This is a genomic window from Oceanobacillus saliphilus, from assembly GCF_023522835.1.
GTDB classification, from domain to species: Bacteria; Bacillota; Bacilli; order Bacillales; family Amphibacillaceae; genus Oceanobacillus; species Oceanobacillus saliphilus.
This window is the reverse complement of record NZ_JALCZU010000004.1, coordinates 114,285-171,955: the sequence shown is the minus strand read 5'-3', so window position 1 is coordinate 171,955 and position 57,671 is coordinate 114,285. Positions and strand designations below refer to the sequence as shown.

Annotated in this window: 58 protein-coding genes, 1 pseudogene and 1 other annotated feature (2 of these 60 cut by a window edge); of the genes and pseudogenes, 41 read left to right on the top strand and 18 right to left on the bottom strand. The window is 36.3% G+C overall.

Features of this window, described 5'->3' with window-relative positions; all coding sequences use genetic code 11:
- On the top strand, positions 1–220 hold the final stretch of the coding sequence (locus MN204_RS08935) for a nucleoside deaminase (RefSeq protein ID WP_249870739.1). It extends 263 nt beyond the left edge of the window; only the last 220 of its 483 coding nucleotides appear in the window; its start codon lies beyond the left edge, outside the window; its stop codon occupies positions 218–220.
- A 310-nt stretch (positions 221–530) separates the two neighbouring features.
- Here MN204_RS08935 and MN204_RS08930 read toward each other — a convergent pair whose 3' ends face one another.
- On the bottom strand, positions 531–1,367 hold the full coding sequence (locus MN204_RS08930; RefSeq protein WP_249870738.1) for an NAD(P)-dependent oxidoreductase: 837 nt from the start codon (positions 1,365–1,367) through the stop codon (positions 531–533).
- Between the two features lie 37 nt (positions 1,368–1,404).
- Positions 1,405–1,482, bottom strand: a sequence feature (23S ribosomal RNA rRNA prediction is too short).
- A 96-nt stretch (positions 1,483–1,578) separates the two neighbouring features.
- Complete coding sequence (locus tag MN204_RS08925) at positions 1,579–2,898, bottom strand: GntP family permease (protein WP_249870737.1); 1,320 nt, start codon at positions 2,896–2,898, stop codon at positions 1,579–1,581.
- A gap of 731 nt (positions 2,899–3,629) precedes the next feature.
- Between MN204_RS08925 and MN204_RS08920 the strand changes: the two genes are divergently transcribed.
- From MN204_RS08920 to MN204_RS08885, 8 genes and pseudogenes are all read left to right on the top strand, one after another.
- Positions 3,630–4,508, top strand: coding sequence for a LysR family transcriptional regulator (locus MN204_RS08920; protein ID WP_249870736.1), 879 nt, complete (start codon positions 3,630–3,632; stop codon positions 4,506–4,508).
- 147 nt (positions 4,509–4,655) lie between these two features.
- Positions 4,656–6,389 (top strand): sensor histidine kinase, encoded by a 1,734-nt coding sequence (locus tag MN204_RS08915; RefSeq protein ID WP_249870735.1) that lies wholly within the window; start codon positions 4,656–4,658, stop codon positions 6,387–6,389.
- 46 nt (positions 6,390–6,435) lie between these two features.
- Positions 6,436–7,167 (top strand): LytR/AlgR family response regulator transcription factor, encoded by a 732-nt coding sequence (locus MN204_RS08910; protein WP_249870860.1) that lies wholly within the window; start codon positions 6,436–6,438, stop codon positions 7,165–7,167.
- Between the two features lie 264 nt (positions 7,168–7,431).
- Positions 7,432–7,635: pseudogene (locus tag MN204_RS08905) on the top strand (carbon starvation CstA family protein); the annotation flags it as partial.
- Between the two features lie 179 nt (positions 7,636–7,814).
- Positions 7,815–8,966 (top strand): tyrosine-type recombinase/integrase, encoded by a 1,152-nt coding sequence (locus tag MN204_RS08900; protein ID WP_249870734.1) that lies wholly within the window; start codon positions 7,815–7,817, stop codon positions 8,964–8,966.
- Entirely contained in the window at positions 8,959–10,929 is a 1,971-nt protein-coding gene (locus tag MN204_RS08895; protein WP_249870733.1) for a tyrosine-type recombinase/integrase, read from the top strand. Before MN204_RS08900 ends, MN204_RS08895 begins: the two co-directional genes overlap by 8 nt.
- 12 nt (positions 10,930–10,941) lie before the next feature.
- The gene (locus tag MN204_RS08890) at positions 10,942–11,331 is read left to right on the top strand and encodes a DUF6262 family protein (protein WP_249870732.1); all 390 of its coding nucleotides are present in this window, start codon (positions 10,942–10,944) and stop codon (positions 11,329–11,331) included.
- A 904-nt stretch (positions 11,332–12,235) separates the two neighbouring features.
- Entirely contained in the window at positions 12,236–12,436 is a 201-nt protein-coding gene (locus MN204_RS08885) for a hypothetical protein (RefSeq protein ID WP_249870731.1), read from the top strand.
- A 71-nt stretch (positions 12,437–12,507) separates the two neighbouring features.
- Here MN204_RS08885 and MN204_RS08880 read toward each other — a convergent pair whose 3' ends face one another.
- From MN204_RS08880 to sigY, 7 genes are all read right to left on the bottom strand, one after another.
- On the bottom strand, positions 12,508–12,723 hold the full coding sequence (locus tag MN204_RS08880) for a hypothetical protein (RefSeq protein ID WP_249870730.1): 216 nt from the start codon (positions 12,721–12,723) through the stop codon (positions 12,508–12,510).
- 131 nt (positions 12,724–12,854) lie between these two features.
- Positions 12,855–13,370: a GNAT family N-acetyltransferase gene (locus tag MN204_RS08875; RefSeq protein WP_249870729.1), complete on the bottom strand. Its 516-nt coding sequence runs from the start codon at positions 13,368–13,370 to the stop codon at positions 12,855–12,857.
- Positions 13,371–13,629: 259 nt separating this feature from the next.
- Complete coding sequence (locus MN204_RS08870) at positions 13,630–13,935, bottom strand: hypothetical protein (protein WP_249870728.1); 306 nt, start codon at positions 13,933–13,935, stop codon at positions 13,630–13,632.
- 111 nt (positions 13,936–14,046) lie between these two features.
- Complete coding sequence (locus tag MN204_RS08865) at positions 14,047–14,310, bottom strand: YesK family protein (protein ID WP_249870727.1); 264 nt, start codon at positions 14,308–14,310, stop codon at positions 14,047–14,049.
- A gap of 270 nt (positions 14,311–14,580) precedes the next feature.
- Complete coding sequence (locus MN204_RS08860) at positions 14,581–15,381, bottom strand: CPBP family intramembrane glutamic endopeptidase (protein ID WP_249870726.1); 801 nt, start codon at positions 15,379–15,381, stop codon at positions 14,581–14,583.
- Between the two features lie 350 nt (positions 15,382–15,731).
- Positions 15,732–16,094 (bottom strand): YxlC family protein, encoded by a 363-nt coding sequence (locus MN204_RS08855; protein WP_249870725.1) that lies wholly within the window; start codon positions 16,092–16,094, stop codon positions 15,732–15,734.
- Positions 16,081–16,611 (bottom strand): RNA polymerase sigma factor SigY, encoded by a 531-nt coding sequence (gene sigY, locus MN204_RS08850; protein ID WP_249870724.1) that lies wholly within the window; start codon positions 16,609–16,611, stop codon positions 16,081–16,083. The genes MN204_RS08855 and sigY overlap by 14 nt, the downstream gene beginning before the upstream one ends.
- A 519-nt stretch (positions 16,612–17,130) precedes the next feature.
- Here sigY and MN204_RS08845 point away from each other — a divergent pair.
- Together MN204_RS08845 and MN204_RS08840 are read left to right on the top strand one after the other, a co-directional pair.
- Positions 17,131–17,367 carry a hypothetical protein gene (locus MN204_RS08845; protein WP_249870723.1) on the top strand — a complete coding sequence of 79 codons (237 nt, stop codon included), beginning with the start codon at positions 17,131–17,133 and terminating at the stop codon, positions 17,365–17,367.
- 34 nt (positions 17,368–17,401) lie between these two features.
- Positions 17,402–17,554 (top strand): hypothetical protein, encoded by a 153-nt coding sequence (locus tag MN204_RS08840; protein ID WP_249870722.1) that lies wholly within the window; start codon positions 17,402–17,404, stop codon positions 17,552–17,554.
- Positions 17,555–17,587: 33 nt separating this feature from the next.
- Here MN204_RS08840 and MN204_RS08835 read toward each other — a convergent pair whose 3' ends face one another.
- The gene (locus MN204_RS08835) at positions 17,588–17,911 is read right to left on the bottom strand and encodes a hypothetical protein (RefSeq protein ID WP_249870721.1); all 324 of its coding nucleotides are present in this window, start codon (positions 17,909–17,911) and stop codon (positions 17,588–17,590) included.
- 107 nt (positions 17,912–18,018) lie between these two features.
- Here MN204_RS08835 and MN204_RS08830 point away from each other — a divergent pair, with 107 nt between their 5' ends.
- From MN204_RS08830 to MN204_RS08820, 3 genes are all read left to right on the top strand, one after another.
- Positions 18,019–18,219: a hypothetical protein gene (locus tag MN204_RS08830; protein ID WP_249870720.1), complete on the top strand. Its 201-nt coding sequence runs from the start codon at positions 18,019–18,021 to the stop codon at positions 18,217–18,219.
- Positions 18,220–18,321: 102 nt separating this feature from the next.
- A complete protein-coding gene (locus tag MN204_RS08825; RefSeq protein WP_249870719.1) occupies positions 18,322–18,525 on the top strand; it encodes a hypothetical protein in 204 nt (67 codons plus the stop codon).
- Between the two features lie 41 nt (positions 18,526–18,566).
- On the top strand, positions 18,567–18,719 hold the full coding sequence (locus MN204_RS08820; protein ID WP_249870718.1) for a hypothetical protein: 153 nt from the start codon (positions 18,567–18,569) through the stop codon (positions 18,717–18,719).
- 290 nt (positions 18,720–19,009) lie between these two features.
- Here the strand turns inward: MN204_RS08820 and MN204_RS08815 are convergent, their stop codons facing one another.
- On the bottom strand, positions 19,010–19,354 hold the full coding sequence (locus tag MN204_RS08815) for a hypothetical protein (protein ID WP_249870717.1): 345 nt from the start codon (positions 19,352–19,354) through the stop codon (positions 19,010–19,012).
- A 443-nt stretch (positions 19,355–19,797) separates the two neighbouring features.
- Between MN204_RS08815 and MN204_RS08810 the strand changes: the two genes are divergently transcribed.
- Positions 19,798–20,001: a YqaE/Pmp3 family membrane protein gene (locus tag MN204_RS08810; protein WP_249870716.1), complete on the top strand. Its 204-nt coding sequence runs from the start codon at positions 19,798–19,800 to the stop codon at positions 19,999–20,001.
- 706 nt (positions 20,002–20,707) lie between these two features.
- Here MN204_RS08810 and MN204_RS08805 read toward each other — a convergent pair.
- The gene (locus MN204_RS08805) at positions 20,708–20,902 is read right to left on the bottom strand and encodes a hypothetical protein (protein WP_249870715.1); all 195 of its coding nucleotides are present in this window, start codon (positions 20,900–20,902) and stop codon (positions 20,708–20,710) included.
- Positions 20,903–22,551: 1,649 nt separating this feature from the next.
- On the opposite strand from MN204_RS08805, the gene MN204_RS08800 reads away from it, so the two are divergent.
- The 3 genes from MN204_RS08800 (at position 22,552) to MN204_RS08790 (ending at position 26,366) form a co-directional block, all read left to right on the top strand.
- Positions 22,552–24,498: a hypothetical protein gene (locus MN204_RS08800; RefSeq protein ID WP_249870714.1), complete on the top strand. Its 1,947-nt coding sequence runs from the start codon at positions 22,552–22,554 to the stop codon at positions 24,496–24,498.
- 197 nt (positions 24,499–24,695) lie between these two features.
- Complete coding sequence (locus tag MN204_RS08795) at positions 24,696–25,997, top strand: carbon starvation CstA family protein (RefSeq protein ID WP_249870713.1); 1,302 nt, start codon at positions 24,696–24,698, stop codon at positions 25,995–25,997.
- Positions 25,998–26,078: 81 nt separating this feature from the next.
- Positions 26,079–26,366 (top strand): CC/Se motif family (seleno)protein, encoded by a 288-nt coding sequence (locus tag MN204_RS08790; RefSeq protein ID WP_249870712.1) that lies wholly within the window; start codon positions 26,079–26,081, stop codon positions 26,364–26,366.
- 68 nt (positions 26,367–26,434) lie between these two features.
- Here MN204_RS08790 and MN204_RS08785 read toward each other — a convergent pair whose 3' ends face one another.
- Complete coding sequence (locus MN204_RS08785) at positions 26,435–27,724, bottom strand: 2-hydroxycarboxylate transporter family protein (RefSeq protein ID WP_249870711.1); 1,290 nt, start codon at positions 27,722–27,724, stop codon at positions 26,435–26,437.
- Positions 27,725–27,999: 275 nt separating this feature from the next.
- Here MN204_RS08785 and MN204_RS08780 point away from each other — a divergent pair, with 275 nt between their 5' ends.
- The 13 genes from MN204_RS08780 to MN204_RS08720 all read left to right on the top strand — a co-directional run bounded on the left by MN204_RS08780 (position 28,000) and on the right by MN204_RS08720 (position 42,585).
- Positions 28,000–28,983 (top strand): L-lactate dehydrogenase, encoded by a 984-nt coding sequence (locus tag MN204_RS08780; protein ID WP_249870710.1) that lies wholly within the window; start codon positions 28,000–28,002, stop codon positions 28,981–28,983.
- 160 nt (positions 28,984–29,143) lie between these two features.
- The gene (locus tag MN204_RS08775) at positions 29,144–31,483 is read left to right on the top strand and encodes a helix-turn-helix domain-containing protein (protein WP_249870709.1); all 2,340 of its coding nucleotides are present in this window, start codon (positions 29,144–29,146) and stop codon (positions 31,481–31,483) included.
- Between the two features lie 320 nt (positions 31,484–31,803).
- Positions 31,804–33,207 carry an MFS transporter gene (locus tag MN204_RS08770; protein WP_249870708.1) on the top strand — a complete coding sequence of 468 codons (1,404 nt, stop codon included), beginning with the start codon at positions 31,804–31,806 and terminating at the stop codon, positions 33,205–33,207.
- Between the two features lie 38 nt (positions 33,208–33,245).
- Positions 33,246–34,433, top strand: a complete 1,188-nt coding sequence (locus MN204_RS08765; RefSeq protein WP_249870707.1) for an amidohydrolase — start codon at positions 33,246–33,248, stop codon at positions 34,431–34,433.
- A 330-nt stretch (positions 34,434–34,763) separates the two neighbouring features.
- Positions 34,764–35,969: an MFS transporter gene (locus tag MN204_RS08760; protein ID WP_249870706.1), complete on the top strand. Its 1,206-nt coding sequence runs from the start codon at positions 34,764–34,766 to the stop codon at positions 35,967–35,969.
- A 345-nt stretch (positions 35,970–36,314) separates the two neighbouring features.
- Positions 36,315–36,962, top strand: coding sequence for an alpha/beta hydrolase (locus MN204_RS08755; protein WP_249870705.1), 648 nt, complete (start codon positions 36,315–36,317; stop codon positions 36,960–36,962).
- A 105-nt stretch (positions 36,963–37,067) separates the two neighbouring features.
- Positions 37,068–37,541, top strand: coding sequence for a signal peptidase II (gene lspA, locus MN204_RS08750; protein ID WP_249870704.1), 474 nt, complete (start codon positions 37,068–37,070; stop codon positions 37,539–37,541).
- Positions 37,542–37,952: 411 nt separating this feature from the next.
- A complete protein-coding gene (locus MN204_RS08745; protein WP_194287382.1) occupies positions 37,953–38,114 on the top strand; it encodes a hypothetical protein in 162 nt (53 codons plus the stop codon).
- A 61-nt stretch (positions 38,115–38,175) separates the two neighbouring features.
- On the top strand, positions 38,176–38,421 hold the full coding sequence (locus tag MN204_RS08740; protein WP_368858657.1) for a type II toxin-antitoxin system PemK/MazF family toxin: 246 nt from the start codon (positions 38,176–38,178) through the stop codon (positions 38,419–38,421).
- A gap of 390 nt (positions 38,422–38,811) precedes the next feature.
- Positions 38,812–40,479, top strand: coding sequence for a ribonuclease J (locus tag MN204_RS08735; protein WP_249870703.1), 1,668 nt, complete (start codon positions 38,812–38,814; stop codon positions 40,477–40,479).
- A 351-nt stretch (positions 40,480–40,830) separates the two neighbouring features.
- A complete protein-coding gene (locus MN204_RS08730) occupies positions 40,831–41,859 on the top strand; it encodes an MFS transporter (RefSeq protein WP_249870702.1) in 1,029 nt (342 codons plus the stop codon).
- A complete protein-coding gene (locus MN204_RS08725) occupies positions 41,843–42,175 on the top strand; it encodes an MFS transporter (RefSeq protein ID WP_249870701.1) in 333 nt (110 codons plus the stop codon). The genes MN204_RS08730 and MN204_RS08725 overlap by 17 nt, the downstream gene beginning before the upstream one ends.
- Positions 42,176–42,309: 134 nt before the next feature.
- Complete coding sequence (locus tag MN204_RS08720; protein WP_249870700.1) at positions 42,310–42,585, top strand: acylphosphatase; 276 nt, start codon at positions 42,310–42,312, stop codon at positions 42,583–42,585.
- A gap of 63 nt (positions 42,586–42,648) precedes the next feature.
- On the opposite strand, the gene MN204_RS08715 is transcribed toward MN204_RS08720, so the two are convergent.
- The 3 genes from MN204_RS08715 to MN204_RS08705 are packed head-to-tail and all read right to left on the bottom strand — an operon-like array spanning position 42,649 to position 45,279.
- Positions 42,649–43,443, bottom strand: a complete 795-nt coding sequence (locus tag MN204_RS08715; protein WP_249870699.1) for an ABC transporter permease — start codon at positions 43,441–43,443, stop codon at positions 42,649–42,651.
- 6 nt (positions 43,444–43,449) lie between these two features.
- A complete protein-coding gene (locus tag MN204_RS08710; protein WP_249870698.1) occupies positions 43,450–44,217 on the bottom strand; it encodes an ABC transporter ATP-binding protein in 768 nt (255 codons plus the stop codon).
- A 9-nt stretch (positions 44,218–44,226) separates the two neighbouring features.
- Complete coding sequence (locus tag MN204_RS08705) at positions 44,227–45,279, bottom strand: ABC transporter substrate-binding protein (RefSeq protein ID WP_249870697.1); 1,053 nt, start codon at positions 45,277–45,279, stop codon at positions 44,227–44,229.
- A 554-nt stretch (positions 45,280–45,833) separates the two neighbouring features.
- Between MN204_RS08705 and MN204_RS08700 the strand changes: the two genes are divergently transcribed.
- The 5 genes from MN204_RS08700 to MN204_RS08680 all read left to right on the top strand — a co-directional run bounded on the left by MN204_RS08700 (position 45,834) and on the right by MN204_RS08680 (position 50,177).
- Positions 45,834–47,096 (top strand): M20/M25/M40 family metallo-hydrolase, encoded by a 1,263-nt coding sequence (locus MN204_RS08700; protein ID WP_249870696.1) that lies wholly within the window; start codon positions 45,834–45,836, stop codon positions 47,094–47,096.
- Between the two features lie 25 nt (positions 47,097–47,121).
- Positions 47,122–47,910: a DUF3100 domain-containing protein gene (locus MN204_RS08695; protein ID WP_249870695.1), complete on the top strand. Its 789-nt coding sequence runs from the start codon at positions 47,122–47,124 to the stop codon at positions 47,908–47,910.
- Positions 47,910–48,395, top strand: a complete 486-nt coding sequence (locus MN204_RS08690) for a hypothetical protein (protein WP_249870694.1) — start codon at positions 47,910–47,912, stop codon at positions 48,393–48,395. Before MN204_RS08695 ends, MN204_RS08690 begins: the two co-directional genes overlap by 1 nt.
- Positions 48,396–48,786: 391 nt before the next feature.
- Positions 48,787–49,347, top strand: coding sequence for a helix-turn-helix domain-containing protein (locus tag MN204_RS08685; protein WP_249870693.1), 561 nt, complete (start codon positions 48,787–48,789; stop codon positions 49,345–49,347).
- Positions 49,248–50,177: an IS3 family transposase gene (locus MN204_RS08680; RefSeq protein ID WP_249870858.1), complete on the top strand. Its 930-nt coding sequence runs from the start codon at positions 49,248–49,250 to the stop codon at positions 50,175–50,177. The genes MN204_RS08685 and MN204_RS08680 overlap by 100 nt, the downstream gene beginning before the upstream one ends.
- Before the next feature lie 512 nt (positions 50,178–50,689).
- Here MN204_RS08680 and MN204_RS08675 read toward each other — a convergent pair.
- The gene (locus MN204_RS08675) at positions 50,690–50,845 is read right to left on the bottom strand and encodes a P-II family nitrogen regulator (RefSeq protein ID WP_306798637.1); all 156 of its coding nucleotides are present in this window, start codon (positions 50,843–50,845) and stop codon (positions 50,690–50,692) included.
- Positions 50,846–50,990: 145 nt separating this feature from the next.
- Here MN204_RS08675 and MN204_RS08670 point away from each other — a divergent pair, with 145 nt between their 5' ends.
- Positions 50,991–51,803 carry an alpha/beta fold hydrolase gene (locus MN204_RS08670; protein WP_249870691.1) on the top strand — a complete coding sequence of 271 codons (813 nt, stop codon included), beginning with the start codon at positions 50,991–50,993 and terminating at the stop codon, positions 51,801–51,803.
- Between the two features lie 136 nt (positions 51,804–51,939).
- Here the strand turns inward: MN204_RS08670 and MN204_RS08665 are convergent, their stop codons facing one another.
- Positions 51,940–52,866 carry a LysR family transcriptional regulator gene (locus MN204_RS08665; protein ID WP_249870690.1) on the bottom strand — a complete coding sequence of 309 codons (927 nt, stop codon included), beginning with the start codon at positions 52,864–52,866 and terminating at the stop codon, positions 51,940–51,942.
- Positions 52,867–53,267: 401 nt separating this feature from the next.
- On the opposite strand from MN204_RS08665, the gene fabG reads away from it, so the two are divergent.
- The 4 genes from fabG to MN204_RS08645 form a co-directional block, all read left to right on the top strand.
- Entirely contained in the window at positions 53,268–54,014 is a 747-nt protein-coding gene (gene fabG / locus MN204_RS08660; protein WP_249870689.1) for a 3-oxoacyl-ACP reductase FabG, read from the top strand.
- A 98-nt stretch (positions 54,015–54,112) separates the two neighbouring features.
- Entirely contained in the window at positions 54,113–55,333 is a 1,221-nt protein-coding gene (locus MN204_RS08655) for a thiolase family protein (protein WP_249870688.1), read from the top strand.
- A 197-nt stretch (positions 55,334–55,530) separates the two neighbouring features.
- The gene (locus tag MN204_RS08650) at positions 55,531–56,397 is read left to right on the top strand and encodes a 3-hydroxyacyl-CoA dehydrogenase family protein (protein WP_249870687.1); all 867 of its coding nucleotides are present in this window, start codon (positions 55,531–55,533) and stop codon (positions 56,395–56,397) included.
- A gap of 57 nt (positions 56,398–56,454) precedes the next feature.
- Positions 56,455–57,671, top strand: partial view of a GntP family permease gene (locus tag MN204_RS08645; protein ID WP_249870686.1) — the 5' portion only. It continues 76 nt past the right edge of the window; 1,217 of the gene's 1,293 nt are visible here — the first part of the coding sequence; its start codon is at positions 56,455–56,457; its stop codon lies off the right edge, out of view.

The window sequence follows — 57,671 nt, the reverse complement described above, 5'->3', positions numbered from 1 at the left end:
TGCTGCGGCCCACGGTTGGGTTGGTTTAGGTCGGATTGTTTATGCAAGTTCGTCTGAACAGTTGGTACAATGGTTGAATGAAATGGGGGTTACTCCATCGCGCGTTCGAAATCTTCCCATTCATGATGTTATTCGTGATACGACAATAGATGGCCCAGTTCCTGAGCTAGCGGAGCAAGTACACAGACTCCATCGTCAGTTTTACGCAAGGAGATGTTGAGCTATCGCGATCTGATGATTATAACTGTATATTGTTAAGTTTCCCACTGACTAAAGTGATAGGGAAGAGAGAGACATGTGTTGGAGCCCCCAGGCACAGGAACCACAGTCCACATCAAAAACATATGTTGTAAATGTCGCTTTCATAGAAGTGTGCTGGATATAACAAAAGCAGTTGACAGTAGGGAAGATTGCTTAAACTAACCAAAAAATGCTATCCATCAAAACAAAAGAATCACAACAAAAAGTGGTCCAAGGTTCCCCCTGGACCACTTTGTATAGTCAACAAATTACGTGATAACGTCATTCAATTATTTTGCTTCTGGTTTCTCTTTTTCCATAGAGTTAAATAATTGTGTAGATGATAGGGCATTAAATGGCATGGATACATTATGTTTAATCCCTTGGTTGTAAGCTGCAATTAAGTCTTTCAGTAGAACGGCTAAAGCAGTGTCTGCAGTCCATTCAGAAATATCGCTCCAATTTCTAGCTACCCAACTATCACCAGTACTTACTTGTAATAGGTTTAATACTTCTTCTTGTGGTAAGTTATAGTGGTTTCCTAACTTAAGTCCTTCAGCTACAGCATTCATGTTAATACCTAGAATTAGATTATTAACTAATTTTGCTACTTGGCTGTTGCCTGCTTCTTCACCATAGTAGAATGTGTTGGATCCAATTGCATCAAAGTAAGGTTGGAATGACTTTACAATTTCTTCTTTACCAGATGTCATAATCGATAATGTTCCAGCTTGAGCACCTGAAGCACCACCACTAACCGCAGCGCTAATTAAACTCAAATCACTTTCTTCTTCGACTTTTTTGCCTAATTCATTCATTGTTTCAGGGTCAAGTGTACTCATGACAATAAGTGTTTTACCTTTAGGCCCAGCAGATAATAGACCACCCTCACCGAACGTAATGTCAACATTTTGAGCATAGTCACGAACCATGGAGATAATCGCTTCGTCCGCTTGTTCTGCTACTTCTATTAACGTTTCTACCATCGTGAACCCTGCAGCTTCTGCTTTCTCATAAACCCCTTTAAAAGCATCATAACCAATTACTTCAAAACCGGCTTTCTGTAAATTAACGGCCATTGGGAAGCCCATTGTACCTAGTCCTACAAATCCTATTTTTTTACTCATGATAAATTCCTCCTGTATCTAATTTTTTTATTTTCCGATTACTCGACCAGTGAGCTATGACGCACTCTTTAAACGGTGGCTGCTTCTAAGCCTACATCCTGGTTGTCTAAGCAACTCTACATCCACTTTACGTTCCTATATTTTTCAGGAGGGTTCTATATAGACTTCTGTATGTTGCGTTCTCATTCAGAACAAGTCTATCCCTACATCTTTAAGCTAAACCTAAGAGTGCCATGATAACGATAACGGTCATCGCGATCCAGTGGGTAACACTGATACTGATAAATCCATTTTTGAAAGTGTCTTTCATCGTTAATCCCGTTATATTGTTAAATATAATCAAGAATCCAGAGTAAGGCACAATGGATAGCGCTCCAGAACCGATTGCGATCGCACGGTGAACTGTTTCCGGATCTAATCCCATATCCAAATAGATAGGTGCAAAATTCGCAACAGATATTCCGATTGCTCCAACAGCTGAAGCAGTAATACCGCCTATCAGACCTGTACCAATCATTAATGAAAGGATTGGAGGACCAGGTATGGATTGAATCACTTGAAATACACCTTTAAACGCTGGAACACTTGTTGCAATGCTACCGAATGCAATGGTACTACCAGTTGTGATTGTTGATGATAACGATTCAGTTGCACCTTGATTTAATACCTCTCTTTGCTGAGCAATTTGTTTACGGAATAATATTGCACTCAATACTATCGCAACAATTAAAGCGACAATAATGATGTTGTTCACAGAACTAAATAGTAAGATGATGCCCAATAACACGATGATCGGCAGTAAACTGATCATAAATGGTGGAAGATCACTTTTAGCAATCTCAGCTTTACTTTCACCCTTCTCAACGACATTGAATGTCTCGTTCTTTTTCAAGCTTTTATTCAACGAGAACTTCATAAATAGGAGTATGAAGACTATTGCTGCGATGGAAGTTACGATTCCGATAAGCGGTGCAGCTGTTAAAGTCGTTCCCAAAGCCGTTGAAGGCACAATATTGTGTAAGGATGGTGCCCCTGGCAACATCGTCATCGTGAACGTTGAAGTCCCACCAAACACAGGGATGGTAACTAATTTCCACGAGATATTAAGTTTTCTAAAGATCGGTTTAGCCATTGGAATTAATGCGAATATGATGACAAATACATTTATTCCACCGTACGTAAGAATCGCTGAAATAATAAATAATGCTACTAATGCGTTGTACGGATTCTTCGTTCCTACTACCGACAACACTTTATCTGCAATGGAAATCGTTGCCCCACTTTTATCCATGTACTTCGCTAGGATGGAACCTAATAAGAATATCGCGAAATTTGCTGCAATAAACCCAGCGAGTGCCGTCATATACGAATTTTCTTGACCAAATACGGTCTCTAGTATAGGTACACCGCTAAACAGCAATACGACAATCGTCGCTATTGGTGCTGCAATAATGATACTGAACTTTTTAATTATAAATAGAATGATTGTTAAAATACCTAACAAAATCCCAAAAATACCCAATATGTCCACTTTAATCTTTCTCCCATTCTCTAGTTGTTATGGATATTAAGTATGGAGTTAATACCCTGACTAATGTCATTACACCCAAACGTTTTACAATAAACTAGCAATCCGTTTATCATTTAAAACTACAACATTAACATTTATTCATGACATACCACCTTCCATTAAAAAATTAATTCATAATAAATCAGTTAATATATTATGAATTAAAGATAAATCTCAAAAAAAACCTGAACAACCAAGTAAGCGTGCGTTGGGTTAATAGTTTTAATTAAATTTATACGAATACGAAGTAATAACGTTTTAAAAACCTTCTGCCAACACTGTTTCACTTAGTGTAACCACTCACTAGGTCATTTTGATTCCGTTTGCAATAATGAACTATTAATTTACTTCACATATTTTAATTTAACAGATAAGTTTTCATAAGTAAAATGAATTAAAATTATTATAACTATGCATTTTATCTATGATTCGTATGTTAAATCACGATGACTTATGTATTGTTGGATTTCGAATATCCAAAAGGAACAACGTATACTTCATTAACATTTGACAGCCTCATTCAAGTATTCAATTATTTCTAAATGGAAGTACAAGAAACATGAGTGAGATAACATGTTACTACGTGTTCGTCTATTTTTTCGTATGTATGGTAGTGTACAGGTGCTCGAATTATAGATAAAATGAATTGTACAGATAATCATAATGAAATAAATGTATAAGGGAGTCAAAAAATGGATACGAAGCAATTAGCTTATTTTATAGAAGTGGCAAAGCAAAAAAGCTTTACACGTGCAGCAGAAGTTCTATGCCTATCCCAACCAACAATTAGCAAAATGGTAAAAAATCTGGAAACCGAGTTAAAAGTGGAACTCATTGATCGTTCAGCAAAAAAGATAGAATTAACCGTTGCAGGAGAAATTGTATTGGAGGAAGGGCAAAAGATTTTAGGGATGATTGATGATTTATCGGACCTTCTAAACGATATGATGAATTTAAAAAAAGGAAAGTTAAAAATTGGGATTCCTCCTCTTATCGGATTTCTATTTTTCCCGAAAATCCTTAAAGGTTTTCGAGATTTATATCCTGAAATTTCGATACAAATAGTCGAGCAAGGTGCAAATAAACTGAAGCAAGCTGTTCATGAGGGGATACTTGATTTAGGTGTAGTTGCATTACCTGTCGAGGATGAATTTGATGTTGTTCCTATTGTAAAGGAGGAGATGATGTTATTTGTTCATGCTTCTCATTCTCTCGCTACTAGAGAGAAGGTTTCCTTACTAGAGGTAAAAGATGAATCATTTGTACATTTTCAAGATGATTCTACGCTCTATCAGCAAGTTATACAGGAATGTAAACAAGCAGGCTTTCAACCGCATGTTTCTTATCAAAGTACGTATTGGGATTTTATCACGGAAATGATAAGGCAGAATCTTGGCATCACCATTTTCCCTCGTTCCCTTGCAAATAAAGTAGATCAACGTGACATTAAAGCGATTCCTATCGTTGATCCACCCATCATTTGGAGGCTGGGAATTATATTAAACAAAAATAAGTATGTTTCCTATGCAACAAGAGAAATGGTTGAATATATTTCTTCGTCATTGAAATAGGCAAAAAAGGGTCAGAGCCCTGTTTCGCTAATACTGTAGCGCAGTGGGGGGACTGACCCTTTTTCTCACCTTATTCGCGCCCTGCACATTATTTAAAAATGCTTTATAATATGGAAAGAAAGACAACTTAGAAATGGGTTGAACGACATGATTGAACTCTTATTTTTAATGGTGGAACGACTTGGGATTATTGTGATGTTGGCTTTTCTTTTAACAAGACTACCGTTTTTTCGTAACCTCATTTCTCTTCGGCAATTAAACCGGAAACAGGAATGGACAGCTATTTTATTCTTTGGCGTATTTGGAATTATTGGTACATACAGTGGTTTTGTCTTTAATGTTGATACGTTCACTGTTGAAAGATGGGGCTTTTTGGTTACACCAGACGAGGCAGTAGCTAATTTTCGGGTAATCGGTGTGGCCATTGCCGGTTTATTAGGAGGATACCGCGTTGGAATTGGAGCCGGTTTGATTGCCGGAATCCATCGATTACTCCTGGGTGGATACACCGCATTAAGCTGCGGAATTGCGACGATTTTAACAGGGTTCTTTACAGGCTACTTTTCAAAAAAGGGCGAAAACATCTCCTATTCCAAAGCGTTTCTTTTAACTGCCTGTGCTGAAGCATTACAAATGCTCTTGATTCTGCTTTTGTCCAGACCATTGGATAAGGCTATTTTACTTGTGGAAAATATTGCAATTCCAATGATTCTTGCAAATGGCGTTGGGGCGGTATTATTTATGATTATTATTAAAAGCGTGATCAACTCCGAGGAAAAGCTTGGTGCTTCACAAGCACAACATGCACTAAAGATTGCAGACAAGACGCTTGTTCATTTACGTAATGGACTGAATGAAACATCCGCAGAAAACGTTTGTGAAATCCTGTATCGTAAAATGAATCCTTTTGCCGTATCGATAACAGATGACACAAAGATTCTTGCCCATATTGGCGCCGGAAGTGATCATCATAAAAAAGGAGCTCCAATTCAGACGCAAGCCACAAAAAACGCCATTCAAAATGGTGAAGTTGTCATTGCATCCGAAAAAGATATTCGTTGTATCAACGAAAATTGTCCGTTACATGCAGTAATTCTTGCTCCTTTAAAACTACATGGTAAAAACATCGGTATCATTAAATTTTATTATCATTCTGAAAAAGAAATTCGTTTATCTACAAAGGAGCTCGTAACCGGGTTAAGTATTCTGTTAAGCAATCAGTTGGAGACTGCGGAGGCAAACCGTGCATTGGCTTTAGCTAAGGAAGCAGAAATAAATGCACTACAGGCACAAATTAATCCACATTTTCTATTTAATACATTAAACACGATTTCATCCCTGATTCGGATTAATCCTAAGAACGCGAGGAAATTACTGCTTTCCCTATCTCAATTCCTGAGGCATAATGTGTCTTCAACAATAGGTACAGAAACAACCATTGAACAGGAATTATCACATGTTAAAACGTATTTAAACATTGAAGAGATGCGATTCAGTCATCGGCTAAAAATTGCGTACGATGTTGACCATGATATTCTGCATGAAAAGATTTCCCCTTTAACATTGCAGCCCATACTGGAAAATTCCATCAAACATGGTTTACGCAATAAAAATCGTGGTGGGTATATTAAACTAAAAATAAAAGATAGAGGAGATTATGTCTTCGTTTCCGTAGCAGACAATGGAGAAGGAATGTCGAATGAAAGACTGAAAATAGTCGGCACAAAGGTGGTGTCTTCCAATTCAGGTACTGGAATGGCATTATACAATGTAAATCGCAGACTGACCATCATGTTTGGAAATGCATCCGAGCTTCATATAAAAAGCAAAAAGCAGGAAGGTACAGAAGTGAGTTTTACCGTTCCAAAAAAAGTGAAATAACAAAGCATCCTAAGAGACACAACAACCAGAACAGAAGGTGAACATGGTGCATAAAAAGATTCGTACACTTGTTGTAGACGATGAACCGTATAATCGAGAAGAATTGATTTTTTTGCTTAACCAGTATCCGATCATTGAAGTCGTTGCAGAGGCAGACTCAGGGGAATCCTGTATTGTAAAGGCGACACAAACACAGCCGGACCTGGTCTTTTTAGATATTGAAATGCCCGGTATAGAAGGGATGAAAGCAGCAGAATTATTAGGGGAATTAAAGAACCCCCCATTGGTCGTATTTGCCACAGCATATCCCCAATTTGCCGCCCAGGCATTTCGGCTGGATGCCATCGACTATTTATTAAAGCCATATGATGAAGACGAATTAACCGAAACGATTGCAAGAATTGAAAAAAGACTTTTTTATACATCCGAAATAGACGAGCAGAAGTCCGTTCACAAGTTGGCTGTTGACATGGATGGAGAAGTGGTTTATTTGGATCCGTTTGATATTATTTATATCCATAGCGAAAACAAGCAAGTAAGAATTGTAACGAATCAACAGGACATTCCATCAAAAGGAAGTTTAAAGGAACTGGAAGCCAGACTGTCTACCTTTCCCTTTTTCCGTATTCATAAAAGTTATCTCGTTAATTTGGATTATGTCAGCAAGTTGACTCCATGGTTTAACGGCGCGTATAACCTAAACCTGCATGGACGAAAGGAATCCCTCCCAGTAAGCAGAAACTATATTAAATTTCTACGGGGAAAACTGGAATTGTAATTTCCCCTCCTAAGGACTTCGGGCCAACACCTGAAGTCCTTTTTTAGATGTAATGTCCTACGTATAAGTACAACGAAGGCTATTATCGAAAAGCTCATTGACAACCACCGTTTTCGAATGTTTTCATGTTATCTGTCATGTTCGACATGTTATGGATGAAATTAAACATCTTGGCAGAATATCATCGAATCCTAGGAAAGTTGTTGTAATCTATTTTTGTAAGCGAAAACATGTAAGCGATTAAAATAGCATGGAGGGATAGAAATGTATACATTTTTAGGTGGCATTGCCCTTTTAATTATTGGATTTTTTACGTATGGAAAATTTGTTGAAAGAGTATTCGGAGTAAAAGAAGATCGTCCAACTCCCGCATACTCAAAAAATGATAACGTCGATTACCTTCCCTTAAGCACTCGCAAAAATGCACTCATTCAATTAATTAGTATTGCGGGCGTCGGACCGATTTTCATAACTGTACCTAATAAATAATAGATAACATAGTAATCAAAGTATGGTATATCTTTATTTTTTTTGCGTTTTATAATGGTAAACTAGATTGTGTTCACAAAGTAAATATAGTAAACTAAGTATATGATAATTTTAGGTTACATAGAGAATATATGGCAGTTTATTGGGAGGATGTTTGAGTGAGGGTACAAGAAATAACTACAACAGAAAATAAGACAAGATATTTGTTAATAGATGATGATGGGGACATAGTCGAACCAGTTGCTAGATTTCTAAAGTTTAAAGATAATACAGGCTCAGCAAGAAACACATTACGTAATTATTGTTATGCTCTTAAATTGTACTTCGAATATTTAAACCAAATTAGTATGGAGTTTACACAAATAACAATAGATAACCTTGGAGAGTTTGTTAGGTGGTTACAGAATCCATATGGGGATATAAAAGTAACTGATATTAACACAAACAAGAAAAAAATCGATGATATTGGTTTAAAGACCAGAACGGCAAGGACGATAAATCAAATCATAAAAAGAGTTACTTTGTTTTACGATTATATTTGGAGAATCGAGGAGTTTAGCAGTAAATTATATTTTAACTTAAAACAAGAGGTTCCTGAGATCGGGTATAATGGATACAAGGGATTTTTTCATCATTTGAGAAAGAATCATACCTATCAGAAAAATATTTTAAAGCTTAAGGAACCTATTAAAGAAGTAGAGATTTATACTCCTGATGAAGTAAATCAGCTATTAAAGGCTTGTAATAACTTCAGGGATTTTTTCTTAATATATTTGCTTTATGAAAGTGGTCTAAGAATTGGTGAGGCACTATCATTGCATCTTTCTGATATCTCACCTGCGATGAAAAAGCTTTATGTTAAAGACCGTGGTGAACTTGAAAATGGAGCTGAAATTAAAACAGTTGGAAGTGTGAGAACTCTTAATATAACAGATGATTTAGCTAACTTGTATCGTAAATATATTATGGAGGTTCACACTGAAGAAGTTGATACTAGTTTTCTCTTTATAAACCTAAATACAAAAGAACCACTTACTTACCACGCTACAATTAAGATCTTCTACCGTTTAGGAAAAAAAACAAATATCAAGGCTTATCCTCACAAATTTAGGCATACCAGTTTAACTGAGTTGTGGAGAACAGGTGAAATGCGACCAGAAACGTTAAAAGAAGTAGCTGGTCATAAACATATTCAAACAACACAACAATTGTACGTTCATCCTTCGAATGATGATGTGCGTGAAGATTGGGAAAATGCTATGAAACAGAAAAAATCAAAAAGTAGAAAGAATGGTAACCTAATTGAGTAATTTAAAAAATATTAAGCAACTGCGTGATTCACAAAGTAATCCATTAAGTTTAAATGGTCACTGGGAAAAAGATAAGTGGGATTTATCAAACAAGTTTTTTGATACTTATAATGTGGAAAGTGTAAGAAAAAAGAAATGGCGATACATGAAGTTTTCTTCTCTTCCATCTGGAGTCAAAGAAGAAACAAAATACTATTTTATGGAAATTGTAAAATCTGACAAAATATCTGTTTACACGTTATATCATTACCAATCAACATTTATTGAATTTGGTAGTTTTCTGGATAAATATTATCCTGAAGTTAGCAGCATTACTAAAATAGACTTAAAGAAAGCCTTAATTCAATACAAAACCTTTCTTACAACTAATAAACACAGCAAAAATAAGATTAGTAGAGGCTTACGTTTTTTTGAGCATTTATATACATTTATAAGCGATGTTTACGATGAAGAGGACATTTTCAAAAAGGATGTATGGCACTCTTCTAAGATCCCTAATGTTCATCTTACAAAAGCTCAGGACCATAAAAATTTAGTTTTTACTTCTATACCAAAAACCTTTAAACAAAGCGTCAAGGATTACATGAAATTTAAGTTGATTAAAAATACTCCAACATACTGTTCAAAGGTATTAAAGGGAATTGAGTTTTTCTTAATATTTATCAATGAAAAAAAGCCTGAGTGGCATACTCTGAAGGATTTAAAGCGTAGTGATATTGAAGAGTATCTAACATCTTATAACGCCGTCAGGGGGCATTTAAAGCCTAATACGCGTTGGAGGGAAATCCAAGGTGTAAAAAACTATATTGCTTATTTGCAAAGCAGAAATGATGTTTTAGCACCAATACATTACTTTGAAAAACTAATTTTAAGAGAAGATAAACCAAAACTGTATGATAAAACAGATGATATCAAATTTATTCCTGAAGTGATTCTTCATCAACTTGAGAAACTGATAAACACAGCGAATACAAACCCAAAAGAATTGGTGCCTGAATTGCCAGAACATGAATATAAGTATATCCCAATTATCACATTACTTTTAGCTACAGGATGGAGAATAAATGAAATAGTACTGTTAAGATATAATAATTGCCTTGTAGAAACAACAAGTGGATATTATTTGCAAGGTGACTTATCCAAAACTAACATCAAAAACCACAAAGTACCAATTGATGAAAATATAGCTAATCTTATAAAAGATTGTATTGAAGAAACCATAAATAAATCCAATGAGGATAATAACAAAGATAAATTTCTATTCTTCCAGGAAAGAGGACAACGTAAAGGTCTACCTATAAGTCCAAATGCAGTTTCAAAATCATTGAATAGGTTAGCAAAGCTGTACAATATAACTGACAACAATGGAAACGTATATCATTTCAAAAATCACGCCTTTCGGCATTCTAAGGGTGTTGAATTGATTAACAACGGAATGAACCTTTTACACGTACAGAAATGGTTTGGTCACTCCTCTCCAGAAATGACACTTAATTACGCAAAGGTAGCCGATGAAACTCTTTATAAGGAATGGGAAAAAACACAAGAAAGTAAATCAAAGTTAGTAAAGGTCGACTTTGAAAAAGGCGGGATCAATGAACTGGATGATGATACTATTGAATGGGAATATATCAGGGAAAGCATTGAGGCTGTAAAAGTTCCTCTGGGCTATTGTATGGCAAGCAAAAAAGAAGGTTGTCCATACGTAATCACCCCTTGTTTGACTTGCCATAACTTCTGTACTACTCCAGAACATGCGGACGAGTTTCAGAATGAAATTAAGCAGGTGCAAGCTGTAATTAACAGGACTAAAGATATGCCAATTTATAACGAAAAAAATCAAAAGCAATTAGAAAGGTTAACCACAATATATGAACAATTACAAGAAGGGAAAGTACACCATCCATTAGGAAAACAAGCCAGAGAACATTCTAAAAATAAACAGCATCCATCCATATTATAGGGAGGTTAGGTCATGAAACTAGACCACCAAAGAAATACTGCTGGTGTAAAAGAATACGCCCAAAAAAAAAGGCAAGTATCTTATGATAAGGCTAAACAAGCTCTGAAGGAATTAACAAGTAATAACAAACCTATAAATTTTAATAAAGTGGCGAAATTAGCTGGTGTTTCAAAAACATATCTATATAAAAATCAAGAAATAAGAAGCGAGATTGAAGCGTGTAGAGAAAGGCAAAATCAAGTGACTAACATTAAGTCATTAAAAAATCATATGAGCGATCAAAGCAAAGATGCGAAAATGGAGGTTTTATACGATAGAATCAAAGAATTGGAGAAAGATAATAAGGAATTAAAAGAGGAATTAAAAAAACTCTATGGTCAAATTTATAGTAGTAAGATATAAAAAACTATTGGGTCCAATTTGTTTTAAGAATGGATTATCCATAAAAACACCCTTTAAAATTTTTAAGCTTAAGAACACCCCTATAAATGTGATTGCTTGGTTTTTATAGTTTTAATTGTATCTCCATTAATTTATTTTTAAGTCAGATAACAATATGTGGGGGTTGTATTCATTACTGTACCTTCATAAGGTTTCCGAAGTTCAAACCACATTTTTTATTTTCCAAGGCAAATTCTTCAAAAATCGAATATGAAAACATATGAAGGTGCAGCATGACCATATGACGGTACAGTACTCGGTTAAATCGACAAATTGCTGTACCGTAATATGGTTTCCACTACTGAATCTTTTAGATTCCTTGTTCTTTTCTATTTTCAGTTATTAATTATTATATATTAATATATAATAGAATTTATATTAATGATTTTATTATAGATTTATAGTAGGATAATAACGTTTTTACTTTCGGCAAGCTCCGGCACACTAGTCAGATCCGGAGTGATTAAAAAATTCGCCATATGTAAATCAGTGCTTTACAAGGGGGACGAGTTTCAATCCCTGCTTAAAATCAAAGAAAGTCTAGCAGGGGACCCAAACCGGCGGAATAGATTGCAGTGGCAACCTTTTATAAATTCGTGTAAAATGGTACTCTGATGGTGTATGAAAAAAGTAATCACACGAGCTTGGTGGGCAGGGTGATTACTTTTTTTCATGCACCATTTTATTATAGAAATGCAGGTCGAGTTATCTGGAATTTTGGAACACGCGAGTTACGCCCTAACATTAAACAGGTGGTTTATGTATCTGTAGTCAAGAGAAAAGTCATGAAATTATGAGTCTTTCTATAAAAAATTCACCCCCTATTTGATACTTTTTTCGATTATAGATATAGGAGGGGTATTTTATGGAAAAAATTATTGAAGGTCGCTTAGTTGGGTTTGGTACATTAAAAGATTTAGAGGAGTATGAGGATTATATTTACTTAGGTGGGGCTATTACTGAAGAAAGGTACAATGCCTACAAAAACACACCAAGTAAAGAAGAGTGCGATAGACTGTGTGAGGAACAGTCTGGAGAGGTTATTATCTATAAATTATCAAAGTAACAAAAATGGTTTTTGTTGAATTGCTTACCAATAGGTAAGCAATTTTTATACAATCATGTCTGTTTTAGACATTAATAGTTCTTTCGGTGTGTAGTAGACGAGGCGGACAGTGGTGATGTATCAGGGTGATGATGAGATTCAAACCGCCTACCAACACCTTCTAGTTTTTCTTCAATGGTGTCAAATCGATTATGCATTTCAGATTTCAAAGAATGAATATATAATTTCATACTTTTCATTTCATTATTCATTTCTGTTAGTAGATCATCAAGAATTTGCTCATCCACTTTTATCACCTCTATCATTATTATAATTGATATTTAATAAACAAGCACTAGTTGTTTATTAAATATTAGCTTGTTGAACCAAAGCACCAGTTAGTTGAATTAGGTACACGTTTAAATCTTTGTTGCTATTATTAAACACATAATACTGAGATATCTTGCCAGCCATACGCAACATCCTCTACTTTGGTTCCTCCAAGCGTACTAGTCCTATGAATGTATTCTTTTCCTCCCATATGTTCATAAAAAGCTAGTCCAGATTTATTTTGCTTCATTACCCAAACCATCATAGTATGTATATCTTTTTTTATAAAATGCTTAGCAATAGCTGAAACAAGCTGCCTGCCAAGTCCTAATCCTCTACATTCCTCTGTGAGATAAAGTGAATAAAGTTCTCCATTAAAATTCTTCTCATCAATGCTTTTACCTGATGCAAAGCCTATAATTTTCCCTATATCATTAGTTGCAACATAAATAAAAGGTTCATTTTCGTTATTTAAAAAATCAATCCATCTTATTTCTGCTTCTTCGTACGATAGTTCTTTCAGATAATCGTCTGGTACTAGACCATGATAAGTAGTTCTCCAACTATTAACATAAACCCTTGATATGTGCTTTATATCTTCTTTACTTGCTTTTTTAATTTCCAAGTTAAGTACCTCCAATGTAAAAACAGTAAAATAATAAAGTTTATTATAACATCCTTCATTGAACTAACCCGCCAGATAGCACAAGATAGGCTGCCATACCGACAATCTCCTTATTTGTGTTAAAGCACCTGATAATGCAATAAGAACTGAGCTTCTATTAGCTAGCTTACCAAAAGTGATAAATCTGTTTAATTTTTATTCAGTATGGTTGCGGATTCATTTTAGTAAGAATAAATCATTTTAGCTAGAACTGGCACGACTACGCCCAAGGATAAATTAATTTAGCCAGAAGTGGTACGGCTACACCTAAGAGAAGCAAAGCAATGACGACGTAAAGGATGGCTCCAGCTATTAGCACAATCCATTTTCTTTTCTTGTATTGGTACCAGTAATTACCTCCCCAGATTAGCAACATTATAAAATCATAACCGATTAGGAGACCATAGGGTCTTGGGGCTGGGCTGATATTTACTATAGAGAAAAATGCGATAAAACCGAGAAATCCGAGTAAGAGCCAATTGACAACATGCACGACAATTTCATAAATAGTATCATTGTTTTTCATTAAATCTACACCCCATAATTTATAGTTCCATTCTCAATTTATAAATATCTTTCCTAATCCAATCGACTGCCACTCTTTTAAGAAGTTTGTTGAAGGAATCACATTACATAATTATTTTTTAATCATTAATCCACTTATAGTACCTACCCATATTCCAATGAAACCACTGATTGCAACAAATATTAACCCAAAGCCTTCCCAACCACCAATTTCTCTGCTGTAAATAACGATTCCGACACAAACTAAACTCAATACGATGGAAACTAAGATTAGAGCTTTTCTGGAAATCTTACGAGATATAAAAAAGATGATTATAGCAACAGCAATCCCAATGAGCAGTATCGGTGTCCATCCTTCTAACATTAAAGCATCCATTTTGTTCCCTCCCTTTACATACTCTTATCAAACAATCGTTTGCATATACATAACCTCTTTTTATTCGACTCTTTATTAAGAAAATACCAAACGTATTGAAGATCTATTTGTTACACTAAAGCACCAGTTAGTTTAAGTGAAATTCTTCACGTAGTTAAAAAAGAGAATAAACCAACCGTTAATGATGTGTTATTAGTTTCTTCTAATCCAATTTATTAGTAAAGGGACGTAACTTTTTTGCTGATAATGTTACGTCCTTTTTTGGTATTTTTACATAAAAACGGAGAAAATCAACATGAGTAAATTCAAGACAATATGCGTAAACATATGTGCAAGCATGGCAAGTTCTAGATTGTGCTTCCAATAAATCCAACCATAGAACAAGCCAGGTAAACCATTTAGGAGAATCATTCGGAACCAAATGAATGTGGTCATTTCTATATTACTTGCGGTTATGCTATAGTGACCTAATGCAAATAATAAGGCACTAATGAATATGGCAAAGATAAAGACCCAGTTAGAAGGTTTTGCCGATTTTCGATCAAATAGTTTCCAAAAAACAAAAACTAACAAGCTCATTAAACCAAAACGCATTAGTAGTTCTTCAAGAATTCCTCCGTACAGTAAAGCTGTTATAAATTCTAATGCATTATAAGGTCGTAATAGTTCTATTAAACCATCTGGTAAGAACGGTTGGAAAAGATAATCGAATCCTCTCAAAACGACTCCTGCAATCGAACCGAGTATGATAGCTAGTTTAATCCCTTTTATCCATTCTGATTTTGACTTATCTCTAGCATGAGGATGAATAATAGCCGATTTTAATCCCACTTTATGAGCAATGAAAAATCCAATGACAAGAGTAATGATTAATATAATAAAATTTGGAATGACGGCGAGTAAGGCTAACATTTCAGGTGGTCCTGAGATCCCCGTCATTTCACTCAATTGCTCTAATTGGGTCGAATATGTCGATAGTGTCGATAATCCAAGAAGATACGAGAAAAATAATGCAATGATTCCAACCAAGAGATAAATTAATAGCCCTTTCATACTCTTTTGCTTTGTCATAAGTAACCTCCTTGATTTTAGTTTAAAATTCATTAAATTATGAATCTCTGTTTTCTCTCATTTTTTTCTCCTCCAAATTGTTTATTTACCCTTAATACGATTACGTTCGTCTAATCGTTCACTCACGAAAAAATAAATAAAAAAAATCTCAGGAATTTGATCCTGAGACCTTTCTTTTAAAGATTTTTCTTGCAAAAATAAGATAGATAATAAGATACGTCGGAAATTGAATAAGTCCTAAAAAGCCCCATAGCCAAGCATTATGTCCCCTCTTCCGTGCATCCCAAAACATCCATGAGCTCTGGCAAATCAGAATGAATGCAATCACGATCAATAACCAAAGCGGTGTGCTACTTAGATTGTTGGAGATCTTCATTCCTGACCTTCTTTCTAGTTTTGTTAAAAGCTAAGGGCAGTAAGATAATACCCACAAGCTGAAAATAAAGATAAAAAATTGGCTCATGATAAACGATAGCAATCACAACCGAAAGCACAAATACTGCAACTGAGATAAACGTGAGGAGGTCTTTCCATTGTTTTTTTCGTATTCTATTTTTCTCTAATTCAACATTTTGTTGAAACAATTGTAAGTCTGGAGTAGATACTGGATTCCATTGATCTAGTTTTTCTAAACCATTTATTATTTGCTTAACCGTTAATTCATCTTCATCATCCAATAAAGAATTACTATTTCTAGAATCATTCTCCTTCAAGTTCAGCCAACTCCTTTCGTACACGTTTTAAACCATTTGAAACTCGAGATTTTACTGTTCCTTCTGCAATACCCATCATTTTTCCAATTTCCTCATATGAATATCCGTAATAATGCTTTAACACGATGGGCATACGTATATCTTCATTAATTTGAGCAAGTACATCAAGTACATCGGTCCATTCTTCATTCCTATTGGCTGCATTCCATTTCATTTTTCGGAGAGCTTGTTGCTGCTTTTGCCAGTTTTTCTCTCGCTTTTTTCTACGCTGTTGATCGATGAAAAGGTTCGTTGCGATTGTAATGAGCCATGAAGAAAACTTGGATTCACCATTATACAGTTGAATTTTTTCAATACACTTCAACATCGTCTCTTGTGTTAAATCTTCTGCGTTTTGTGGATGAAGGGTAACTTTCATTAAATACCTTACGAGAAACGAATAATTCTGTTGTAGCAGTGTCGAAAGAGCTAATGTATCTCCTTTTTTCGCCTTTCGAATTAAATCCTTTTCATCCATGAGATCTACTCCATACATTAATGTTCTATATGTAATACGACTAACTGGGGGAAATCGTTCATTTTAACATAAAGAATCACAACAAAAAAGTTTAGCCACCTATTAGTATTTATTAAGTTTACTTGAAAGTTATATATTTGACCAAAAACCAAAGTATTGTTGCTCATTCAACGAGTTCAGAGTACTTGTTTAAGTATGTCTTCTTTAACTAAACTGCCCCGTTAGTTGAATAAGTTTTTGGAAATTTATTGTATAAAAATACATCAATATGCAATAATCCATATTCTTATTATACATTAACTCTAATATTCATACTGCCAAAACCTACATCTATTAAATGCCATATACATTCTGCATGATTCAAGAGTTTCACCAAGAAATAAAATAAATAGTAAATGTAGCAGAGTTACTATTACTTCAATTGATGGTATTAGGATTTAAATAAAAGAAGATGAAGCATGGGTAGATGCTTTCTTTGCAGACGATTCAGGAGCCTTACATAATACTGGAACCCTTAATATGAATGGTGGCAGAATTGATTGGAATAATGTAGAGAAGCCTGAATATACAGACGAGGATATGGATGCCTTGTCAGCTGATTCTCCAATTATTTCAAAATTATCAGGCACAGGACAATATACAGGTAATGTGACAATTGGACAGGTTGAAGCTGGAAGTTGGGGAAATAAAACATTTACAAATGGAACATTAAAAGATACTACAATAAATAATACATCCATTAACAATAGTACATGAAAATAGTGGTACATTAGATGGAATTAGTTATTTGATGACCTTGTTTACAGATGAATTGAAATATGAAGATCAGACTAATGGTACTTCTACTTCTGTTAAAGCTGGGATTGTTACAATTGCTGATAATAGCAATATATTAGAGTTGAAACCTGATGGAATATATCAAAATGGTGAAAAGACATTGTAGAATAAAAGGGATGAAATTATCACCCCTCTCCAATTAGAATCCAAGTTTCTTCGCAGTCCATTCTTTACCAGCCTTACTAAGCATTTCTTGCCAAGTATTAAACGAAGTATTTTCTGATACAAATATATCTAATTCATCTTCAGGAATTGCTTGTAAATCTTCTTGAGTTTCTAAGGTGAAAGGGGAAGCGTCAAAAAATGAATCGATATTAGTGAAATCAGTATACTTTTTCATAAAAGATGTGTTGAACATTTCATTAAAAGGTACATGATTATCACCTTCGACACTTTTAGCGTTTTTTTCTAATTGTTTTAAACTTTTTTGTAACTGTTTTAGTCCTTTGTTATTGTATTTCAACTTCTCACCTCCTTTATGAATTCTATCAGAATTTGAAAGAATATAGTAAGAAAATTGCAGGAAATTAGTCACGACTTGTTGAATTAAGTAGACCGGGAGGTGATATAATGCCTGAATATAAGGATAAAGATTTTGTAAATGCTTTAGAAGAACATACAAAGGCTTTAAATAGGTTTGTTGATTCACAGTCTGCTTATGGACAAAGTGTCAATGTTGTAAGAGATTACTCTGCATTATTAAGAAGTATAGACAACAGATTAAAAGATATTGAAAGCAAATTGCCTAATAGACCATTGGGTAAGTATTAATTAATCGTTACATTAGGCTTCCAATCGGGAGTCTTTTTATTATGCGGTACTTTTCCCCTATGGCTGTACATATACTTTATTAAACAACTATGGGGGGATTTCATGGAGATTTTATTTGGTGTTATCGGATTAATAATTACTGTGATTTCAATTTATTTTGTCATTAAAGAAGCACGATTATTTATTACCTATTTCAGAAGTAAAAGTAAAAAAGATTATAATTTAGTAGTATTATACGGTGCAAGATCAATATTCTTTGGGGCAATAGCACTTTGCTTTTTATATTTTGGATTGAACAGCCTTTAGTGGCTGTTTTTATTATGGACAAATTTTAAGGAGAATGGAAAATGGATTATATGAATCCTGAATTTTATACATATGATTATCGGAAACAATTTGATGTAGTGGATAAGGTTAAAATCAATACGATGCCAACATTGGAAATAGTTAAAGATTATTATGAAGTACATATGTTTAGTCACAAATACATTGGTTTATGATTATTGCGGATGAATTGAGCCACGAGTGCGGAGTTTTTATCCAGTTGAACAAGTTGAATCTGTTTTTATTTTGGCTGAAGAAGGATATAACAAGCCACAAATTGGGAGAGAATTAGGTGTTACTCAACCTTGTATTAGTTACATATTGAGTGGTAAGCGTTGGAGTAATCATCCAGCAAGTATTGAATATAGAAGTAAGAAATCGGTTGTGTAAATTAAGGAGAATAATATTCTCTTACTTTTTGGAATGTGCATAGTGCTTAAATTGAGTGCAAGCCTCATATTTCCATTTATTTGTTATTGATGAGCATTACAAAATGATCCTTTTTATTTTTAAAGGATTTATATGATTTGCGAAACTTAAGCACGATAAATGGCTCTGTTTTAACTAATGAAGGGAATTGGTCTCTAAATGCATTTAATGCGTAATTGTGATTATCGGTAAACCGTTTATAATGGGAATATTCAATGGTATTAAGTACAAATTTAATGTCTAAGTGATGATTAGTACCAGTAATTATATGAGAATCAATAAAGTACATTTCAAACCTTTCATCCAATAGGCGTTGGATTAATTCAACTGAAATAATTTTAGAATTAAAATGAAGAGTAGTTTCTCCGACAATTTGAATCATGTTAATCACCTTTTAATAGATTATAAGTAAATTATACCATATTATATGTTAGAATAGTATGTAAATACTCTAATAGGGGTAGATAAAATTGCTGGAGTTTATTTCAGGAAATCAAGGTATATTTGGGGCAGTTTTTGGTTCGGTTGCAACATTAGTAACGACACACATTGTTTCAAGATACAGAAACAGGACATAGAGAAATTTATTTCAAAATATCCGACTCTACTTTCACGTAGGAAAATGCATAAGTCAGGAGACCTGCCTACATAGGGGCACTGAAGAACAGCAACATATGAAAGAACGTGAGCTGTTAGATCTAATGGGTGTTAATCGTGACACCTATAAAAGAGTCAGAGGTAAAATGAGGAATAATAAAAAATAATTAGCAGGACATAAGTCACCCTTTGTCGAATAGGTATATAAGACAAAGGAGAGTGTTGTATATGATGTATTTATTAGCTATTCTCTTTCCACCAGTTGCAGTATTAATGGTTGGTAAACCGATTCAAGCACTAATCAATTTCTTTTTATCTTTACTGTTATGGGTACCAGGAGTAATACACGCTATTTTAGTTGTAAATGAAAGTAAGTCAGACATACGTATGGTAAAACAAGTTAAGCTTCAGCGTAAACTAAACAATAAGTAAAACAAAAAGGCATCCGTATAATCGTAACGGGTTCGGTTGATGGGGAGAAAAGTGCTAAAAACAATGTAAATAACAACCTAATTAGCATATACTTCAACAGTGAATTAGCAATATAAACGACAAGTAAAAACGCTTAGAAAAATCTGAGCGTTTTTTTCTTAATATTTCCCAACCTAATTGAACTAAAGCACCCTTTACTTTAAGTACAACTCTTCACAATAACTAAAGCTATTTACATATTCACGTTTGATTTCGCTCTTTTAATTTAGCTTTAAGGTTTAGGTAGATACCGTATCCTCCTGCTATGATTAGAAATATTTGTCCATAACCAAAATTTAGATTAAGCCAATATGTGAATAACATTAAAAAGATAATCACAATAAATATTATGGTAGTAATATTTCGATAATATTTATTCAATGTTAGCCTCCTTACATTAACGCATTCTTTAGTTTAATTATTTTCTTTACTAAAATAGTAACACACACAAGTTGCACAGGCTGAAATAATGACCATTCCTGTAATCAAGTTCCTATCAGATAGTACGTTAATTATCATTAGAGCTATCGTAGCAATTAAAACCAGTATAAACATTATCTTAAATATTGACTTTGAGGTAACTGTTTTCTTGTTTCCTAATTTTATTTCCATTTTGTTTAACCTCCTTTATTAACGCACCCGTTACTTAAATTGAAACAACTCTTATTCACTGGGCTTTATCCTTCGCTTTTTTAATATACATTGTTATTCCTGATACAATAAGTATTCCTATGAAGCCTCCTATAACTAAACTAAACATAAGTTGCCAATCTATCTCTTCGTTTCTCCATAAACTCATTGCAACTATTGCTATAATAACTCCAACAATATACCCCACACTAATTTTTAAAGTTTTTTTCACTATTTCTCCCTCCAATTACTTGATTTCGTTTATATATATACGAATTATGTTTCTGTTACGTTTCAATTTTCAATTACTTCTTCTTCCACTAAACTGCCAATTAGTTTAAGTACATTTATTCACAATCTCATAATTAAGTTTAACATATTATGTCTGAAATTTTTAATAAATTTCATAAGTTAGATTGATTTTATAAGCTAAACAACCTTGTTTTTATAATGCTAAAAGCTCTGCTAAAATGCAGAGCTTTTAGCATATAATTTGTAAGTTAATTTAATTGTTTAATTAGTGTTTTGCACCTCAAAACAGAACCCGTTACTCAAAACGGAACCCTTTAGAATGAGGCATTAATGCATTTTTACTTTGATAATGTATAGATAATAACCTGTCCAGACCGTTCCTGACACGGTCTATTGCATTCTTCTTTACTTGGTGTGTCATAATCGAAAAAATATGGATTAGTGGGAATTTTAAAAGCACTGTTTTCCAGGCAGGATTTAAACGTTTTATGGAGAATTTTAAAGTAATAAAGTTGATTACAATTGATAGGAGGAAAATTAATTGAAGAATATTGTATTTCAACGGTTACGATGTCCAGTATGTAAGAAATTGTTTAAACCTAGCAATCCCGTGTTTTTGGATGAAATGAATACAGTTAAACACCAAAGTTGTTATACACTGTTTTCACCATTTTCTGTTAAAGACAGGGGAACTTATCGGTATATAATTGAGAAATATGATTTTTTTGCTGACCATTACTAAACTGGTTGCAAAAATAAAAGGAGTCTGATTCACAGTTGAATTCAGACTTCTTTTTATTAAAATCCCGTTTTTTCATAAAAATAAAGTAATCACCCTGCCGACCAAGCATCATTAGTTTACCCTATTACACGCAATTTAGCCACTCCGATTTATTCACGGTTTGGGTCCTCCAGTGGCTTTCTGTGGATAACAGCCAGGGGTGCGGGCAAGGGGTGAAACCCGTCCCCTTCCTAGCCCCCAAGCTTACCCAGAGCCACCCCAAACCAACGCATAAATTCTTGTTAGAAATGAGTCTTCTTTTTAAAAATAATGATCGCGTTCCGCAGTTTTATGCTTCTGTTACGACTTCATAAATTCCTTTTCTAACTTTTAGTACGATGTCATCAAAAATTGGACACCGGATATATTTCTTTTCAAATGGTAGTAAATTTACTTCTATAAATTTATCAAACTATGAATAATTTAATATATAAGTCTTTAAATGCTTTATTAGTACGGCAACAGGTTAGGTAAAGGGTTGGTACATGATTAAAGTGTCCGGCAAGGGGATGGTCGTGGGATAATCAACCCTTCTGTAACTTCACTTGCTGTATAGAAATCGTATCATATTGAAGTAAAATTAGTATCTAGTATACATTCTAACATTTTTAAATTACAAAATATCTAGAAATGCAAAAGAACCTAGAGTTTATCCAAATAAACTCTAGGTTCGATTCCAAAATAGATGGGATGATACTATCAATCTACTCCAATGTATGGTAATACTATTTTTTGATATTTACAGATAATTACCTCTAGAATAATCTAAAAATTGAAAAGTTTTGTTGAAGTCTGCTATAATATAGGGAAAATGTATTAATTTGGAGGATATTATTTTGGGGGAATACATGGAGGAGAAGCAGTTAATATCTTTTGCAATAATGAATGTAAACGAAAGTAAAAATGTAGATCAATTTGATCATTTTGTCCCGTTTGTAAAAGAAGCATTAGTGCGTTCGGGAGTAGAAACTATTTCAGTAAATGAATTAAAAGGTAAAATAAAAGAATATTTTAAAATTCAATTGCCGACTAGTGTTGTTAATACAATTTTAAGAAGAAAATTGATTCCTAAACATTATGTCAATATCAAGGATAGGATTTTAATTCCTAATTATGAAACGCTAAGTGATTCCAACTTTCAAGAGATTAAACAAAAAATGATCGAAAAACACGAAAAACTTATTCAAGATATCATTAATTACGGTATGAAAAATTATGAAATAACAATAGAAATGGATGAAGCAGAGAAAGCTTTGGAAACATTTCTAGATATACATCAGTTAGTCCTTTTGGATTCATCCATAAACCCTTCCTCAAGCTCAAAAGGCGTTAAATCAGATGATAAAAAAGAAGGTCAAGTAGAATATATTATTTCAAAATTTATTGAGCATGCTCACAAGTCTAACTTGATTTCTTTTGATTACATAATTGATATAGTAAAAGGAAGGATGCTAACCGATGCTCTTTATTACAAAGAGGATGTTACAACAATAAATATGAAGTTTAAAAGTACCGAAATATTTTTTGATTCAACATTTCTCATTTATGCTCTAGGACACGCTGGTGAAGCCAGACAAGAACCATGTTTAGAACTTATTGATATGTTGCGTTTGAACAATGCAATACTAAGGGTGTTTAGGCACAATATCGATGAAATGATTGGTATCTTAGAATACTGCAGAAACAATTTAACGAGACGGGTACACGATCCCCATGGAACGATTAATAATTTTTTGGACGAGCGTTACAATACGACGGACATCGACAGATTTATTTTTGGAATTGAAAATGAGTTAAAGGAAAGATTTAGCATTAAAATAGTCGAATCGGTTGATTACGATGATTATGCCCATGTCATATCGCATGAAGAGTTACAAGAACGTTTGAAACAAAATATAACTTATCGAAATCAAAATGCCAGAGATAGGGATGTACAATCCGTTTCAGCAATTATGCGGTTAAGAAAAGGTTTGAAACCGTTACATATCGAAAAGAGCAGGGCTATTTTTGTTACCAACAACTTTAAATTGGCTCAAATTGTAAAAGAGTATTTTTTTAATGAGGAAAATCCAAAAATAATACCTCCTATTCTACACGATTCGATTCTTACTAATCTACTGTGGTTAAAAAATCCTTCCAAGGCTCCTGATTTGCCAAGGAAGAGAATTATTGCAGAAACATTTGCTGCTGTACAACCACCTGAACACTTGTGGAACAGATACTTGGAAACGGTAAAGATTTATAAGCGTACCAATAAAACAACTGAAGAGGATATCGCATTTCTACATTATTCACGAGCAGCACGAGAAATGGTCATGGATGTAACCATGGGGGATGAAGATATTGTTTCAATTGGAACAATTGAAGAAATTCTTACGGAAAGAGATAATAGGGAACAGCAAAAATTAAATGAAATAAGTAAGGTTAAGGAACAAGAAATTAAGGATTTAAAGGATCAATTAAAACTGGCGGAAATCCAACATACTGCTGCAGCTGAATCACAGGAAAAACGTGTAAGCTCACTAGCTGAGAAAAGAGCAAATATAACAACTAATATAATATCAGGTGCTTTTGCGTTTGGAATAGGTCTTATTATTTATTTGACTAGCATTGATTGGGTAAAAGATAACTATCCATTTTTTAGTAATCTTAGTCTAATCGTTTTTGTGGTAATACCGACTTTAATGGGGCTATTTAATATTAGTTTGTTACCGTGTAAGAAAAAGATAAATAAATATTTTCTAGATAAATTTGAAACAAATATTAGAGATAAATATTATAAAAATGCCAGTTAAAATGAAACTACTTTTGTAACGGGGATCTTTATAAGGAAAATGCTAGTGATAGTGACTCCCTAGTTTTGCTTGTAGAAGCGCGTTTTTGTGGGAGAAACATTAGAAGACCAAATCGCATGTAATTTGGTCTTTTGTATTTGTTGTACAAAAAGTTATATAGAAATTACCTATACTTTGTTTTCATATACTTAAAGTGTATGTCCTTATTTATAAAAGGATTTTCAAAAATAAGTCTAGATATGATTTTCGGACCAATTATGGGAGCACTTTACGGTCCGGTAGCCTTTTTATGGATTATCTTTGGTTGTATATTTGCCGGTGCAGTTCATGATTATTTAACTGGTATGATATCCATTCGAAATGGTGGTGCACATCTTCCTGCACTGGTTGGTAAATTTTTAGGGAAACCAATGAAGCATATTGTTAATATCTTTTCTGTATTAGTATTACTCTTGGTTGGTACAGTTTTTGTCAGTTCATCAGCAGGATTAATTTTTAATTTAGTTAACGGAAAGATTGCATTAATTGCATTGATTGTCATCATTTTTATGTACTATATGCTATCTACAATGCTGCCAATTGATAAAATCATCGGCAAGTTGTATCCGATTTTTGGAATGTTACTGTTACTGGGTACGATTTCTCTGGGGATCAGCTTGGTGATTAATCAGGCACCTATTCCAGAAGTATCTCTAACAAATATTCATCCTGGGGGACAACCAATTTTCCCATTATTGTTTTTAGTTATTTCATGTGGTGCTATTTCGGGCTTTCACGCAACACAAGCGCCAATTATTGCTCGGACAACTAAAAATGAAAATCAAGGACGGTATATTTTCTATGGGATGATGCTTGCTGAAGGAATTGTTGCCATGGTTTGGGCTGCGGCAGCAATGAGTTTATTCGATGGACCTGTTTCGTTAAATGAATTAATTAGTACAATTGGAACAAGTGGTATTGTTAATGAGGTAGCCGGGTTAATGCTTGGTACATTCTTTGGTACACTGCTTGTCCTATCTGTTATTGTACTGCCATTATCTTCAGGAGACACAGCATTTCGAAGTGCGCGTATGATTATAGCAGATTATTTCCGTGTGCCACAACGTCTGATTTCAAAGAGAATGCTAATTGCTATTCCATTATTTGCAGTATCGATCCTATTGTCAACAGTTGATTTTGATATATTATGGCGCTACTTCTCCTGGGCAAACCAAACATTGGCAGCGATATCTCTATGCGTCGCAACCATGTATCTCTATGTTTCCAGAAAGAACTATTTTATAGCGCTGATACCAGGCACATTTATGACCTATGCCGTAACAACCTATATATTAAACGCTAAAATTGGTTTCAATTTCTCAATTCAGGTAAGTTATATCCTGGGTGCTATCATTACCATTGGGTTAATTTTACTATTCTTTAAATATGCAAAAATCAATCGCCACAACGGACTCGAGGTAGATGAACCCATACCAAAACCAAAAAATCAAGCAGCCTAAGAAGAGAAAAGGACAGGTTAAGTATCCGTGCGTTGGATACGGGGATCGTCTTCGTGCATTACGCTGGAAGGATGGTGAAAAATGCCAGTTACCGTAACTGTTGAAAATGAAGTAAACCAGTTTATGGAGAAAAAAGGCAACACATTAACGATATCCAGGGCGGATGTTAAAAGCTGCTGTTTTGTATATGAAGATACAGAAATCAACTATAAACCACCTAAGGGGAGTAACTATGACTTTATCGAACAGAATGGATTATCCATTTATGTTGAAAAAGGAATGTACTTTAAAGACAATCACCTTACGATTGGTTTGTCCGGAATGGGACCTTTCAAAACCGTTTATGTTGAAGGGTTGGACCGATTTTAATGAAAAGGGTCAGATTCCCACTGCACGAAAGTATTCGTGTGGCGGGGGACTGACCCTTTTTCTTAGATCTAAAGTAATTTCGCAAAGATATTGGCCAGGAATAAGATCAGCGATGCTCCTAATGTGGAGGAAATTTGACAAAAAGCCATTAATTCCATTCTTTTCGCTGCAGCTAAAACGGAAACATCTCCAGTGCCTCCCATATTAACCATGCCTAAACCTGTTGAAATGGCAGCTTCGATTGGGTAAAAACCAACTAACTTTCCAACAAATCCAGTAGCTAAAGTCACTCCTATTACGATACTTCCGACGATAATAATAAATTCAAGTGTAAATGCATTGATAATCACATGAAGGTCTGTAAATGTAATTCCAATTCCAACTAATAATGCAAATGTCCAGTTTTTTAGGACGAATTGGTACCACCCATTCGCTCCATCCACCATCATTTGGGGGAGAATATCAAATGTTTTACAAATCGTTAATAGGATAATCATCAATGCAAAGGGATGAAGGGGAATGAATTCTCCTAATATGCTACTGATTGCAAAAAATAGCATTCCAACAAGCAATCCAATTCCCAACTGATTCAAACTGTAGTTCGTTTTCCTTTTTTTGACATGAAAGCCTGGTATCATTTCACCATTACCAGTTAAGTGTGGATACTTTTTCCCAATGCCGTTTAACACGCTTGCGGCCACAATCGCAAATAAATTACCTAAAGCAATGGCTGGAACTAAAAGTGAAATATAATAACTAGGATCATTACCTAAAATATCCGAATACAATTGAGACAACGGAACCCCGCCTAGCCCCATGCCGCCGCCCATAAGCGGAAGTGCAATAATGAGAATGGTATGGATAAAACCATCCCCAACTAAAAAGCCAGCCGTTCCTGCGAGTAAGACTGCAGTTGCTACACCTGCTAGTAAAGGTATCGCGATTCGACTACCTACCTTCAGCAAAATCCTTGAATCAATTCCGAGAATGCTACCCGTTATTAATCCTGCAATGTAGAAATTCAAAAAACCACTCACTTGCATGAAGTCGGCAATCATTCCCGTTGTTTCTTCGGGCATGAGGTTCATATGTGCCAAGAATGCAGATCCAAAAATGGCTAAAATTGCCCCGCCACCAAGGTAACCTCTTAAAATGGGCGTTGTATCTCCAATCCATCCAAAAAACTCACCTAGAACCATCATAATAAGGAGCGCTCCAACCATTCCTGCAGGTAAATTTCCAGTGTACATCGCAAATAATGTAATCGAAAGGATGATTAAAAACCAGCCAATCGGAATGTTAAATATCGTTGCTTTTTCTTTGTTGTTTAATTCTTCAATCTTTTTAGCTTGTGACATCTTCTTCCTCTTTTCTAAACTATTCTAGACTCAGGCTCGACTAAACTAAAGTATTATTCTAATACGAGAAGCTACATGAGGTCAATGTGTTTAAAATTTCTGTTAATTAAATTCAGATTTATGTACATAAATAGATAAAGAAAAAGTTTGGGGAATCTGTGTATCCCTTTTCCGGCGAAAATAGACATTTATTTAAAAACAGATAAAATAAGATAGTAGAAAAATTAAATTATATGTCTATCCTTGAAAGCAATTGGATGACAAGGAGGAAAATCATGAAAAATAATAAACTTGCTATTGTTGGTGTCGGGCATGTTGGTTCTTATGTACTTGCCGATGCGATGAAGACAGAACTTTTTTCTGAGATTGTTGTGATTGATAAGGATAAAGATGTTGCATTTGGAGAAGCCCTTGATCAGGCCCACGCAACAGCGCTTACTTACATGTCAAATACGCATGTGTACGCTGGTGATTATGAAGATGTAAAAGATGCGGATGTCATTATTATTGCCGCTGGACCAAGCGTGATTGTCACCGATAAAAATGAAAAACCGGACCGGGCTTTACTTGCAGCAGTTAACGCAGAAGTTATTCGCGAAGTGATGGGAGGCATCACAACGTATACGAAAGATGCCATTATTATTTTAATTACGAATCCATTAGATACAATGGTATATATTGCAGAAAATGAATTCGGTTATCCAAAAGGACGGGTATTCGGAACAGGAACGATGCTTGATTCCGCACGTTTGCGCCATGCAGTGGCATCTAATTATAATATCGATCCCAAAAGTGTCACCGGTTATATGATGGGAGAACATGGAATGACGGCATTTCCTGTCTTTAGCCGCTTAAACGTTCAAGGATTCGGGGAAAGCGAATTGGATAATTATTTCCAAGGGAAAGAAGCACTCGATCGAAACGTATTCGGTCAAAAAGTAGTGGATGCTGCTTATGACGTTATTACGAGTAAAGGTTGGACAAATGCAGCAATTGCCCAGGCAGCCATTACACTGGCAAAGGCTATTGTCTTGGATGAACGAAGTGTTTACCCAGTTTGTACGACACTAAACGGGCAGTACGGCTATGATGGGGATGTTGCTTTAAGCATGCCTTGCATTATTGGTAAAAACGGTGTCGAACAGCAGCTCGAGATAAAATTAGATGAGCAAGAAATGAAGCTATTACATAAATCGGCAGCATATATACAAGAAACGATGGAAATAGCAGCAACGGGAAAAGACAAGAAAGTAAACTGAAAGAGTAGGGGGAACGAGCTAAAGTAACATGGAAGTTCAATAGCGGATGCTTCTCATAAGTTATGTAAACTTTTGGGAAGCTTCTTTTTTTATTGCTTCTCTAAACGGGGAACGTGTAAACTGGAAGATATAGAACCATTAAAGAATGGGGAAAGATAATATGGATCATCACATGGAAGATTTTACAATAAATTTGCAACAAATCGAATCATTGGCTCCAAGATTAAATCAAGGAATTCAAATGATGCTTGTTATTCATGGGGAGCTGAGGGTTGAAACGAATAGCCGATTCTATCTATTAAAGGAAAGAGATGTTCTCGTTATTAATCGGAATCAACTATATCAGGCAAATGGTGCTACAGAGAATCGTGTGTTGATTTTGACTATTTCAGATCGGTTTATGCTTGATCTTTACGAAGAGTATCCATATAGTCGGTTTGAATGCTTCTCAGGAGACATAGATATGGGAAGGGAATCGATGATCAATAATATTCGCAAGCTATTAGCGGAATTGATGATTAGTTACTACCGAAGAGACGAAAGTTATCGAATAGAATTACAAGCATACGTTAGTCAAATTCTCCTTATTTTAATTCGCCGTTTTAAACAAAAGGGCAGCACATCGGAAAGGGTGGATACAGCTGACCAGCGTTTAACACAAATTATTGATTATATGGAGAAGAATTATAATCAACCAATCACATTAGACACAATCGCACAACGGTTTTATTTATCTTCCGGATACTTGTCTCGCTATTTTAAAAATAAGACGGGCATTGGTTTTAATCGTTTTTTGATGAAAATTAGGCTTGAACATTCCATGAAAGACTTACTATATACATCGGAATCCATTTCCCATATTGCAATGAATAATGGCTTTCCAAATACGAAGTCTTTTGTGAGTTTCTTTAAAGAAATATACAAGCGTACGCCTAAAGTCTATCGGGAGGAAAATAAGGAAGAAAGAATCGATACGATGAAAACCTATGATTTTGATGATGCTATTCATATTATCAAATCACCAGAGGTTTTAGAGAAGCTAGGTATGTTCCTTACCGATACAGATGAATCCTATACGAATTCAGAGACGCAACTTTCGGAATTAAACGTTGATTTAGGCCAAGTTACGAAGGATAAAATAAATCGGCCAATGCATAACCTTGCTATTGGAGAGTTAAGGGAGTTATTAAAGGAAGGTGTACGATTACAAATTTTAATGGCAAAAAAAGACTTGCGCCTGGAGAATATCGCTATCAGACAATTGATTGGTGGTTCGACCTTCATTAAACCTGTCGAAACAGATGAAATCATTGCGACCACTTCACCTTATTATAACGCAGATTTCGCTTTGAATTTTCTAAAGCATCATGATTTATCACTTTTTATTCGCGTCGATTATAAGGAAATAACGAGTGATGAAGTGGCTTATTTTAAAGAGTTAACGAATTTTATGAAACATTGTATGAATGTATATGGGACCTCTTATCTTGAAAATTGGCATTTTATGTTATATGAACCATCCGTAACAGCTGTAAGTGGAACGGAGATGGAGCGCATCTACTTGAAATTGTACGAAACATTAAAATCACTTGTACCAGCGATCCGTATCGGCTCCTTTTTGCCATTTTCTTTCAAAGAGGAGAAGGCGACGAATAATCATACGTGGTTGGTAGAAGGAGACGTACCGCTCGATTTTATTGGCTATGAAGCGAATCAAAACGAGATTATTGACTTTACAGAATTAGGTGATGATCGCTTTTCACTCGCAGAAGGATATATTAAGGAAAAAACAGATAAAATGAAGCGCTATTTAAGAAAATATGGGAAAAACCTGCCCCTTAGTTTAGTGAGCTGGAATACGCTTTCAGGGAATACGAGACACACGAATGGGACGTTTTTCCGTGGTGCATTAGTATTAAAGAATGCACTCGAATTAGCAAGCGAAGTAGAATCGATGGGCTTTTGGATTAATACGGAACAGCACGAGAAGTCGGGAAGAAATCGGCAAATTTCGATGGAGGGGTTGGAGCTTTACCATTACTTTAATGGAAAACGCCCAGCATACTTTGCGATGCAGTTTTTAGAGAAGTTAAGCGGAACCATCATCGCACAAGGGCAGGAATATGTAATGACGGAAAATGATCGTGGATATCAACTTATCCTCATGAATATCAATAATGTAAATCCATATTATTCCGTCGAAGAAACGTTTCTAAAAAAATTAAACAAAGATATTCGCGTCACCATTGCAGGGTTAAAGCCTGGTAATTATCAAATTAGAAAACATGTATTCGATAAAGATCACGGAGCACTCTATACAAAATGGTGGAATCTGAATAGTGAATATGGAATGGATGCGGAGGTTATTGATTACATCACACAAACAAGTCAACCGTCATTGGAACTATTCGATGAGCGGATTGATGGGGATTGGTCGTTTTATTCGTATATGACGATAAATGCCATTCATTTCTTTGACATTCGAAGAGCGCATCTTTAATTAGTAATTCTATAGATGATTGATAGGGTCGGTTTGTTAACTATCCTAACAATCATCTATTTTTGTTAAAAAATAGCGGGTAATTTTCTACCTATCTTTCATCATGTGAAAAAATGCACATGATATAAGGGTGATGAGGCGGAAAAATACCTTATTTTAAAATTGGATATTTCTTATAATTAAGTTGTAACAAAGATGAGCTCATAAATTGTTTATTGCACTATATCCAATTGATTTATTTAACACGAAGCAGGTTAAGGATGGCAAAAATATAGTAATTGCCATCACAAATGGAGTTTCAACAAATAGGAGGTTGTATCATGGAAGCAACGTATAAAGGTACAAATAAGATGCTAACAGGTATTGTGTTTGGGGTTATTACATTTTGGCTGTTTGCACAATCGATGGTCAATATTGTTCCAGCGGTTCAATCTGACTTAGGTGTTTCACTAGGAACAATAAACGTAGCAATTAGTCTTACAGCTCTATTCTCTGGAATGTTTATTGTTGTAGCAGGTGGACTAGCAGATAGAATTGGTCGGAAAAAAGTTACGAACGTTGGTTTAATTTTAAGTATTGTCGGTTCACTATTGCTTGTTTTAGCGAATGGTTCCACATTATTAATTTTAGGACGAATATTACAAGGATTATCTGCGGCAGCCATTATGCCGGCAACCATTGCTTTAGTGAAAGAATACTTTGATGGGGCAGATCGTCAACGTGCACTTAGTTACTGGTCCATTGGTTCTTGGGGTGGTTCTGGTCTCACTTCATTCTTTGGTGGTGCCGTTGCAACATCTTTAGGCTGGAAATGGATTTTCATTTTCTCCATTGTATTCGCAATCCTTGCAATGTGGTTAATTAAAGATACACCTGAAAGTAAAGCAGAAACAACAGGTGCATTTAAATTTGACTTTGGTGGTCTAGGAATCTTTATTGTGACCATGCTCGCATTAAATATCTTTATTACACAAGGGGCTGGCTTCGGTTGGACAAGTCCGATAACGATTGGCCTTGCAGTAATTACAGTTGTTGGTGTTATATCCTTTATTAAATACGAAGCAAAACGTAAAAATGCATTAATTGATTTCAAAATGTTTAAAAGCAAACCATATACAGGTGCTACCATCTCTAACTTCTTATTGAATGCAGTAGCAGGTACACTTATTGTAGCAAACACATATGTACAGGTTGGACGCGGATTTTCAGCATTTCAATCAGGAATGCTTTCACTAGGTTATCTCGCAGCGGTCCTTGCGATGATTCGTGTTGGTGAGAAATTGATGCAACGTACTGGCGCAAAAAAGCCAATGATTTGGGGAACTACGTTAACAATGATTGGTGTTGGAGTTATGGGACTTACCTTTTTACCAGATATGCTGTATACCATTGTCGTTTTTGGCGGATTCATCCTATTCGGTTTAGGACTTGGAATGTATGCAACACCTTCCACAGACACAGCAGTTACTTACGCACCATCAAACAAAGTTGGGGAAGCATCAGGTGTGTACAAAATGGCAAGTTCGCTTGGTAATGCATTTGGTGTAGCGATTTCTGCAACGGTTTATAGTACGATTACAGTCTTCAGTAGTGTGGAGGTAGCAGCAACCGCGGGGATTATAACAAACGTTATATTTGCAGTGTTAGCACTTCTCTCCATTATCGTTTTTGTACCAAATAGTTTTGAAAAAGAAAGCACCAACACCGGTCATAAAGCCAGTTAACGCAAAGCGCTAAAAACGTATAAAAGGAGAGGGTTGTAATGAGAAGCCAATTAATGGAAATGTTGGAATCGCGTAAAGAAGAAATGATTGAAATTCGTCGCTATCTTCATCAATATCCAGAAGTATCCTTTGAAGAAGAGAAAACAGCTCAATATATTGCAGATTTATATAAAAATAAAGATGTAAAAGTAGAAACAAATGTCGGTAATGGTTACGGGATTGTCGTAACCATTGCTGGTGGGAAACCGGGAAAAACAATTGGACTAAGAGCGGATTTCGATGCACTTCCAATAACAGAAGAAGCAGATGTCCCATTTAAATCCAAGAATGAAGGTGTTATGCATGCATGTGGTCATGATGCCCATACAGCATACTTACTTATTCTTGCAGATTGCCTCATTCAATTAAAAGATCAACTGAACGGAACGATTAAAATTATTCATCAGCATGCAGAAGAAGTACCACCAGGTGGCGCGAAGAGTATGTTGGAATCTGGAAAATTAGACGACTTAGATGCTGTTTTTGGGGTTCATGTTTTACCGATGGATGAAGCTGGTGTTGTTGGATATCATAGCGGTTATTCCTTTAATGGTAGATCGTATTTCAAATTGAAAATACAAGGACAAGGTGGCCATGGTGCATCACCACATACTGCAAATGATGCGATTATCGCAGGTAGCCATTTTGTTACGGTCGCTCAAACGATTATAAGCCGTCGATTAAATCCAATGGATGTCGGTGTCGTTACAATCGGCTCATTCGATGGAAAAGGTACGTTCAATGTGATTAAAGATAGTATCGAACTTGAAGGTGATATTCGTTATATGAGCGTGGAAAGCCAAGAAATCATTGAAAGAGAATTTAAGCGGATCGTCGAGGGGATTGAAGTAGAGTTCGGTGTGACATGTACACTGGAATATATTTCGGACTACCCGCCATTATATAACCATCCGGAATATACAGAGATGGTTGCTGAAATTCTAAAGCAGGCAAATGATAAGGATATTAAGGAAGTAAAAGAATATCCACCGTTATCCCCATCAGAGGATTTCGCTTATTTCCTAGAAAAAATCCCAGGTTGCTATTTCTATATTGGATGTACACCAAAAGGAGTAGAAAAACCTTATTTCAATCATCATCCTAAATTCGAAATTGATGAAGATTCCATTCTTGTCGCAGCAAAAGCAGTTGGTCATGTCGTTTGCGGTTATTTCGAAAAAAATTAATTTAAACATACCGATAGTATATGAAGATACTATCGGTATTTTTTTAGGAAGTAAGGCATCCGCAAAAAAAGGGTTAGGCAGTTGCCACGTTTTCTAAAAATGAAGTTTTAGGGTATTATAGGAAAAGTAAACATCCGATGGGTGCTTGTTCTTGTTTCCTTATTTTATTGTTCGCGTTTATATCATAAGGTGAGACTCAGCAGCAGTTAAACGAATCAGGCGTTTGATTTGCTGTCCTTCCTTTAATTACTACTTACTCTCAAATTCTTTTCGTTAAAGGTCTGCAGCCAGTCAACCTGCTAAAACATAGAAATGTTAGAGGTGGAAGAGATGAGTCAAAAGAAGTCCCAAACGAACGTCATGCTAATTATCTCTATTATGTTTGGATATGCATTAACCTACATGGATAAAAATATGATTGCCGCTGCAATCATTCCAATGGAAGCGGAATTAGGGTTAAATGCTAGCCAATCAGGCCTATTAATGAGTATGTTCTTCATAGGATATACCGTGATGCAATTTCCAAGTGGATGGCTTTCTGACAAAATTGGACCAAAAAAAGTATTATTAATTTCGTTTGGTACCATTTTAGTAGCGACCTTTTTCTTTGGATTTGTGAGTGCATTAGTATTACTAATGGTTATCCGATTAATTGCAGGGCTTGGTCATGCTGGCGTACCAATAAGCTCGGCAAAGGTTGTAGCAAATAACATCGAGCCTAAACAAAAAATGTTTGTCCAATCATTAATCCTAGCTACGTCTGGTATTGGTGGCATTCTTGCGTTCACATTAGGTTCCACGTTAATTAATATGAATTGGCGTTATGCTTACTACGGATTAGCTTTATTATTTGCTGTTGCAATTCTTTTGATTTTTATCTTCTTTCCAAAAGAGAAAAAGGATACTAAGGAAGAACAAGAGAAAAAGAAGAATAAGGTTCCAATCAGTGTTGTATTTAAAGATAAAAATGTATTTGTTATATTTACTGCACTACTCTTTTTAAATATTGTTCTATACGGCTATCTTTCCTGGTTACCATCCCTCTATGAGGCTGAATTTGGTTTTGATTTAAAAGGAATTAGTATTATTTTGGGTATTAACGCCATTTTAATGAGTGTTGGTGCACTGAGCTCAAGCATTTTGGTCGATAAAGTTTTTAGAGGGAAGGATAAGTGGTTTGCTTTAACCGGTATTATCATATGTGCACTTGCGTGTATCTTTTTCGCTATAACCGATAGCTTAGTTATGTCGATTATCATGATGTTTCTTTTTACACTTACATCCAATGCAGTCTTCGTTACTTTGTTTAGCTGGCCACATAAATTGATTCGGCCAGAGGTAATCGGCTCCTCCATTGCCATTATTAATATGGGTTCCACAATTGGAGGCTTTCTTTCCCCTACGATTACTGGATATTTAATTACCGCTTACGGTGGTAATTATAATGTGGCCTTTATTGCAATGGGAATAAGTGCATTTATTTGTGGCTTGGTTATCCTTTTAGTAAGCGTAAAGCCAGTAAATGCTGTGGAATAAAAGTTAATTAAGTGAAAAACTCCCTAATTTTGTTACAACAATGTTTAGGGAGTTTTTGTTTTGCTGAAAAAGGACTATCTCTATTCCATATACAAAAATATGGGCTTAGAGATGTGATTAGCTATATTATAGGAAGTGAGCAAGTATAAACTTTCTTATTTATATAAGTGCTTTTGCCCGTGAGGCTTAGGCTGTTGCCAAGTGATGATGACGGATGCATGAGGTGTTTGCGAGTAGATGATAAACTAAATAGTTGAACGAACCGATGAAAGTATTCTATGATTACAGGAAGTCTAATAGGCTCATTGTCTCTGATAATAACTTACCAACAAAAGGATGATACACATGCAAACATCTCTTATTTATGAATTACGAAAACCAGAAACAGAACAACCAGGGAGAACCTATCCAGCGATATTTCTGATGCATGGAATGGGAAGTAATGAACAGGATATTATGACGCTGGCAAATGGTCTTGAGAAGGATGCTTACATTTTTGGTATTCGAGGTTCAGTTGAACAGCCACCTGGATTTGCTTACTTCACCATCGAGGGATATGGCAAGCCTCACCGATCTGTCTTTGATGAGACCATTCAGAAGCTGGAAGCATTTATTGACAATGCTTTAAGCACGTATGCCATTGACCCAGATAAGGTATTCCTTGGTGGTTTTAGCCAAGGGGCTATTCTTTCCATGGTTCTTGGATTAACGATGGGCAGTAGGATTCACGGTGTCATGGCCTTTAGCGGCTACATCCCGGCGTTTGTAAAAGAAGCGTATTCCATTCAGCCTGCAAGCCATCTAGAAGTATTTCTTTCTCATGGTGAAAAAGATCCGGTGTTTCCTCTTGAGTGGGGGGAAGCAAATCGGGATTATTTCAGCCAATTAGGCGCTTCTGTGAGCTATTATACTTATCCAGAAGGTCATACGATTTCAGCAGAAAATTACCGTGACTTCCGAGCATGGTTGGATCTACAACTGTCGGTAAAATAAAGGTTTAAATTCTTTATTCTGCATAACTATGAAAGCTTACATTTTACGCTTACCTATTACAATTGACTACAAGGTAATCCGTAAAAATATCAACGTAAAGAAAGTGTGATTCCGATTCTTTTTTATAGTGTTGCTTTTCTCGTCATTTTAGTTGATCAAATTTCTAAGTATTGGATTCGTACCTATTTAAATGTTGGGGATACGATGGTAGTTTGGGAAGGTGTATTACATTTTAAACACTTTCAAAATAGTGGAGCCGCCTTTGGATTATTTGAAGGGTATGGCCGTTTGTTTGTTCCTGTTGCAATCATCATTACCGGTATCATTATTTATATGCTGAAAAAAGGGTATATAAATGGAAAACTGTTGAAAATAGGAGTTGCCCTTTTTGTGGGTGGTGCGATTGGAAATGCTATTGACCGAATTTTATTTAATCAAGTAACGGATTTTATCCACGTTCAATTTGGCCAAGGTATTCTTAATGTAGCAGATTATGCTCTTAGTTTTGGGGTGATTTTGATTTTCATAGATTCCGTAATGGATGAGATAAAAAAGCGAAAGGCTGCAAATCTGAATTAATTCATTACACTGATATGTATTCAGATTTATAAACATTTAAGGGGCGATCCTTGGATGAAATAGAGAAAAGGAACGTCCCAAAAACCAGGAATAACACGTTATGAATATAATAATTGTGTGTATAATGCATAGAACAGTCCACCGGTATCATAAAGGTCGAAAACGTAGTATTATGCCTGTCCCCCACTTCGAGCATTAACGCTTTAGCGAAGTGGGGGAACTGACACATTGGATCTATACTCCATCCCTGCATGTTAGATACTTAGTGCTTGTTTTGAAATTTTTTGAGTGGACCGGTCTACCTGTCCCTGCGAATCTTGCTGTTTTTTCGTTTGATGATTGTTTTATTAAAATTTATTTCTAATGTATAATTGATTTAAATAAATCTATTGTTAAAAGAGGTGGTTATAAATGACTGCTGATGAGATTATGAAAGCAATCGAAGAAATGGATAACGGGGAACGGATAAAATTACTCAATAAGTTATTTGATAATTATTTTGATAGCAGACCTCCAAAAGAGCAAATCATAAAAGAGAAAGAAGAAATGTTTTGGGGTAAAGAAGATGAGTAAAACAGGCAAACGCGGAGAGGTATGGACTGTTGAGTTAAATGGAAAAAGATGACCAGTCGTTATTGTAAGCAATGATAATGTAATTGTAGAATTAGATCACTTAATAGCGACAGTTACAAGTCATCATGCAAGAAATGAATTCGACGTTGCGATTGAATACTGGGAAGAAGCGGGCTTAGCAAAACCTTCCATTGTTAGATGTTCTAAACTAAACACCGTGCATTTTAAAGAGTTACTATTTAAAATTGGAAAGTTACATGGACATGATTTAGAGAGAGTGTTGACTGCAATACGAAACTATTTTTAATTTTCGTGTGTATGATGTAGAGAAAAAGTCCACCGGTATCATAAAGGTGGATTTAGATTATTTTAGAAACGGAAGAACACCAACGAATGTTGTTATATCAATGTTTGTAGGTGTTTTTTTGTTTTGCGGAAAAAGGGTAAAAAAGGGTGGAAAGGTAGGAGTTGAATTTTTTACACATTCCCCCCCATGGAAGTTCAGCAAAATACCCTAATACTTACAAAATGTTCGAATTAGATAGCCTAAATTTATTCTATTTTTAGACGAGTGCCAACATTGCTTGTCAGCTCTAAAGTTAAACAAGTAATCCTTTTTACTCTGACAGAAATTCCAACAGATAAAAACAATCATAAAGGGTATACTAAACCATATTTGCTACCAGGAGGGATTCATATGGGAACAAAAGATAATGTATTATCTGTCTTCGCCCTTGGCGGTTTACATGAGATTGGGAAAAATATGTACGCAATTGAATATGGAAACGATATCGTAATAATTGATTGTGGAAACAAGTTTCCTGATGAGAGCTTATTGGGAATTGATTTAATCATCCCGGATATTTCTTACCTTATCGAAAATGAGACGAGAATACGTGCCTTAATCGTTACACATGGCCATGAGGATCATATTGGGGGTATCCCTTTCTTCTTGAAAAAGTTAAATGTGCCCGTGTACGCGACGAGTTTTACAATGGGGTTAATTGAAATCAAATTAAAAGAGCATCGACTGCTAAGAGAAAGCGAACTTATCGAAATCAATTCAGATTCGGAAGTTCAAATCGGTGAAATGAATGTTAGTTTTTTTAAAGTGGCCCATAGTATTCCGGATTGTTTAGGGATTGTATTCCATACTCCAGATGGAATAATTGTACATACCGGAGACTTCAAGTTTGATTTGACACCAGCTACTAATGAAAGACCGGATATTCATAAGATGGCTGCTATTGGCAACAAAGGAATCCTGCTCCTTTTATCGGAAAGCACCAATGCAGAGCGACCAGGTTACACTCCATCGGAACAGATGGTAGGTGAAAATTTAGAACAGATCTTTATGAAGGCAAAGCGAAAAGTGATTGTATCTACGTTCGCTTCCAATGTTAGCCGTATCCAACAGGTTGTCCATGCTACACAGAAAGCCGAGCGAAAGCTAGCATTACTTGGCCGGTCAATGGTGAATGTAGCAAAGGTTGCGATGGCGCGTGGCTACTTAACAGTTCCAGAAGGTATGTTAATTGAACCTCGAGATATTAATAAATACCCTCCAGAATTGGTAACTATTTTATGTACCGGGAGCCAAGGAGAGACGATGGCAGCACTTAATCGCCTGTCCACTGGAAACTTTCGCGATGTAGAGATTTTGCCGGAAGATACGGTTATTTTTGCGGCCGGTCCGATTCCTGGGAATGAAAAGAATGTAACCAGTATTGTCGACAACTTATATAAACTCGGAGCTCATGTGATTTATGGATCGGGAAGCAGTTCCGGTATGCATGTTTCGGGTCATGGCTATCAAGAGGATTTAAGGCTCATGCTTACCCTGATGAAGCCGAAATACTTTATACCGATTCATGGTGAATATCGAATGCTTCACCATCACCGGTTGCTCGCAGAATCGGTAGGTGTAGAAGAGGGCAATACGTTTATCTTAAAAAATGGTGATGTGGTGGATATTGAAAATTCCATTGCTCGCAGTACTCGAACAGTTCCGAGTGGTAACACGTATGTGGACGGAGTTGATGTGGGTGACATGGAATTTGTATTACGTGACCGTAAAAAGATTTCAGAAGATGGAATGCTCCTGATTATCATAGCGATGAATAAAGAGGAAAATAAACTGCTCTCCGATCCGGAATTTATTTCTCGTGGCTTTGTCGATCAGAATTTCTCTGACCTCCGAAAAGGAATGACTCGAATTACGGTGCAAACAATCAACGAGCTGCATGAAGCAAATCGATATTCCTGGAATGTCATGAAAAAGCAGATGAAAAGGGCCATCGCACAATATGTGAAAGATCATACGAGGAAGGAACCAATGATTATTCCGATATTGATGGAAATTTGAATTTGTTGAATAAGATTTTGTAATGAAGGCCAGCGCTTTAGTTATTTAAAGTGTTGGTCTTCTTTTTATTGCCACGTCTAGCTCCAGCGCCCAGGGACTAGCGAGACTTCCTTCACCTCCGTACGATAAGTCAACATCGACTCTCTCCGTTCGTCGTGTTTCCTTTATCTCCTACGCCTCAGTCCAGTCCGTACGTCCCTTAACGGGCGCCCCGCGCTTTTGTTCAGGGAGTTGGAGGTTGATGCTTATTCTTATGCAGTGGGAGAAGGGTTTGATAGGTTAATTTTGCACTGCTTCGTATTTGGTTGTGCTAAAATTAAGGAATAGTAACTTCATAGAGGAGACATCGGAATGACTTTGGGGGGAAAAGAGAAATATATCATACTAGCTGTGTCGTTGGGCGTTATTCTTAATCCATTAAATACAACGATGATCACAGTAGCATTACCAGCAATTCAACAGGATTTTGACTTGAGTGCAGCAGGTATTTCATGGTTAATTGCTTCCTATTTTATTATTAGTGCGATTTTTACGCCGTTAATTGGGAAATTGAGTGATATTTATGGGAGAAAATTAATCTTTTTAATTGGTCTTGGGCTAGTAGTGGTATCATCCATTTTGGCACCATTATCTCCGAATTTCATTGTGTTGGTTGCGATGCGTGGAATTCAAGCAATTGGTACCTCGGCACTCTTTCCAGCTGGAGTTGGGATTATACGTCATACAATCCAACACAATCAAAACCGGGTGATTGGCACATTAGCTGTTTTTGCAACAACGTCTGCGGCATTTGGGCCAACGATTGGAGGAATGCTCATTCAGTTCGGTGGATGGCCGATTATTTTTTATGTGAACCTGCCGATACTTGCAATTGGAATTGGATTAACGTGGCTGTTTATCCCGAAAGATAAGAAAAACACGACTAGATCATATAAGTTAGATGGAATTGGAATTTTGCTATTTAGTTTATTTATTACTTGTTGGATGATCTTTTTACTTGGACTCGAGCAACGTGTTCAAATCGGAACATTAATACTTGCGATTGTACTAACGATTGTTTTCTACATGTATGAGAAAAGAAGAGATGAAGCCTTTATCAATGTAAATTTCTTCCGGAAAAACTTGAATGTAGCAGTTATATTTGGTCAGTACATTTTATCAACCATCATATTCTTTGCCGTGCTTCTAAGCTTTCCAACATTTATTCAAAGTGTATTAGGTGCAAGTGCTCAAGTTGCTGGTATCGCGATGCTGTCGCTTTCCATTTTTGCAATGATCATGACACCAATTGCGACTAGATGGATGGAGCGGACAGGATTTCGAATTCCGCTGTTGGCCAGTGTTTTCATCGGTCGGTGTGATCTTGTTATTTACCGTTGAGGATAATTCGCCATTAATCTGGATTGGTGTCGTGCTCGCGGTTACGGGGATGAGTAATGGGATACAGAATATTGGATTGCAAAACCTGTTATATACCTTTATTGTTCCCGCCGAAAGTGGAATTGCGTCGGGACTGCTTATGACATCGAGATTTATTGGGAATATTTTGGCTTCGAGTATTTATGGTGTGGCTTTTGCTACAGGAATGAACGTAGGAAATATGAATACAATGGCGATTGCACTAGTGGTAGTTGCTGTTGTGTTGATTCCAGGCATGCTTTATGTTACGGCGCATGAGAAGAAGATTTATAGCTAAAAAACATAGGCGTTTTTCTGCAGCATCGAAGCACCACTTGCACGATGCAGGCGCAGTCCGAACGAGCCTATACGGGCGCAACTTTTGTTTGCTCAGGTTTCTTTGTGATAATATTTGGGACAGAGGTGATTCGCATGGAATACGTAAGCGTGAACGTATATGGTCATGTACAAGGCGTTGGCTTTCGCTATTTTACGCAACGTACAGCAGTCGAATATAACATTACCGGTTGGGTGAAGAACGAGGATGACGGTAGTGTACGGATGGAAGCTTTTGGTAAAGCAGAAGATCTATCGCTATTTTTGGATTTGATTAAAAAAGGACCCTCGCGTTTCGTTAAAGTTCATGGGATGGATGTAACAAACTTAGCAGGGAATCCACAGTTTAAAACGTTTAAGATTAAATATTAGGTTTGAAAAACAAAAGGATTAGCCGCTTGTTATAGAAACAGCAGCTAATCCTTTTTTGTTCTTCTATTCTTTCCAAGGTATCAGCTTATACTCCAACCACCTTAAGCCTCTGTTAAAGATTAAACCAAGCATGGACAGGATAAGTACGCCGACCATTAGCTTCGATGTAATCATTAAATTTCCATAATGCAGCACCATGGAACCAATACCTTCTTGAGCAGCGATCATTTCAGCTGACACAAGTAAAAGTAGTGATGTCCCGGCGGCGAGTTTTAAACCGGCAAATATCATTGGCAGGGAGCCAGGTAGAATTACCTTACGAATTACATTAATCCGATTGGATCCAAAGGTTACCGCAGCTTTAATAAGCATGGGATCAACGCTTTTTACACCGGAAAAGGTATTAATAACGACTGGGAAGAAAACACCCAATGCAATAATCGTTACCTTTGATAATTCCCCAATTCCTAACCAGAGGATAAATAAAGGTAGTAAAGCGATTTTAGGGATCGGGTAAATCGCGTAAACAATCGGTGTTCCGATTGCATCTGCTACTTTAAAAAATCCGAGAATTAGACCAATTAATATACCGAAAGTGGCTCCGATGGCATAGCCAAGGACAATTCGATAGAGACTTGCAGTTAGGTTCCCATATATCTCTCCACTTACAAGCATTTCCCAGCCTGTGATGATAATGTTAGACGGGGCAGGTAGGAATAATGGGGAAACGATTCCAATCCGAGATATGATTTCCCATAAAATCAAGATACCTGCTATGCCTAGAAAGGAAGTGTAGAATGGAACTTTTTTATCAAGAAAGGCAACGCGATTCGTAATGACTTGTTTTTGTTTTTCCATTTCTGATTACTCCTTTAGTGCTTCTTCAGCATCATGCCGAATGAGCTGCCAAATCTCATCTGCATACTTGCTTGATTGCAGGCGGTACTTTTCATCATTTCTGCCTGTTTTCGGTAAATCGATGTTAATAATCTGTTTGATTTGACCTGGATGTCTTGATAATACAATGACCCGATCCGCTAAATAAACCGCTTCTTCAATGTTATGCGTTACATAAAGTGTGCTTAATCTTGTGCGATTCCAAATGGTGAGCAGCTCCTCCTGCATGAGGGTCCGGGTCTGGGCATCCAAGGCGGAGAAAGGCTCGTCCATTAATAATAAATCCGGTTCTACTGCTAGAGCTCTAGCAATGCCAGCGCGCTGCTTCATACCACCTGATAGTTGTTTCGGATATGCGTTCTTAAAGTCACTCAATCCAACCATATCAATATAGTGATTACCAATTTCCTGTTGTTCTTTCTTGGAGGCACCTTTTTCCTGTAAGCCATAGACGACATTTTCAAAAACCGTGCGCCATGGGAAGAGAGCAATTTCTTGAAAGACAATCCCTAAATTTGGATTTTCTTCGATTCCCTCAAAATAAACACTGCCACTCGTTGGGGACAAGAGACCGCCTACAATGTTTAGTAAGGTTGATTTCCCGCATCCACTAGGGCCAACAAGGACAACAAATTCCTCTTCTTCAATGGTGAAATTTATATTTTTTAATGCCATTACTTTATTCTTTTTCGAATCAATAAATGTTTTTCCAACATTCTCGATGACGACGCTCATAGCTGTTCACTACTCCAATTCTTTTAGTGCTTGGTCGAGAAGGTCTGTATTCACAATTTCCTCTGCATCAATCGGTGTTGCAAGAAGGTCCTCCTTTGCATACCAATCGATTTGGGTTTGGATATCCGAAGCGAGCAGCTGACCATCACGATCCATGTATGGTAGACCACGTTCGATAATAGCTGGTTCCTGGTCAGTGTATGCTGCAATAATCTCGATAACCTCATCATAGTTTTCACCTGGTACAATCTCACCATTTTCCTTTGTGAGAACTGCATCATAATAGTATTGTGTTGCTTTTGCATATACTTTTAGGAATTTTGTCGCTGTGTCAGTATCTTCGGCAAAGGCTTTAGAGAAAAAGATTCCGGAGGTTTGATAGTCAATCACATCGCCTACTTGTTTAATTACCTTGCCATACCCTTCATCTAATACCCTCGTAATATTCGGTTCGTTTAATAAAACAGCATCGACTTGTTTGCTTTGCAAGGTTTCCATGAGGCCAGGGATACTGTTTACAGGTACAAGCTCGACATCAGCCGAGGTTAGCCCATGTTCCTCCAATAATCTACCAGCCATATAATGAAAGGTTGATCCGGTTTGGGTAATTCCAATCTTCTTGTCCTTCAAATCTTCAACACTTTCAATGTCTGAGTCACTATGTACCAATAATGCAGAGGAGGAATAGCCTTGCTGTTCTCTTCCTTTATCCGCAACAATAACGAGTTCTTCGCCACCTGCAACCATATTGTACAAACTTGCAGTAATCCCAGTTGCGCCAACATTCACATCGCCACCGGCTGTCGCTACGGCGATAGGCTGTGCTGCTTCAAACCAACTGACCTGTGCATCAATACCTTCCTCTTCAAAGAAGCCCTTTTCAATCGCAATAAATAGCGGCGCAGAGCTCGTCAATTTCAACATGCCAATTTCAACGGATGTTTGTTCAGCATCCGAGTCTGCTGCGCCTGACGAATCAGTTGATGTCTCCTGTCCACAAGCTACCAATATACTTGTTAAAAATAGTGCTGTAATAAATGCCATAATAATTCTTTTTCTCATCTTGCTATTCCCCCTTTAATTTTGAAAAAAAAGAAATTAAAAAAGCACAGGCATTTGCTTACTACCTGATGTGCCAGTTTAATTAGATTTTTATAAGAATAGCACAAATAAAAAAAGGATTCCATATAATTGTTGAAAAAGTAGAAATTTTGTTGGTTATTGGATTATTTGAGAGAGGATTATTACTTCATCAAGAAGATAAGACTAGCGACCTTGAAATAACAGGTGCTTTACTTTAGCAATCTAGAAGGAGATTTGTTACTCGTTAGGGGTTATTTCATATAAATAGAGTTAGTCAGGGACTTCTGGTGTCTTTCTATTTTTGTCGTTGCATTCGTACGGTTATCGAACGAATAAAAATATAATTTCATTTTGATTTAATTGGTGGCGTTTTCAAAGAAAGGTCAAAACTTTAATGGTAAAATCCGGACGATATATTATTCGTATGATTTAAAGTACGGTATTGACGAATATTATACCCGTGTGATAGTATTTATACTGTTCTAAAAACGAAACATCGAATCTTTAATGCAACTTAGAAGGAGGAGCATCCTTTGATATTCAAACAGCAATATGAAGAAATTAAACAAATTGCGGAGGAAATTTATTATCATCCGGAATTAGGATATAAAGAAACAAAAACAAAACAGACTGTCATTAACTATCTGACAAAAGTAAACCCAACGATAGAGATAGAAGAATTCAGCTTAACCGGATTCAAAACTACCCTTGGTGGAAAGGGTAAACAAGATCTGCATCTGGCATTTATTGCCGAGTTGGATGCTGTTTATGCACCAAGCCATATGCATGCAGATAAAGCAACAGGTGCTGCCCATAACTGTGGACATTACACGCAAGTCGCTATTGCTCTTGCCTTGTATACGCATCTACTAAAAACGGAAGCATACAAGGATTTTGACTACAAATTAAGCTTTATTTTCGTCCCTGCGGAGGAATATCTGGATTTGGATTATCGGGAAAGCCTGGTACAGGAGAATGCAATCTCCCATTATGGGGGAAAGCCGGAAGCGATGAAGCTTGGTGTGTTTGACGATATTGATGCTGCCCTTTGTGTACATGCGATTGGTGGGGAGTTTAAGGAAAGAACAATCAACACCAATAGTGATTTAGCTGGTTTTATGTATAAGAAGTACAAGTTTAAAGGAAAAGCGACACATGCTGGTTTCGATCCGTTTTCTTCTAAGAATGCCTACAACATGTCTACGTTATTCAATGTTGCAGTAGGACTAGCAAGACAGCAAATGAGAGATTCCGAAATGGTGCGGGTTAATCCGATCGTCATGCATTCAGATATGTCTACGAACGTGATTCCTAATCATATTACGGTTGGAACAGATTTGCGTACGAAGACAGTCGACTATTTGAAGGAAACAGCAATCAAACTGGATGCTGCGGCGATAGGAAGTGCTCAGGCATTACAGGGAGAGGTCGATATTTCAACTCAGATGGGATACCTGCCATTTCTTCAGGACCGCTATTTATCCGAATTTGTGCAAAACACATTTGAGAATACCGATGAAATTGCCGTGCTTGATGATGGAGATGCGATTAGTGCCGCTGGCGATATCGGAGACCTTTCCTTTATGATGCCATGCATCCAAATCGGATACAGTGGTTTTACAGGTACAATTCATGGAGATGATTTTGTCGATGTAGATCCGGAATTTATTTACGAGATTTTCCCTAGGTTTCTGTCAGAAGTATTGAAGGAAATGAACGGGAAAATGGACCGGTCGAAATTATATAAGAGAACATACAAGGAATATATGGATTTGATTGCTGACATTGTCGGCTAGATGACAACTATGGGGGAGACATACGATGAAGGGAAATCTGCTTTACCTAATAGCATTTGCATTAATTGTAATATTTATTGCTGAAATGATTGGTTTTCAAATGATTCCGATTGGAGGATTTACGGTCGGTCTGCTGCCACTTGTTTTTGCCATCGTCATTACGATGGTTCTAGGAGTAAAGTTCTTTCGCAAAGGATTTTGGAAAAAGGTTTATAGCGAGGGAAATATCAATTTCTCCAGTAAGTATCTGATTTTTATTATGCTTCCGCTAATGGCGAGATACGGAGCGGATGTGGCACCACATATTCGTGAAATTCTGTCGATCGGCTGGGTGTTCATCATCCAGGAACTAGGTAATCTCGGAACTGTTTTAATCGGGCTTCCGATTGCGATTATGCTGGGACTACGCCGTGAAGCAATTGGCGCAACACTTGGTATTGGCCGAGAAGGCGAGATGGCCTACATCTCTGAAAAATATACACTGGAATCCAAAGAGGGTAGAGGGGTTCTATCCATCTATATTATTGGTACATTGTTCGGTGCCATCTTCTTCAGTGTGTTTGCACCGATACTAATGGATTTGGGAATTCAAGTTGAGGCACTTGCAATGGCATCAGGTGTTGGATCTGGAAGTATGATGAGTGCGGCGTCAGCGACCCTTGTAGCGACTGTGCCAGAGATGGAAAGTACGATTTTGGCATATGCTTCTGCCAGCCAGCTGCTGACAAGTTTCCTTGGTACATTCACCATGGTATTCCTTGCAGCACCACTGCAGCAGTTCATGTACAAATTGATGGTTAGAGGTGATAAGTAATGGCAGCTGGAATGAATAAATACATCAAATACGGTCTCGTACTGCTATTAAGTATCGGATTAATTTTATTTACGCAAGAAATTAAACTACTGAAAAACCCGGATTCTACACCGGTTACTGTCATGACATTTTATGGTCTTGCAAGTTTATGGACCTTTTCTATGATTGGGATATTTGTTTCCGATTTGATGCAACATGTTCGCATTAAATTCATCCGTGATTTCCCCATCCTTGGTTGGGTATCGATTACGTCACTTGTATTCTGTCTTGCTTCTGACTTTTTCGTTCAATCGATTTCAGCGGTAGACTTTCTATCAATCACCACTCCCATTCTGACCTTTGCGGGAATTTCTGTAGCAAACCGTTTGGTAGATTTGCGAAAAACATCGTGGAAAATTGCAATTGTTGCCATCTTCGTTTTTACCGGTACGTATGTGGGAAGTGCGTTGCTGGCTCAGTTGGGATTGTTCTTAGCGGGGAATTAATAGAATTTACTAGAATGTGAAACTGGCAAGCTGTAATTATGTCACTTCCAGAATAAACATAAAGCCCTTGAATTACTGATTTATAGTAGTTCAGGGGCTTTTTGATAAGTTATTATTTATAATAGTAGGCTTTATAGCACGAATTTAATACACAATGACAGGATAATCCTTATGAGAAAGAAAATGAAATCATAAAGCCTGCTTTCGTGGCGAAAAAATCGTTTAAGACACTGCTAAAAATGAGTCGTTACACAATATATGTAGGCTGCGACGTAACTAGCGCAACGCAGAGATGGAAACAAATTGCTTCGGCAGCCGCAGCCAGTAAACACTTCGCTTTTGACCTGACCCCTATAAGTTAGAGTAAAAATAATTTATGGGGGTTAGGTTTATGGCAAAGTATAGTGAAGAGTTTAAGTTAAAGGTCGCAGAAGAATATCTTGGTGGGAAATTGAGTTATAGACGGTTAGCGGAAAAATACAAGGTACCAACGACTACACTTCGAGGTTGGGTAAGGATTTATAAGTATTACGGGTCAAATAAATTAGTGCAAAATGAACAAAAGCAAAGTGTTTACTCTGTTCAATTCAAGTTAGATGTATTAAGCTTTATGAAGAGCACAGGTGCTTCCGTGTCCGACACAGCTCTTCAGTTTGGAATAAAGAATCCATCTATGATTTCTCGATGGCAAAAGATATTTCTTGAAGGCAATTTGGGAGCCCTGGATAAACAGAGGGGACTGCTTTCTATGGCTAATAAACCTAATAATGAAGCGAAGAAAAAGCTAAATGATAAAAAAGAATCTTATCCGAAATTAGAAAGAGAAAATGAACTTTTACGTTTAGAGGTGGCATACCTAAAAAAGTTGCGAGCTTTTCAGGAGGATCCGGAGTCTTATCTAGAAAAGCACAAGCAGCGTTATCACTCGAACTCAAAGAAGAATTCAAATTAAAATATGTCTTACAAATAGTTGGTATACCTGAATCTAGCTATCATTATCATGTGAAGGTTTTAAAAGAAAATGTAGACCCCGATGCAGAAATGAAAGAGCTTATTCAAGCAAAATTTAAAGAACATAACGGTGATTACGGTTATCGTAGAATCACAGACCAATTAAGACAAGAAGGTCATATAATCAATTATAAAAGAGTTCAGCGTCTCATGAAGGTGCTGGATTTAAAATGTAAGAAATTTGGTAGGAAATCAAGAAAGTATAATTCTTATAAAGGTACAATAGGTAAAATAGCGAAAAATCGTGTGAAGCGCCGTTTCAGTACATCTATACCGTTTCAAAAATTAACGACAGACATTACAGAATTTAAATGTTTAGATGGGAAGAAATTATATCTCAATCCAATTATAGATATGTTTAATGGAGAAATATTATCCTATGGAATTAGTAACAGTCCGACATTAGATTTTGTAGTAGAACCACTTGAAGAAGCCTTAGATATCGTCAAGAACGCAACGTATAGGACAACAATTCATTCAGACCAAGGTTGGCATTATCAACATGATAAATGGGTGAAAAAACTCAAGAAGCACAAAGTGTTCCAAAGCATGTCACGTAAGGGGAATTGTATAGATAATGCACCTGCAGAAAGCTTTTTCGGTCTCCTGAAACAAGAAAGGTATCATGGGGAATCTCTCTGTACCTATGAAGAATTAAAACGTAAAATTGAAGACTATATTTATTATTACAATAACAAACGAATTAAAGGAAGATTGCCCGGTATGAGCCCAGTTCAATACCGAATTCATACCGATCTAATCGTTTCTTAATAAAACTCCAACTATTGGGGGTCAGACCATTTCCGCGGGCGGCTGGTGAGCCCCTTCATTCTACTGCATTTCAGTGTCTCACCTATGCCTTTCCTCCCGCTGGAGTCTACGTGTTTACTGGCTGCTGGATGATGTGATCTTTCATAAAGGTAAATCTCAGTAAGAACTATTGAAGTTCTGAGATTCAGTTTGATCTCATCTAGCATTTTTATAAAAAGCTACAAAGCTTGTTAAACATTAAATCCACCAGTCTTGATGCCTAGGCGGATGGTAGTATTAGTTGTCAGAAATCTTCTAACCAGCTCTGGGAAATACACGGAGACTTCTGTGGGAGCTGAGGCATCGGTGAGACAGCGCAGCGCTTTAGCGCAAGTTGGCTCAACAGCCGCCCACGAAAAGCGCAGTGTATTTCCCAGAGCGGTTGCCGAAGATACTTATTGGATTTTGCTTACGTCGCACTTTATATCTACTGTGAAGAACGAAAAGTAACAAAACTTACGAAAACGGTCTTTTTATAAAACGGCTTCCACTCCACGTTCACCAGTCCGTATACGAATGGTTCCTTCTATAGAAGATACAAAAATTTTCCCATCACCAATATTACCCGTTTTACAGCTTTCAATAATCATGTCAAAAATCTCATCTAATTGATTTACTTCAACAACCATTGAACATTTAGAGGGAACATTTTTTCTGACCCCTGATTCCTATTCTCCAAGGAAAATAACAACTAGAAAAAAGTGGAAATATTTTGATAGACTAGGCATTTTCTAATTGATAGAATTGTAGTGAACAGAAAAAGGAGGAATGAAGATGGCGTTTTTTGAAACGAGTGATGGTGTGAAGTTATACTATCAAGAAAAAGGGGAAGGAAACCCAATTGTATTCATCCATGGATGGGGAATGGATCATACGAGTTTTGATCCAACCTTTGAAGCGTTAAGTGAAAATTACAAAGTAGTTACTTATGATTTAAGAGGTTTTGGCAGTTCTGAAAAACCCCGAATTGGGTTTACATTAAACCGATTTTCCCAAGATCTGCAAGAATTAATAGAATTCCTGGATTTGCATGACGTAACATTAGCCGGCCATTCAATGGGGACTTCTGTCATATTTGATTATGTAAGAGCCTTTGGTGTTTCCAAATTGAAATCGGTAACACTTCTAGACATGACGCCTAAACTAGTAAATGATGAAAGCTGGAACCTTGGTCTTTTCCATGGAGAATATCATTTAGAAGATGCTCATCGTGATCTAACAACGATATTTAATGACATGGAAGCGTTTGGTGCTTCATTTATGAAAATTGCAATACCTTATTTAACAGATGAGATGTTTGAGGAGACAATGGAAGGGATTAAACTCAATTCTCCATTTGTCCTTGCAGGAATGTGGCATGCAATGGCAGTAAACGACTATCGTGATGTTCTAGAAAAAATTACAGTTCCTGCTCAAATTGTTTATGGTGAAAAAAGTACACTCTACTCCAAAGAAACCGCAGAATATTTACACGCAAACATTCCAAATTCCAAAGTCATTCCATTTGAAAATTGCACACATATGTTAGTTTTAGAAAACCCCAGTAAGTTAACTGAGGTTATGGATGATATAGCAAGTTCCATATGATTATTTACTTACAGCAACAAGTTGACAGCTAACTGTCCGGGTTGGGAAGAATTCTTTCTCAGCCTAGATGAGTACCTGTCTCCTTGTCCTAAAAAAATATTAACGCAAAAGAAATGACCAGGCGGTGTTTGCCTGGTCATTTCAGGTTAGGATCGATATGCTTATAGCTTTCCTTTGCGCTATTCAAAAATGCAATTGCTGAAGGAGGTAATACTTTCCCTTTTTTATAGGCAATGACAAAATCATATTTACTTGCCGGATCTTCTATTTTATAAAAATTGGAGGTTAACTTGCTTTCCTTTGTTACAACGATTTCAGGAATAATACTTAGACCAATTCCGCTATTTGCGAGCCTCAATGCATTAACGGTATTGGAAGTTTCCAGAACAATATTAGGGGTGACCGATTTCTTTTTGAATAGTTCATCAGTAATTCTTCGTAAACTATTTTGGGACTTCAGCAAAATAAAGTCATCACCGTCCAATTTTGAGATATCAAAGGATTTAATAGGATTCGATGTATAGCTGGGATCATAATATTTATGCCCTTGTGGTATGACAAGCAAAATCTTTTGTTCACTTAGTTTTTCATAGATAATCTCTTGATTAGAAATGGGTAGCATAACTATACTAATATCGAGCTTGTTTTGAAGTAGTAAAGATTCGGTTTCCTTTGCGGATTCTTCGACCAATTCAACTGCGATGCCGGGGTATTTCTTCATAAACTGAGGTAGTACGTTGGACAGTATATAGGATCCTAATATAGGATTGATACCAAGTTTTAATCGTCCCTTTCTCAAATCGGTTATTGCCTCTATCTCGCCTTCCATTTCTCTGTATATATGTTTGATCTCATCCATATAGGATAAATAACGTTCACCAGCATAAGTGAGTGTTACTGGCGATTCATCTCTACTTATTAATTCAACCCCCATCTCCTCTTCTAATTTCTTGATGAACTTACTAAGATATGGTTGAGAAATATACAAAGCCCTTGCTGCACTGGAAATATTTCCATGTTTAATGATAGACCGGAGATATTTACTTGAAAGATCCCTTATCATCTATACCCTCCTCTTATAACGTTTTGGTTATGATTATAATTTCGTTTAAACATACTTAATATGTGTGAAAAATGTGACATTAACCCTGTTTATTTCAAGTTCTGTAATGGAATTTGCAGAACAAAGCGTTCCTTTTATATGCGTTTCCCGGATAGAATTGTAACCGATATAACAAATGCATTATAGATTGTATATGCATAAAGGTATTTCACTGCAAAACGCATCTGTGCCATAATAAGTGTCTAAGGAAAGTATAACAGTACTGGTCGACAACTATTATTTACATGTCTTTAAAGATTGATGGAATAGTAGCATTATAAAATACTCTTTAAGCATATGCAATTAGTAAGCGTTTTCCAAGTTGTCAGAAGTATTAAAGTATATAGAAGGTGGAGTTTTATATGTTAAAAGATCGCGTTGCAATTATCACCGGCTCAAGTCAAGGGATCGGGGCAGGTATTGCTCGATATTTCACGAAATTAGGGGCATCTGTAGTAGTGAACTACCCGTTCGATAGTGAAGCAGATAAAGCGAATGAAGTTGTTAAAGAAATCATTGCTAATGGTGGGAAAGCAATTGCACTTAAAGCAAATGTTGCTAGCGAAGAAGAAGTAAAACAAATGGTTGAAGATACAGTAAAAGAATTTGGTAAATTAGATATTTTGGTTAACAATGCAGGAATTACTAGAGATTCTTCAGTGAAGAAGATGAGTGTTGAAAACTTCAAAATGGTTATTGATACGAACTTAGTTGGTTCATTTATTACATCTAAAGTGGCAGCTGAAGTAATGGCAGCACAAGGTTACGGAAGGATCATTAATACATCATCTATTGCAGGTCAAGAAGGTAACTTTGGACAAGCAAACTATGCAGCATCAAAAGCTGGTGTTCTTGGGTTAACTAAAACACTTGCACGTGAATATGCAAGAAAAGGTGTAACAGTAAACGCAGTTTCTCCAGGATTTATCAGAACACCGATGACAGATGCGATTCCAGAGGATATTCGTACCAATATGATCAATGAAATCCCGGTTAAACGTGTTGGTGAACCAGAAGATATCGCAGCAGCAGCAGCATTCCTAGGATCTGAGCAAGCTGGATTTATTACTGGTCAGTTATTGCCAATTAACGGCGGATTAAATATGTAATCAAGTTAGCAGTTGCTTCCCGGATAAGAGGAGCATGCAAGCTTTTAAGTGAAGTAAAGATTTTATCTTTCTAAAAATTTTTTGTTGAGGTGTATTTTATGAGTAAAGTAGTTATTACGAGTGCAGCTAGAACACCAGTGGGAGCATTCCTCGGTGATTTGAAAACCGTTCCAGTAGAAGAATTAGCATCGATTGCTATCAAGGAAGCGTTAAGACGTTCCGATAATCTAGAGCAAAGCCTTGTTGACGATGTGATCTTAGGTCATGTGGAATCTTCAGGCGATGCACCGAACTTAGGACGTAATGCAGCATTGCTTGCAGGCTTAGAGCATGTACCAGGTTATACAGTAAACCGTATTTGTGGTTCAGGTACACAAGCAATCATTAATGGGGCAATGGATATTCTGACAGGTGGTTCCGAAGTCGTTGTTGCCGGTGGTGCGGAGAGCTTATCACGTGCACCTTATTATTTACCGCTTGAAACACGTTACCAAGGGTTACGAATGGGCAATGCAGCATTAAAAGATGCGAATACGCAATACCATCACAATGCACAACCACACCCACAATTTCCAATTATGCATATGGGCAATACTGCAGAAAATGTTGTAGAACGCTATGATATTTCCAGAGAAGATCAGGATTTATTTGCCTATAACAGTCAAATGAGAGCAGCGAAAGCAGTGGAAAGTGGACGTTTCGCGAAAGAAATCGTTCCTGTTGAAATTAAAGGCAGAAAAGGTGCGGTCACTGTCGTTGATACGGACGGACATCCAAGAGCTAACACAACATTAGAAGGTTTAGCAAAATTAAAACCAGCATTTAAGAAAGATGGTTCCGTAACAGCGGGTAATGCATCTGGATTAAATGACGGTGGTGCAGCAGTTGTTCTGATGAAAGAAGAAAAAGCGGAAGAATTAGGCTTGAAGCCAATGGCAGAAATTGTCGATTGGGCTGTATCTGGATTAGATCCATCTGTGATGGGACTAGGACCGGCATTTGCAATCCGTAAACTTCTGGAAAAAACAGGTCTTTCAAAAGAAGATATTGATTTATATGAAATCAATGAAGCATTCGCAGGACAAATGCTTGGTGTTATGAAAGAACTTGATATGTACCTGGATAGCCCGCTTTATGACCGCATCAATGTTAACGGTGGAGCTGTAGCACTTGGTCATCCACTAGGAATGAGTGGCGCACGTATTACGATGACATTAACGTATGAATTAATTGAACAAAATAAGAAATACGGTATTGCTAGTGCATGTATTGGTGGCGGTATGGGGATTGCTCTATTAATTAAAAACCCAAATGCTTAATTTCCAGGGACTAAACCACTTTATTATTTCTTGAAAGGGCAATAATGGATGGTGAAAGTAAGCCAAAAAGAGCATTTAAAGCCAACAAAACACAAACAGTTACGAGGCAATAACAATAAGCTGATAATCGACTCATAATCGATTATCAGTGAATAAGTATCTTTTAACCACATTCTAATTAAAAAGGAGATTTTTTTATGGAAATAAAGACGGTTGGAGTTGTTGGAGCAGGATCAATGGGAGCAGGGATTGCCAATGCATTTGCCTTAAATGGCTATGATGTTATTTTGAATGATATGGAGGAACGATTCCTCGATGCTGGAATAAATCATATGAATAACTTTATGGCAAGAAGTGTAGAAAAAGGTAAACTGACAGAAGAAGATAAGCAAGCAACGCTAAATCGCATAACTACGACAACAGACTTACAACAATTTAAAGAAGTAGACCTCGTTGTAGAAGCAATTATCGAAAATATGGATGCAAAGCAACAGCTGTTTAGACAACTTGATGACATTGTAAGGGACGATGTTATTCTTGGGACGAATACATCTTCCTTATCCATCACCGAGATTGCTTCATCTACTAATCGAGCGGATCGTGTAGCTGGGATGCATTTCTTTAATCCTGCACAAATGATGAGACTAGTAGAAGTAGTACGAGGTTTGGAAACAAGCGATGAAACAGTTTCTATTTTAAAATCAGTGTCTGAAGTCCTTCAAAAGGAAGTCGTGGAAGTTAAGAAGGATTCTCCTGGTTTTATCGTAAATCGCATTATGATTCCCCAATTTATAGAAGCAATTAAAGTTCTAGAAGAAGGAATTGCTTCTAAAGAAGATATTGACAAGGCGATGCGCTATGGCTTAAATCATCCAATGGGTTCCTTTGAATTACAGGATTATGCTGGTGTCGATATTGGATATCACGTTATGGAATATTTCCAAAAAGAATTTGCTGATAACCGCTTTGCCCCTCCATTATTATTGAAAAATATGATCAGAGCAGGCAAGTACGGTAAAAAATCAGGAGAAGGTTTTTATCAATATAAACATCCAAAAAGTTAACTAGATTTCTTGGCAATAAAAAAATGCTACATGATAACGAAAGAATGGTGATTTGAAATGGAGATATTAAGTGGAATTGGAATTTTATTAGGATTTATTTTCCTAATGATTGGTTCCTGGAAAAAAATTAACTTATTACTCGTAACATTAGGTACGAGTGCAATTATTGCTTTATTCAGTGGTATCGGTATAGCGGAAACATGGACAGGACCTTATATGTCAGGGTTTACTAGTTTCGCTAGTCAATATTTATTGCTTTTCTGTATTGGGGCAATGTTTGGTAAAATCATGGAAGATAGTGGTGCCGGTTGGAGATTGGCAAATACAATCGCATCTAAAGCAGGAGATAAATGGTCACTACCAGCCTTTGTTGGTATTACTATAATCTTATTATATGGCGGAGTGAGTATCTTTGTAATCGTATTTTTCATTCTTCCAATTGGAAAGAGCTTATTCCAAAGGTTACGTATTCCTTGGTCCTATTTCCCGGCAATTGCATTAATTGGAACGATTCCACCAGTTGGTATGTTACCAGGTTCACTACAGGTATTAAACATTATTCCGACGAATTATTTTGGGACAGACCTCATGGCTGGTGCTGGTGTAGGGTTAGTGGCAACAGTTGTGTATCTCATAGGTGCAGCTATTTTTGTTAAACTTATCTTGAAAAATTCAGAAAGAGATTTTGATATAACAGAATTTCAAAGTATAAATGCGGCAGATATTGATGAAAAGGAATTAGATAAAAAAGCACCGAATGCTCTACTTTCTCTTATCCCTATTTTAATGGCTTTATTATTAATTAATGTATTAAAAATGGATATTGTTATCGGACTATTAATAGCAAGCATCATTGGTGTTGTATTATTCTGGAAATCATTAGATGATATTGGTAATACAGCGAGTAAAGGGGTAGAAAATGGTATATTGCCATTAATCTATGTTTCTGTAGTCGTTGGTGTTGCAAGAGTTGTAGAAGTAGTACCTTTCTTTGATGTGATGAAGACTGCATTAATGGATTTATCAATAAACGGGATGTTAAAAATCATGGCAACTGTTTCGGTTGTTTCAGCAATGACCGGATCTTCTTCTGGAAGTTTAACCATGATTACCGATCTATTTGGAGCAGAGTTTTTATCCTGGGGTTATCACCCAGATTTAATCCATCGATTAATGGCTACTACTGCCATCGGTTTTGATGCATTACCATGGAACTCAGTTATTGTTGTCATGTTTACATTAAGTGGAGTTGCTTATGCGAAAGGGTATAAATA

Excerpts from the sequence above, each read along its gene's own strand:
- MN204_RS08820 (WP_249870718.1), top strand. The coding sequence starts at position 18,567 with ATGGATTATATGAATCCTGAATTTTATACATATGATTATCGGAAACAA.
- MN204_RS08770 (WP_249870708.1), top strand. The coding sequence starts at position 31,804 with ATGGAAGCAACGTATAAAGGTACAAATAAGATGCTAACAGGTATTGTG.
- MN204_RS08800 (WP_249870714.1), top strand. The coding sequence starts at position 22,552 with ATGGAGGAGAAGCAGTTAATATCTTTTGCAATAATGAATGTAAACGAA.
- MN204_RS08865 (WP_249870727.1), bottom strand. The coding sequence starts at position 14,310 with ATGGATGCTTTAATGTTAGAAGGATGGACACCGATACTGCTCATTGGG.
- MN204_RS08705 (WP_249870697.1), bottom strand. The coding sequence starts at position 45,279 with ATGAGAAAAAGAATTATTATGGCATTTATTACAGCACTATTTTTAACA.
- MN204_RS08845 (WP_249870723.1), top strand. The coding sequence starts at position 17,131 with ATGAATGGTGGCAGAATTGATTGGAATAATGTAGAGAAGCCTGAATAT.
- MN204_RS08755 (WP_249870705.1), top strand. The coding sequence starts at position 36,315 with ATGCAAACATCTCTTATTTATGAATTACGAAAACCAGAAACAGAACAA.
- MN204_RS08775 (WP_249870709.1), top strand. The coding sequence starts at position 29,144 with ATGGATCATCACATGGAAGATTTTACAATAAATTTGCAACAAATCGAA.
- MN204_RS08885 (WP_249870731.1), top strand. The coding sequence starts at position 12,236 with ATGGAAAAAATTATTGAAGGTCGCTTAGTTGGGTTTGGTACATTAAAA.
- MN204_RS08735 (WP_249870703.1), top strand. The coding sequence starts at position 38,812 with ATGGGAACAAAAGATAATGTATTATCTGTCTTCGCCCTTGGCGGTTTA.
- MN204_RS08715 (WP_249870699.1), bottom strand. The coding sequence starts at position 43,443 with ATGGAAAAACAAAAACAAGTCATTACGAATCGCGTTGCCTTTCTTGAT.
- MN204_RS08830 (WP_249870720.1), top strand. The coding sequence starts at position 18,019 with ATGCCTGAATATAAGGATAAAGATTTTGTAAATGCTTTAGAAGAACAT.
- MN204_RS08685 (WP_249870693.1), top strand. The coding sequence starts at position 48,787 with ATGGCAAAGTATAGTGAAGAGTTTAAGTTAAAGGTCGCAGAAGAATAT.
- MN204_RS08665 (WP_249870690.1), bottom strand. The coding sequence starts at position 52,866 with ATGATAAGGGATCTTTCAAGTAAATATCTCCGGTCTATCATTAAACAT.
- MN204_RS08730 (WP_249870702.1), top strand. The coding sequence starts at position 40,831 with ATGACTTTGGGGGGAAAAGAGAAATATATCATACTAGCTGTGTCGTTG.
- MN204_RS08810 (WP_249870716.1), top strand. The coding sequence starts at position 19,798 with ATGATGTATTTATTAGCTATTCTCTTTCCACCAGTTGCAGTATTAATG.
- MN204_RS08815 (WP_249870717.1), bottom strand. The coding sequence starts at position 19,354 with ATGATTCAAATTGTCGGAGAAACTACTCTTCATTTTAATTCTAAAATT.
- MN204_RS08695 (WP_249870695.1), top strand. The coding sequence starts at position 47,122 with ATGAAGGGAAATCTGCTTTACCTAATAGCATTTGCATTAATTGTAATA.
- MN204_RS08870 (WP_249870728.1), bottom strand. The coding sequence starts at position 13,935 with ATGAAAAACAATGATACTATTTATGAAATTGTCGTGCATGTTGTCAAT.
- MN204_RS08655 (WP_249870688.1), top strand. The coding sequence starts at position 54,113 with ATGAGTAAAGTAGTTATTACGAGTGCAGCTAGAACACCAGTGGGAGCA.
- MN204_RS08785 (WP_249870711.1), bottom strand. The coding sequence starts at position 27,724 with ATGTCACAAGCTAAAAAGATTGAAGAATTAAACAACAAAGAAAAAGCA.
- MN204_RS08920 (WP_249870736.1), top strand. The coding sequence starts at position 3,630 with ATGGATACGAAGCAATTAGCTTATTTTATAGAAGTGGCAAAGCAAAAA.
- MN204_RS08795 (WP_249870713.1), top strand. The coding sequence starts at position 24,696 with ATGTCCTTATTTATAAAAGGATTTTCAAAAATAAGTCTAGATATGATT.
- fabG (WP_249870689.1), top strand. The coding sequence starts at position 53,268 with ATGTTAAAAGATCGCGTTGCAATTATCACCGGCTCAAGTCAAGGGATC.
- MN204_RS08720 (WP_249870700.1), top strand. The coding sequence starts at position 42,310 with ATGGAATACGTAAGCGTGAACGTATATGGTCATGTACAAGGCGTTGGC.
- MN204_RS08670 (WP_249870691.1), top strand. The coding sequence starts at position 50,991 with ATGGCGTTTTTTGAAACGAGTGATGGTGTGAAGTTATACTATCAAGAA.
- MN204_RS08675 (WP_306798637.1), bottom strand. The coding sequence starts at position 50,845 with ATGGTTGTTGAAGTAAATCAATTAGATGAGATTTTTGACATGATTATT.
- MN204_RS08860 (WP_249870726.1), bottom strand. The coding sequence starts at position 15,381 with ATGACAAAGCAAAAGAGTATGAAAGGGCTATTAATTTATCTCTTGGTT.
- MN204_RS08780 (WP_249870710.1), top strand. The coding sequence starts at position 28,000 with ATGAAAAATAATAAACTTGCTATTGTTGGTGTCGGGCATGTTGGTTCT.
- MN204_RS08765 (WP_249870707.1), top strand. The coding sequence starts at position 33,246 with ATGAGAAGCCAATTAATGGAAATGTTGGAATCGCGTAAAGAAGAAATG.
- MN204_RS08745 (WP_194287382.1), top strand. The coding sequence starts at position 37,953 with ATGACTGCTGATGAGATTATGAAAGCAATCGAAGAAATGGATAACGGG.
- sigY (WP_249870724.1), bottom strand. The coding sequence starts at position 16,611 with ATGGATGAAAAGGATTTAATTCGAAAGGCGAAAAAAGGAGATACATTA.
- MN204_RS08760 (WP_249870706.1), top strand. The coding sequence starts at position 34,764 with ATGAGTCAAAAGAAGTCCCAAACGAACGTCATGCTAATTATCTCTATT.
- MN204_RS08825 (WP_249870719.1), top strand. The coding sequence starts at position 18,322 with ATGGAGATTTTATTTGGTGTTATCGGATTAATAATTACTGTGATTTCA.
- MN204_RS08790 (WP_249870712.1), top strand. The coding sequence starts at position 26,079 with ATGCCAGTTACCGTAACTGTTGAAAATGAAGTAAACCAGTTTATGGAG.
- MN204_RS08930 (WP_249870738.1), bottom strand. The coding sequence starts at position 1,367 with ATGAGTAAAAAAATAGGATTTGTAGGACTAGGTACAATGGGCTTCCCA.
- MN204_RS08840 (WP_249870722.1), top strand. The coding sequence starts at position 17,402 with ATGACCTTGTTTACAGATGAATTGAAATATGAAGATCAGACTAATGGT.
- MN204_RS08710 (WP_249870698.1), bottom strand. The coding sequence starts at position 44,217 with ATGAGCGTCGTCATCGAGAATGTTGGAAAAACATTTATTGATTCGAAA.
- MN204_RS08650 (WP_249870687.1), top strand. The coding sequence starts at position 55,531 with ATGGAAATAAAGACGGTTGGAGTTGTTGGAGCAGGATCAATGGGAGCA.
- MN204_RS08890 (WP_249870732.1), top strand. The coding sequence starts at position 10,942 with ATGAAACTAGACCACCAAAGAAATACTGCTGGTGTAAAAGAATACGCC.
- MN204_RS08690 (WP_249870694.1), top strand. The coding sequence starts at position 47,910 with ATGGCAGCTGGAATGAATAAATACATCAAATACGGTCTCGTACTGCTA.
- MN204_RS08915 (WP_249870735.1), top strand. The coding sequence starts at position 4,656 with ATGATTGAACTCTTATTTTTAATGGTGGAACGACTTGGGATTATTGTG.